The organism is Pseudomonas sp. Leaf48, assembly GCF_001421885.1.
GTDB lineage: Bacteria > Pseudomonadota > Gammaproteobacteria > Pseudomonadales > Pseudomonadaceae > Aquipseudomonas.
In genome coordinates, this window is the sequence record NZ_LMLH01000028.1 from 1 (window position 1) to 57,671 (window position 57,671).

Sequence of the window (57,671 nt, forward strand, 5' to 3'; positions counted from 1 at the left end):
AAGCTTGCTCGGGTGGTATTCGCCTTGCTGAAAGGACAAAGCGAATATCAGCCAAAAGTCAGTTGAGGGCTTCCCCTCAACCATAGAATCTCCCACATTGGATCGTCTGTGTGCATGCAAACTTCGGCACAACACCGATCACCTGTGTGCGAGCCTGCTCGCGATGGCGTCAGCCCAGACACCACATATCTCAAGCCCAGCCCCTAAAGCAGCCCGTCTGCGCTACCATGCCTGGCCGGACGCAGCAGCCTGCTGCGCGCAGGAGTCAGCATGGCCCACCCGTTTGAAACCCTCACGCCAGACCTCGTGCTCGATGCCGTCGAAAGCATCGGCTTTCTCAGCGACGCGCGCATTCTCGCGCTCAACAGCTACGAGAACCGCGTCTACCAGGTCGGCATCGAAGACGCCGAGCCGCTGATCGCCAAGTTCTACCGGCCGCAACGCTGGACCAACGAAGCGATTCTGGAAGAGCATCAGTTCACCTTCGAGCTCGCCGAGGTCGAGGTGCCCGTCGTTGCGCCGATGATTCACAACGGTGAAACCCTGCACGAACATAACGGCTTCCGTTTCACCTTATTCCCGCGTCGAGGCGGCCGGGCACCCGAGCCCGGCAACCTCGATCAGTTGTATCGTCTGGGACAATTGCTCGGTCGCCTGCACGCCGTTGGCGCCACCAAGCCCTTTGAGCACCGTGAAGCGCTGGCCGTGAAAAACTTCGGCCATGATTCGCTGGCGACCTTGCTCGAAGGCAATTTCATTCCCCGCAGCCTGCTACCGGCCTACGAATCAGTGGCCCGCGACCTGCTCAAGCGTGTGGAAGATGCCTACAGCAATACACCGCACCAGAACATCCGCATGCACGGTGATTGCCACCCGGGCAACATGATGTGTCGTGACGAAATGTTCCACATCGTCGATCTCGATGACTGCCGCATGGGCCCGGCGGTGCAGGACATCTGGATGATGCTCGCCGGTGATCGCCAGGACTGCCTGGGGCAGCTGTCGGAGTTGATGGACGGATACAACGAATTCCACGACTTCGATCCACGGGAACTGGCCCTGATCGAACCACTGCGCGCCCTGCGGCTGATGCACTACAGCGCCTGGCTGGCCCGCCGCTGGGATGATCCGGCGTTCCCACGCAGCTTCCCGTGGTTCGGCACGGAGCGTTATTGGGGGGATCAGGTTCTGGCGTTGCGTGAGCAGCTGGCGGCGTTGAATGAAGAGCCGCTGAAACTCTTCTGAATTACACGAAACCCTGTGGGAGCGGGCTTGCTCGCGAATGCGATACTTCAGGCCGCGCGACTGTTGAATGTGAAACCGTATTCGCGAGCAAGCCCGCTCCCACACTCATTCGTGTTCACAAATAACGTACCTATTCAGTCAGGCATCCGCAGACAAATCTCCTTACAATCCCTTCTTTGTTAGCTACCTAAGCAAGGATTCTGCATGCAAGCCGCCAACCCGCGTCGCGGGTATATTCTGGGCCTGAGTGCCTACATCATCTGGGGACTTTTCCCACTCTATTTCAAAGCCATTGCCAGCGTTCCCGCCGTGGAGATCATCGTTCATCGCGTGCTGTGGTCGGCGCTGTTTGGCGCCTTGCTGCTGATGGTCTGGAAGCACCCGGGCTGGTGGCGCGAGTTGCGGGACAACCCACGACGACTGGCGATCCTGGCCCTGAGCGGCACGTTGATCGCGGCCAACTGGCTGACCTATGTCTGGGCGGTGAACAACGGACGCATGCTCGATGCCAGCCTCGGCTACTACATCAACCCACTGGTGAACGTCCTGCTGGGCATGCTGATCCTCGGTGAACGCCTGCGGCGCATGCAGTGGGTTGCCGTCGGCCTCGCGGCAGTCGGTGTGACGCAGCAGGTCTGGCAAGTCGGCAGCCTGCCTTGGGTGTCGCTGGTGCTGGCGCTGACCTTCGGGTTCTACGGCCTGATTCGCAAGCAGGCACCGGTCAAGGCACTGCCCGGCCTGGTCGTGGAAACCTGGATGCTGGTACCGATTGCCGTCGCCTGGTTGCTGTTCAACCCGACCGCCAGCAGTGCCCAGGCCGAATTCTGGTCCACCTCCGAAGCCTGGTGGCTGGTCGCTGCCGGACCTGTCACGCTGGTGCCGCTGGTCTGTTTCAACGCCGCTGCACGGCATTTGCCCTACACAACCCTCGGGTTTCTCCAGTACCTGGCGCCGACGCTGGTGCTGTTGCAAGCCGTTCTGCTGTTTGGCGAACACTTGTCATCCAGCACGCTGCTGGCGTTCATTTTTATCTGGGCGGGCCTGGCGGTTTACAGCATTGACGCGTGGGTAAGCTTGCGCCGCCGCGGCTGATCAAAAAACACACAAACCTCTGCAAGCCACGTTTCACGTGGCCTGCATCGTTCCTTCCCAAGGTTATCCACAGCGTGATCCCCGGCGTTTGTGCGCAAGTCCCTGAAACTGCTGGTTTTTTGATCAGATCCTGAAGAACCCCGGCCGGCGTGGGCTGGCGGGGTGTCTCTACAGCTTATCCACAGGCAGGTGCACGTTTAACTTGGATAACCTCTCAGGGCTCGCTGCGCAGCACCAATTCCACCATCAGATCGTCTGCCAGGGTTTCCAGGCGTGACTGCAACACGTCCAGGGACAACGTCAGTGGAACGGCGAGCAGCGCCTCGGCGTGGAACAACGGCTCGCTGCTCATCGGCGCCGGGCGCACATCGGTCACGAGCCGCTCCAGGTTCACCCCCTGCTCGCTCAACAAGCGCGTGATGTCGCGCACGATCCCCGGACGGTCGTTGCCCACCAGTTCCATGGCGATCGGCTTCCAGGTGCAGGATTGTTCAATGCCGCTTTCGGCAATCAGCACGCGAATGCCGTGGGCGGACAAGGCTTGCAGGGCATCGACCAACTCATCGTAGGCCTCTGCGGGTACGCCTACCCGCAGAATCCCGGCGAACTGCCCGGCCATGCGCGACATGCGGCTTTCCAGCCAGTTGCCGCCGTGCTCGGCAATGCACTGGGCAATGCGCTCGACCTGCCCTGGCTTGTCCGGTGCGATTACAGTGAGTACGAGGTGGTCCATGGCGCAGCCCTCTGGTCATGACTTTTGTTATAGAAAACCAAGTATAGGCAAGGGTTGTTTCTGCGCTGAATCGGCTGACGCCATCGCTGGCAAGCCAGCGCCTACAAAAATTGCCAACCCCCCGTAGGAGCCGGCTTGCTGGCGATCCGACACACCGCCGAGCTAATGCCAGCCAACAAATCGTGTACAACTTTTTATATTTAACTGGAACAATCCAGTAGTTTTTTGAGAACATCCTGTTCCGCACCATGACCGCAATGCGTCATGGGGTCGCAGAACGACGTAATTAGTCTGATTTTCACAACCGCAATTCATCATGTAGTATGCCGCAGCGCGCACTACATAACGTTGGATCGATGTCTGCCGCAGGCACGTTTGCAACCCTGAAAGCCCTGTCAGCAAGGCCCCAAGCCGTTGATTGGTCCCAACCCAGCCGCCCGTGATTGGCATGTACTGGTAGACGGGTTTGTGGTTTAAATGGCCCAAGGCTTCATTGTTAAATTGAAGAGCTGAAAAGCGAAATAGCTGAGCAGAGTGAGGCAAGCAATGACTGAACACGTTCAAGTCGGTGGCCTGCAGGTCGCCAAAGTCCTGTTCGACTTCGTGAACAACGAAGCCATTCCCGGTACCGGCCTCACCGCCGACAAGTTCTGGGCCGGTGCCGACAAGGTCATTCATGACCTGGCGCCGAAGAACAAAGCCCTACTCGCCAAACGCGATGATTTTCAGGCTCGTATCGATGGCTGGCACCGATCCAGGGCCGGTCAGGCGCATGACGCCGTGGCCTACAAAGCCTTCCTGCAAGAAATAGGTTATCTGCTGCCAGAAGCGGCCGATTTCCAGGCCACGACGCAAAACGTCGACGAAGAAATCGCCCGCATGGCCGGACCACAACTGGTGGTGCCGGTAATGAACGCCCGTTTCGCTCTCAATGCCTCGAACGCCCGCTGGGGTTCGCTGTATGACGCGCTCTACGGCACCGATGCCATCAGCGAAGCCGATGGCGCGGAAAAAGGCAAAGGCTACAACAAGGTTCGTGGCGACAAGGTCATCGCCTTCGCCCGCGCCTTCCTTGACGAAGCGGCACCATTGGCGGCCGGTTCCCATGTCGATTCCACCGGCTACAAGATCGTCGACGGCAAACTGGTGGTCGCCCTCAAAGGCGGCAGCAACACCGGACTGCGCAACGATGCACAGCTGATCGGTTTCCAGGGCGATGCCACTGCACCGACCGCGATCCTGCTGAAAAACAACGGTCTGCATTTCGAAATTCAGGTCGACGCCAGCACCCCGGTCGGCCAGACCGACGCGGCCGGCGTCAAAGACATCCTGATGGAAGCCGCACTGACCACCATCATGGACTGCGAAGACTCGGTCGCGGCTGTTGATGCCGATGACAAAGTGGTGATCTACCGCAACTGGCTCGGCCTGATGAAGGGCGACCTGTCGGAAGAAGTCGCCAAGGGTGGCAAAACGTTTACCCGCACCATGAACGCCGACCGCACTTACACCGGTGTCGACGGTAACGCGGTAAACCTGCACGGGCGTTCGCTGTTGTTCGTGCGCAACGTCGGTCACCTGATGACCATCGATGCGATCCTCGATAAAGACGGTAACGAAGTGCCGGAAGGCATTCTCGATGGCCTGGTCACTTGCCTGGCCTCGATGCACAACCTGAACGGCAACACCTCGCGCAAAAACACTCGCACCGGCTCGATCTATATCGTCAAGCCGAAGATGCACGGTCCGGAAGAAGCGGCGTTCACCAACGAGCTGTTCGGTCGCATCGAAGACGTGCTGGGCCTGCCGCGCAACACCCTCAAAGTCGGGATCATGGACGAGGAGCGTCGTACCACGATCAACCTCAAGGCCTGCATCAAGGCCGCCAGCGAGCGTGTAGTGTTCATCAACACCGGTTTCCTCGACCGCACGGGCGATGAAATCCACACCTCCATGGAAGCCGGCCCGATGGTGCGCAAGGCGGACATGAAGGCGGAAAAATGGATCGGCGCCTACGAGAACTCCAACGTCGATATCGGCCTGAGCACTGGCCTGCAAGGTCGTGCACAGATCGGTAAAGGCATGTGGGCGATGCCAGACCTGATGGCTGCCATGCTTGAACAGAAAGTCGCTCACCCGCTGGCCGGTGCCAACACCGCCTGGGTGCCGTCACCGACCGCCGCTGCCCTGCACGCGCTGCACTATCACAAGGTTGACGTGTTCGCCCGCCAGGCCGAGCTGGCCAAACGTGCCCACGCTTCGGTGGATGACATCCTGACCATCCCGCTGGCCGTCAACCCTCAGTGGACTGCCGAGCAGATCAAGAACGAACTGGACAACAACTCCCAGGGCATTCTCGGTTACGTGGTGCGCTGGATCGACCAGGGCGTAGGCTGTTCGAAAGTGCCAGACATCAATGATGTCGGCCTGATGGAAGACCGTGCCACGCTGCGTATTTCCAGCCAGCACATCGCCAACTGGCTGCGTCACGGCATCGTCACAGAAGAACAGGTTATGGAAAGCCTCAAGCGCATGGCGCCGGTGGTTGACCGTCAGAACGCCGGCGATTCGCTGTATCGTCCGCTGGCACCAAACTTCGACAGCAACATCGCCTTCCAGGCGGCGGTCGAACTGGTGATTGAAGGCACCAAGCAACCGAACGGTTATACCGAGCCGGTGCTGCACCGTCGTCGTCGCGAGTTCAAGGCTGCCAATGGCCTTTAAGTAAGCGATAACACCGGAAACGAAAAAGCCCTGATCTTGCGATCAGGGCTTTTTTGTTTACTGCGATCTTTTAGCGGCTTACAAATCCACCCCCAGCTCATGCTTGACCAGTTCCAGCAATTTATCGCCATCAATCGGCTTGAGCAGAAAGTCCACCACGCTCAAATGCATCGCGGCGATGGCGTCTTCCACGTCGGCGTCGCCCGAGACAATGATGATTGGCAACGCCGCGCGCACCGACTCGCGTACCTGGCGGATCAGATCCAGCCCGTCGACATTGCCCATCCGCAGATCAGTGATCACCAGTCCGATCGATGGTTTTTCTTCCAGCATTTTGAGCGCGGCTTCGCCACTGGACGCCGTCAGGCAACGAATACCCTCCATGGCCAGCATTTCCAGGAGCATTTCCCGGGCATCTTTATCGTCGTCGACGATCAGCACCCGTTGCGGCGGCAGGTCGGGTTCGTGCATGACGGCACTCAGTGCCTCGCGCTCGGCGTCGCTCAAAATATCGTGGTCGGACATGGCGTTCTCTAGCTGTTCAATTCAGTTGCCTGGCACAGTGGTGAGACATCGCTATGCAGTAGCTCCAATGTGCACTTGGTCGGTTAATTTTCCAATAGGCAATCAGAGCGGTTTTTCTTCCAATGACGTAAGGTTTTTCCGACTTCATCGCACCTGGTGCCTAGATAGACTTACGTCCAATGGGCATTCCGGCCCTGGAGGTCGACCATGACGGAGTCATCCGACAACAATAAATCGAAAAAAGACTGCGGTAATGGTTATGAGTAAAGCGGACGCCTTCACACAGGCAGGGAAAACCGCGGTGTTGCAGAACATCCAGGGCACTTTGCAATTCCTTCAGCGCTTCCCGCCCTTCAATCAGATGGAACATGGGCACCTGGCCTATCTGGTGGAACAGTGTCAGCTGCGTTTCTATGCCCCTGGCGAGAGCATCATCAAGCCCGCCGACGGCCCGGTTGAACACTTTTACATCGTTAAACAGGGTCGAGTCGTCGGCGAACGTCCGCACACGGCCAGGGGGGGTACGGAAACCACTTTCGAAATCACCACCGGCGAGTGTTTTCCCCTCGCCGCGTTACTGGGTGAACGGGCTACCCGCACCGAACATCTCGCCGCCGAAGACACCTTTTGCCTACAGCTTAATAAGCTCGCGTTCATCAAACTGTTCGCCCTTTCCAGCACTTTTCGCGACTTTGCCCTACGCGGCGTGAGCAGCCTGCTCGATCAGGTCAATCAGCAAGTCCAGCAGAAAGCCGTGGAAACCCTCGGCACCCAGTACTCGCTCAATACCCGTCTGGGTGAATTGGCCATGCGTCATCCGGTGAGCTGCAGCCCGTCCACTCCTCTGCGAGAAGCCGTGACGCTGATGCATGAGCAGCAGGTGGGGAGCATCGTGGTGGTCGATGAACATAAAGCACCGCTGGGGATCTTCACCCTGCGCGACTTGCGTCACGTGGTCGCCAACGGCACCGCTGATTTCAGTGAAGCCATCGAACGGCACATGACCCCGTCGCCGTTCTTCCTGTCGCCGGACCACAGCGCCTTCGATGCCGCGATTGCCATGACCGAGCGGCATATCGCCCACGTCTGCCTGGTCAAGGATCAACGCCTGTGTGGCGTGGTTTCGGAGCGCGACCTGTTTTCCCTGCAACGGGTCGACCTGGTGCACCTGGCGCGCACCATTCGCAATGCGCCACGGGTGGAAAACCTGGTGCTGCTGCGCGGCGAGATCGGCCAACTGGTGGAACGCATGCTCGCCCACGGTGCGTCTTCGACCCAGATCACACACATCATCACCCTGCTCAACGACCACACCGTGTGCCGGGTGATCGAACTGACCCTGGCCGAGAAAGGCGACCCCGGAATTCCATTCAGCTGGCTGTGTTTCGGCAGCGAGGGACGGCGCGAACAGACGCTGCACACCGACCAGGACAACGGCATTCTGTTCGAAGCCCGTGACGCGGCGCATGCAGCCGAGGTGCGCGGCAAGCTGTTGCCAATCGCCCATCAGATCAACCAAAGCCTGGCGCTGTGCGGCTTTACCCTGTGCAAGGGCAACATCATGGCGGGCAACCCCGAGCTATGTTTGTCCAGGGCTGAATGGGCACGACGTTTTGCCGCGTTTATCCGGGAGGCCACACCGGAGAACCTGCTGGGTTCGAGTATCTATTTCGATTTGCGCGTGGTCTGGGGCAGCGAGCAAGGTTGCGAACAGTTGCGTCGCGCAATTCTTGATCAGGTCGGCGACAACCGCTTGTTCCAGCGCATGATGGCCGAAAATGCGCTGCGCAATCGCCCGCCCGTAGGGCGATTCCGCGAATTCGTGCTGGCGCGCAAAAATGGCGAAAAAGCCACGCTGGACCTGAAAACCCAAGGCCTGACACCCTTCGTCGACGGGGCGCGGCTACTGGCTTTGGCCCACGGCATCGAGGCCAACAATACGCTGGAGCGTTTTCGTCAATTGGTGGCCAAAGAGGTCATTGAGCCGCTCGATGGCGCTGCCTACGAAGAGGCCTATCATTTCATTCAGCAAACCCGCATGCAGCAACACCAGCTACAGACCCGGGAGAATCTGCCCTACTCCAACCGGGTCGATCCTGACAGCCTCAACCACCTGGATCGACGAATCCTGCGTGAGTCCCTGCGCCAGGCTCAACGCCTGCAAAGCAGTCTGACGCTGCGGTATCAGCTATGAGCCTGTTCTCATGGTTACGCCCTGGCGGCCCGATCCTGTCCGGTGATCTGCAACAACGTCTACAGCGCTTGCCAGCGGCGAGCGGGTTAAGTGAGTGCAGCCTGCGTGAACAGCGCTGGGTGGTTCTCGATCTGGAAACTACCGGACTGAACCTGAACAGGGACCGAGTACTGTCAATCGGCGCGGTGGTGATCGAGGACGGTGCGATCGACTTCAGCCAACAGTTCGAACGCACCCTGCAATGCTCCGAACGCAAGCTGGGCCCCAGTGTGCTGATTCATGGTCTTGGCCCCAGCGCGATAGCTGCTGGAAGCGCCCCTGCCGAGGCATTGCTGGAGTTCATGGAGTTCGTCGGGGACAGCCCGGTACTGGCCTTTCATGCTCCCTTCGACCAGCACATGCTCGGCCGCGCACTCAAGGACCACCTGGGCTACAAGTTGCAGCATCCGTTCCTGGACGTAGCGGACATCGCCCCGCTGTTGTGCCCTCAGGCCAACATTCGCGAGGCCGGTCTGGATGAATGGATCGACTGGTTCAAACTGCAAGTCTTCGAGCGCCACAACGCCAGCGCCGATGCCCTGGCCACCGCCGAACTGGCGTTGATTCTGTTCAGCCGGGCGCGCCAGCAACAGATTCATAGTCCGTTGAATCTGCAACAGCGGCTCAATCAGTGGAAGCGCCGCCAACATACGCATTCTTTTTGATCGCTGCCGATGTCCTGCAGGAGCGAGCCTGGCGGATCGCCGCACCGTCGCGATACACGTCAACGATAACGCGGGCATCCTGGACGCCCACGGCGCCCTCAGGTTTTTCGCGAGCATGCTCGCTCCTACAGGATTTGCGTCAATTGCGAGGCGTAAACGCCTGCCCGACCAGCGCCAATTGCGTACAATCTTCGCCTCTGCGACAATCGCGAACAATTCTCGTTAGTTAAAACTTCCCAATCGGTGATACTGCGTGTCGTCAGTCCCAAGCCCCCAAAGTGAGCTCGTCGGTGCGCTGTATCGCGACCATCGTGGCTGGCTTTTGGCCTGGCTTCGACGCAGCGTTGCCTGCCCGCAACGGGCCGAAGACCTCAGCCAGGACACTTTCGTGCGCCTGCTGGGCCGTGAGGAACTGAAGGCGCCGCGCGAGCCGCGGGCGTTCCTGGTGGCGATTGCCAAGGGGCTGCTGTTCGACTATTTCCGTCGTGCCGCACTGGAGCAGGCCTACCTCACTGAATTGATGCTGATCCCCGAAGCCGAGCAGCCGTCGGTGGAAGAACAGCAAATGATCCTCGAAGACCTGAAAAACATCGACAACCTGCTCGGCACGCTTTCGAGCAAAGCCCGGGCGGCGTTCCTTTACAACCGCCTTGACGGTCTGGGCCACGCCGAAATCGCTGAACGGCTGGGTGTGTCGGTGCCTCGTGTGCGGCAGTACCTGGCGCAAGGTATGCGCCAGTGCTACATCGCGCTATACGGTGAGCCGACATGAGCCCGGTCAATTCCAGGCCGGTGTCGGCGCACGTGCTGGATGCCGCGATTGCCTGGCAACTGTCCATGGACGGCGCCAACCCGGTGCAGCGCGCAGAGTTCGCCAAATGGCACGCAGCCCACGAAGAACACGCCCGTGCCTGGCGCCAGCTGGGCATGCTTGACCAGCGTTTCAGCGTCGCCAGCGGCCCGGCCCGCTCCGCCCTGCTGCAATCGCGTGAAGGCATTCGTCGGCGCGTGCGCAAGCTTGGCAGTGGTGTGGCCAGTGTCGTTGCGGTGATCGGCCTGGCGCTGTTCGCCGGTGAACGTTACTTGCCGCTCGACTATTGGCTGGCCGACCAGCGCACCGCCACCGGAGAACAGCGCACCCTTCGCCTGAGCGACGGTACGCTGATCAACCTCAACACCCACAGTGCCCTGGACGTGCGCTTCGATGCCAGGCAGCGGTTGATCGTCCTTCAGGAAGGCGAAATCCTCGTCGAAACCGGTCATGGCGATCCCCGGCCGTTCATCGTCGAAACCCGCGAGGGCAGCATGCGCGCGCTGGGGACGCGCTTCCTGGTCAAGCGCGAAGAGCAAGGCACGCGCTTGAGCGTATTGCAGTCGGCCGTGGCCGCTCATGCCGAAGCCAGCCCGCAGGAACAGATCCTGCGTGAAGGCCAGCAAGTACTGATCCGCAACAACGGCCTGGGGCCGATTCTGGCGGTGAACATGGGCGCCGATGCCTGGACTCGCGGCATGTTGGTGGTGGACAACGCGCGACTGGAAGATCTGGTCCGTGAGATCGGTCGTTATCGACCCGGACATCTGGGTGTCGCACCGCAAGTGGCTGACCTGCGGATTACCGGTAGCTTCCCGCTGCACGACACCGATCTGGCGCTCAATACCCTGCTGCCGACCTTGCCGGTGCAGATCGAGCAGCACACTCAATGGTGGGTGACGGTGGCGGCCAGGGTGGATGCCAAACCCTGAAAGACGCAGAGCCCGAGCCGACGCTTTCACGGACCCAATTGATAAATCGAAATTATTTTCATCCAGCCCTATCACTTTTTGATTCTCGTTCGGCACCTAGGCAATTGAGAAGTATTCCCTTTCAGGAGCCGCTATATGTCCCGCTCGCTAGACACCTTGTTGCGCCCCAGTTTGCTGGCGGTTGCCATTGCCCTTTGCACCCCTCTGGCCAGCAGCCATCTGGTCGCCGCCGAGCAGGCGTCTAGCGTTCGCGCCTACAGCCTGCCGGCTGCGCCATTGGCCAGCACCCTGAACCAGATCGCCAGCCAGGCAGGCCTGGCCCTGTCGCTGAATCCGTCGCTGGCCGCAGGCAAGACTTCGGCCCCGGTCAACGGCCAATTCGATGCTCCCGGCGCCCTGCGCGAAGCCTTGCGCGGCACCGGTCTGCAACTGGAACAAAGCAGTGCCGGCACCTATAGCCTGGCGGCGGTACCCGAGGGCGTGCTGGACCTGCCGGCGACCAGCGTGATTGGTGTGGAAGACAGCGAAAGCGCATGGGGGCCGGTGCAAGGTTACGTCGCCAAGCGCACCGCCGCCGGCACCAAGACCGACACCGCGCTGGTCGAAGCACCGCGCTCCATTTCGGTCGTCACCCGCCAGCAGCTGGACGACCGGAACGCGCACACCCTTGATGACGCCGTACGCTATTTGCCCGGCATCACCGCCAGCAGCTACGGCAGCGACACCCGCGCCGACTGGTTGCGTGTACGCGGCTTTGAACCGACCCAGTTCCTCGATGGCCTGCCACTGCCAAAAGGCGTGTACGCCAACCCGAAACAGGAAACCTGGAACCTCGACCGTCTGGCCCTGCTGCGTGGCCCGGCTTCGTCCGTATACGGCCAGACCCCGCCGGGCGGTCTGCTGGACATGGTCAGCCGCCGCCCAAGCGAAGAGTCCAGCAACGAAATCCAGCTGCAATACGGCAGTGACAATCATCGCCAGATCAACTTCGCCAGCACCGGCAAAATCGACGATGAAGGCCAGTTCCTGTACAGCCTCAGTGGCGTGCTGCGCGATGGCGGAACCCCCATCGACCATATCGACGACAAGCGCTACAACATTGCGCCGAGCCTGACCTGGAACATCAGCGAAGACACAAAGTTTACCCTGCTGACCCAGTTCACCCGTGACGATACCGGGATCACCAGTCAGTTCTACCCGATCCAGGGCACCAAGATCGACATGCCGTTCGGCGATATCTCCCACCACAAGAACCTGGGCGATCCGGACTACGACTATTACGACCGCACCTACTACGCTCTGGGCTATGCCTTCGAGCATCGCCTGAACGATGTCTGGCAGTTCCGCCAGAACCTGCGTTATACCAAGTCGGATCTGTCGTTCCAGGCGGTTACTGTCAACAGCTACTTCCCCCCCACACCCGGTTTTTTTGTCGACGATCAGGGCAATACCGGTCGCGGCACCACCAATGTCGACGAAGACATCAGCCAGTTCGCCGTGGACAACAATTTCCAGGCCGACTTCGCCACCGGCGATGTCCATCACACCCTGCTGCTTGGCCTGGACCATCAGCGTACTAACACCAACTACCTCTCGATCTTCGGTTCCGCACCGCCCATCAACGTCAACGACCCGATCCATGGCTTGCCGATCGAGCGCCCGGCACGCTCCACCGCGTTCTACGACTACAACCAGAAAACCTATCAGACCGGTCTGTATGTCCAGGACCAGATGGCCCTCGACCAATGGCGCCTGACCCTGGGCGGTCGTGAAGACTGGGTCCATACCGGCACCAGGTTCCTCAACAAAGGCGATGCCACCAACACCGAGCGAGACAAGAAATTCAGCGGCAACGCGGCCATCAGCTATGTGTTCGACTCGGGCTTCGTACCCTACCTGTCTTACGCCGAGTCGTTCCAGCCGACCAGCAACGCTACAGCTTCGCCAACCGAATCGTTCAAGCCCACCGAAGGCAAGCAATGGGAACTGGGCATCAAGTACCAACCGCCGGGTAGCAACACCCTGCTGACCGCCGCCGTTTATGACCTGACCCAGAAGAACGTCTCCGTAACCAGCAACGTGGGTAACGTGACGGTCACCAGCCAGACCGGCGAAGTGCGGGTCAAAGGCCTGGAACTGGAAGCCGTGTCCGACGTGACCGAGAACCTTTCGATCACCGCTGCCTACACCCTGGCAAAGTCAGAAGTGCAAGATGGCATTTACAAGGGCAATCGCCTGCAACTGATGCCTAACCAGCAAGCGTCGCTGTGGGGCGATTACACTTGGCACGACGGCGTGCTGAATGGCTTCGGCATTGGTGCCGGTGCCCGTTACACTGGCAACACTTATGGTGACCAGGGCAATACCTGGCTGGGTAAGGCCGACGCCTACACCGTGTTCGATGCTGCGGTTCACTACGACCTCGGTCGCTTGGACAACAGCCTCAAAGGCGCATCACTGGCAGTGAATGCGACCAACCTGCTGAACAAAGATTACATCTCGACGTGCGACGGCTTCTATTGCTACTACGGCGACCAGCGCAGTGTCGTCGCCAGTGCCACGTACAAGTGGTAATGGTTTGAGCTGACACGCCCAACGACCAGGCCGTCCTTCGAGGACGGCTTTGGTTTTTCTGAAGGCTATGAAATGAAAAGTAAAACAATTCGCCGCTGGTCCGCCATTCACACCTGGACAAGCCTGATCTGTACGGTGTTCCTGCTGATGTTGGCACTGACCGGCCTGCCATTGATCTTTCACCACGAGATCGACCACTTGCTGGGCGATGCCCCCGAGTTGAAGGAGATGCCGGCGGACACCCCGCGTCTGAATCTGCAACAACTGGTGCACGCGGCCGAGCAGCATCGCCCCGGCGAAGTCATGCAGTATTTCGGCTTCGAGGACGATGAACCCAACGGTGTGGTAGCGATCATGGCGCCCACTGCAGGCACCGAACCGAACTTGTCCCACACCTTCATGCTCGACGCCCGTACCGGCGAAGCGCTGGAGATGCCGTCGGCCAATGGCGGCTTCATGATGGTCATGCTGCGCCTGCACGTGGACATGTTTGCCGGTTTGCCGGGCAAGTTGTTGCTGGCGTTCATGGGGATACTGTTTGTACTGGCGATCGTGTCTGGCACCGTGCTGTACCTGCCGTTCATGCGCCGTCTGAAGTTCGCCACCGTGCGCCGGGACAAATCCACTCGCCTGCGCTGGCTCGACCTGCATAACCTGATTGGCGTCGTGACATTGACATGGGCACTGGTGGTTGGCGTGACAGGCGTCGTCAGTGCCTGCGCCGACTTGCTGATCGCCGCGTGGCGCAATGAAGCCCTGACCGAGATGATTGCGCCGTACCGCGATGCGCCGCCGTTGACGCAACTGGCGCCCGCGACCCGCTTGTTCGACATCGCCAACGAGGCTGCTCCGGACATGCAGCCGGACTTCATCGCCTTTCCCGGCACACGCTTTTCCAGCGAGCACCATTACGCGGTGTTCATGAACGGCGACACGCACCTGACCTCGCACCTGATGACCCCGGTCCTGATCGATGCCAGCACCCTGCAAGTCACTGCCGTAGTCGAACGGCCGTGGTACATGGACGTCATGGGCATGTCGCAACCGCTGCACTTCGGTGACTACGGCGGCATGCCGATGAAAATCCTCTGGGCAACCCTCGATGTGCTGACAATCATCGTGCTCGGCAGCGGCGTTTACCTGTGGGTGGTGCGGCGTAAAGCCCTGAAGCCTGCCGTGGAAACAGCGGAGAGCCCGGTATGAAACCCAGGAAAGCGAATTTCTGGAAAGTCTTCGAGTCGCCCACCATCATCGCTTTATTCAGCGCAGCGGGGCTGTTTGCCGCTTTGCTGGGCGATGGCCTGTGGGATGCGCTGAGCTGGCTCGGCCTCGGCATCCCCGCGGTCTTTGCCCTGCGTGGCCTGCTGCAACGCCGCTGATTTCGCGCTATTGACCTGTAGGTGCTAATTGCAGCAGCTAAAACACAGAATCTGCAGGAGCGAGCCTGCTCGCGAAAAACCCGAGAGCGCCGCGGGCATTCGGAATGCCCGCGTTATCGTTAACGTCCATCGCGACGGCGCGGCGATCCGACGGGCTCGCTCCTACAAGGTCCGTATCAACGCGCTATGCTGCGTGACACCACCATCGACTGAGCCGCCGCCATGTCCGCCCCGAGCATGACCCTGTACCACAACTCCCTTTCGCCCTTCGTTCGTAAAGTCATGGTGCTGCTGCACGAAACCGGTCAGCAGGACCGCGTGGCACTGCAAGACTGTGTGCTGACGCCCGTCAGCCCGGATTCAACCCTGATCGACGACAACCCCCTGAGCAAGATCCCGGCCCTGCACCTGGCCGATGGCACCATCATTCACGACAGCCGGGTGATCCTCGATTACCTCGACCAGCAGCACGTCGGCAACCCGCTGATCCCGCGCGAAGGCTCGGCCCGCTGGCGGCGCCTGACCCTCGCCTCCCTGGCCGACGGCATCATGGATGCTTCGGTGATGGTGCGCTACGAACTCGTTCTCCGCGCCCCGGAAAAGCACTGGGACGAATGGCTCGACGCCCAGCGCGACAAGATCCGCCGTGCCCTGGCGTTGCTGGAAAAAGATGCGATCGCCGAACTGACCAGCCATTTCGACGTGGCGGCAATCAGCGTGGCCTGCGCATTGGGTTATGTGGACCTGCGCCATCCGGATCTGCAATGGCGCGACACAAACCCGCAGTTGGCGGCGTGGTATTTCGAGGTGAGCCAGCGGCCTTCGATGCTGGCGACGATGCCGAAGGTTTGACCCAGAAAGCGCCATCACCCTAGCAGTTCTGATAGTTGGCAAAGCCCGAAAAAGCTCCGATGCTGAAAGACCGCTTTCATGGCCATTCAGCATCGGAGTTCAACCCATGTCTACGTCTTCACGCAGAACAATCCTGCTGGCTACCGATCAACAGCGCTCGGTGATGAACGCACTCGACGCAACGCAACACCATCACCTCGCCTATACCCCCTACGGCCATCGCCCAAGTGAAAACGGTTTGCTCAGCCTGCTTGGCTTTAACGGCGAATTGCCCGACCCAATGACCGGGCACTATCCTTTGGGGAATGGGTATCGTCAGTTCAATCCGGTATTGATGCGGTTTAACAGTCCGGATAGTTGGAGTCCGTTTGGCAAAGGTGGGTTGAATGCTTATGCCTATTGCGCAGGTGAGCCGGTCAATCGGAATGACCGAAGCGGGCATATGTTCAAACCTCAACCAAAGCTACCGCTGAAAACAAATAAGGTTTCTAAAGGTGGAGTTGGACATAAAAAATCACTGCCGGTAATCAAGGAGGAAAATGAACCTTCAACGGCCAAGGGATCAGTAAAGGTTATCGAAAATCCGCCCACCCCCACTGAAATTTTACCCAAGAGCGCCACAAGAGTGGCTAAAAAACCCCCGGCACTGTCAGATCATATCGACCTCGAATTTCGCGACTCGCTCCGCCGTGCGATAGAAGTTGAAATCCCCACCGGCCCGGTAGCCAGTACTTCGGCAACGCCTAGAGCACCACGCAAACGAAATACCAACACACTTGGTAGCTACAACGACTTTTTCGAACAAAAAATCGCCGCATCGAAGCCGCCCTCACCAGGCACTCAAAACCCCCTTATTCGAAACACCTGATACTCCAAGCGCTGACTGCGGTTTCGATCAGCTACAGCTTTTTTTGGATTAACAATCCGGCTTATCCGCCGTAAAGCGTCGAGCCGGGTTCACCGCCGCGCCAAACTCGCGCAACGCCTTGGCACCGATCAGCAGCGGGTAATTGAAGCTACTGCGGTCGGTGAGGTTGACCTCGACCGTGCGTTTTACATTGCCCAGACACAACTCCAGATCCACCACCGGCCGCTTGGTCGGTGCGATCACTTCATTGTCATCCTCGTCTTCTTCAGAGCGGGTCTTGATCTTGCTGATCCGCGCAACCTTGTGTTCATAGACCTTGTTGCTCGCGTCCTTGGTGGCGAGGCGGAAACGTACCCAGTCCTCGCCGTCACGAGTAAAGGTCTCGATATCCTTGGCCGACAGCGACGCGGTCAGGGCGCCGGTGTCCATTTTCGCCTTGAGTACTTCGCCGCCGATTTCCGGCAGCGCGATGTATTCGTAACGGCCGTACAGGGTGGGTTCGGCGGCCATGACTGGCAGGGCTATGAGGGACAGCAGTGCAAGGAGGGATTTCACGTAATGATTGTCCTTGAAAAATGGGCAGCGCAATTTTAGACCGTCAGTTGGCAATTCGTTCGTTTCTGAAATCGCTTCGCGGGCAAGCCAGGATCCCACAGATTCTGCGCAAACCCTGTGGGAGCGTGGCTTGCCCGCGAAGAGGCTGGAGCAATCGCCACAGCCATATACTCTTATCAATTTCAGCCCAGCATACCCATGTAATAGTGAAACATTCGTCACCACTCGATTTGGCCTGTCGCGCGAAGCTGCTTATCATGGCGCGCCCAAATGTTTGCAAGAGTTCCTTATGCGCCGCCTGCTCACCGGCTGTTTCGTTGCCCTGCTGCTTTTACTCAACACCCTGGCCCTGATCGGGCCATTGATGGTGTTTGCCCTGCTCAAGCTGGTCCTGCCGGGGCGGTTTCGCGACTACGCCTCATGGGTGGTGATGTGGATCGCCGAGACCTGGTCCGAAATCGACAAACTGATTTTCCGTCTGTGCATCCCCACGCAATGGGACATTCGCGGCGGTGACGATCTGCGTCGCGATACTTCCTACCTGGTGATCAGCAACCATCAATCCTGGGTCGATATCCCGGCACTCATCCAGACGCTGAACCGGCGCACTCCGTTCTTCAAATTCTTCCTCAAGAAAGAACTGATCTGGGTACCGTTCCTGGGCCTGGCGTGGTGGGCGCTGGATTACCCGTTCATGAAGCGCTACACCAAGGCGTTCCTGGCGAAAAACCCGGAGCTGGCGGGCAAGGATCTGGAGATCACCAAGGCGGCGTGTGAGCTGTTCAAGCGCCAGCCGGTCACCGTGGTCAATTATCTGGAAGGCACGCGCTTCACTGCAGCGAAAAACGCCAGCCAGCAGTCACCCTTCACCCACCTGCTCAAGCCCAAGGCCGGCGGTGTGGCCTTTGTGCTGGCAGCAATGGGCGAACAGCTGGACGCCATTCTCGATGTAACGGTGGTGTACCCGCAGCAGAGGATTCCGGGTTTCTGGGACTTGATCAGCGGCAACGTGCCGAGGGTCATTATCGACATTCAGACCCGCGAACTGGACCCGGCGTTGTGGCAGGGCGATTACGAAAACGATCCGCTGTCTCGTGAAAAAATCCAGAACTGGGTCAACCAGCTCTGGATCGAAAAGGATCGACGCATCGACGCGATACGCGCCGAACGCCGCTGAATCAGCTGCTGGTACCTGCCCCCCAGATGCCGCTGAGGCTTTGCAGCAGAGTACCGCCAACACCTTGCTGACCGAGGTATTGCAGGATTACCGGGGCAAACTGGCCGATCATGCCGGTGTCCATGCCCAGGGCGCTGAATGCACTGTTCAGGTCGTTGGTGTCCTTGACATTGCCCAAGGCGTTATCCAGCCCCGCGGCCTTGCCTGACGACCCCAGCAACCCGGCAAGCGCGCCCAGCTCACCGCCGCCCGACAGCTTGTCGATCCCCGGCACGCTTTTGGCCAGCTCCGAATAGTCAGTCGAACTCAGCTGGTTCTTCGCCAGCCCCAGCATCGCCCCGGCACCACCGACGGCTTGCTGTGGCGTCACGTTCAATTGAGTGAGCGCACCCAGCAGGTCCGCCGTTTCCGAAGTCGGTGCGGCAGCCGTGGCCGCATTGCCGCCGTTCATGCCCGAAATTGCACTGGCCGCATCGTTGAGGCTGAACTGCGCAAAGGCCGGGCTGGTCGCCAGGGCCAGCAGCGAAGCCAGTGCAAAACCGCGTGAAATCTTCATTCAGACATCCTCTTGTGCCATGAAAAGCGCCCGGTTAACGGACGCAAAGCTGCAGGTTTGACCGGGCTTTCGTTGATGTGTTCCTCGACGAAGTCTACATTTTCCAGGCGTCCGCAGAACTTGTCGCACCGGGATCAAGCGCAAGTGCAAGACCAACCCCTGAAAAACCATGATTCAATAGGCCACAACTAACTATCAGAAGTGACAGTAGTGCTCAAGACCATAGTTCGTAAAGATGAACACTCCCAAACAATGGAGTGTCAATCATGCGATCTACAATTACTGCCAGTTTACTCATGACATTAATGGCCGTTGGCAATGCTTACGCGGCAAGCACTGCCTGTCCGGCGGTGCGAGACATAGTGCAAGTCAAGGATGAACAGGAGGGAGGCTATGAATACTTCGCCCCCGGACCTGATAAACGTGTATGGGTTGGCTCTAATCCTTATGCCGAAGAGCATCACCTCGAGACCTTTGAGTTTACCGGAGCTCTGTACCGCGACGTCAGCTCGGAAGGCAACAAGTTTGTGGTGTCCTGCGATTATGAGGGAGACGAGTTTCTCGCGTTCACACGCTTGACGCTGTACTCCTTTAATGACTGGGAATCCGCTAAAAATACTTTTTGGAAGCGTGAAGTAAAGGAACAACCGTCCCTTGCTAACAAGAACGCCCAGCATGTTGAAACTTGCAAATCCACTGACCAGGAAAAATGTTCTTTTGAGTACTCTTCGCTGTCGGCTGCGCCCTCTCAAAAATAACCTGTGCGCATAATTCTAAAAGAGCGTGACTGCAAGGATCTCCACGACCCGTTGCAGGTTGCAAAAAATGGCGATCTCAGATCGCCATTTTCATACGTAGCACTAAATATTTTATGCCCCGCACCCGCATATTCCTGCTTGAAGTACCGCATCAAGGTTCCCTGACTATCAGTTCTGTTAGTAGGCGACTGCGGTCCAATGCGCCACAGTGAGACCCTGAATCGATAGCGCCCGCGAGAGACCAGCCGATGCCTGGAAACAGCGAAACCCTCCTCTGCCAATACCTTTACGACCCGCTGGACAGGTTGGTCAATTGCACATTGTCGGCACAAGCGAGCACCCAGCGCTTCTACCTCCAGGACCGCTTGACCACCGAGATTCAAGGTGCGGTGCAGTGGTCGATCGTGCAGCATGACGATCAGCTATTGGCGCAACAGCAGCGTCAGAACAGAGTATCTGAAACCCGCCTGCTCACCTCCGACCTACAACGTTCAGTATTGAGCCTGCTCGGAACGACCGGACCTCGTCCCCTGTTCTACACCCCATATGGCCATCGCCCCCAGCAGAACGGTTTGCTCAGCCTGCTCGATTTCAACGGGGAACGACCGGATCCGGTGACCGGGCATTATTTATTGGGTAATGGCTATCGGGCGTTTAACCCTGTGTTGATGCGCTTTAATAGTCCGGACAGTTGGAGTCCGTTTGGAGAAGGTGGGATTAATGCGTATGCGTATTGCGTGGGGGATCCGGTGAATCGGGTCGATCCGACTGGACATTTCGGTAATCTATGGAAAGGCTTGAAGAATTTTTTTGGTTTTCGAACCCCTAAAATGAGCCACTCCAATTTGGCCAGAACACAGGTAGCACGTATGGGTTCAAGCCCTCCAGGGCACCCTTCATCCGGATACACGAGTGTGAAATCGTATACTAATGTCGCCCCCACCTTCGCCCCTCCAGTCCCGAATCATTCCCCTCCAGGAAGTTCTAGCAACGATTCTCGATTTACAGTGAACAATCCCGAAAGAATTGCTAGCGGAAGGCCGAACACTGACATTCAGAATTGGATTAAATCAACTTCTGGCAAACCCACTCGGCGTCTAAAAAAATTTACTAAGATCCCACATGCGGGGGCTGAATTCCCCTCAATTGAAAACCTCGCGATTCAGTATGCTGGTAAACGCGTGAGTCGCAACATGCGTGCAAATGCGACCTTATACAGTCAAGGCATCGTTCCAAATTCCTTAGAAGATCTACGCGACAAATTCTATAGAAAGAAAATTAAAAGAATTAGAAATCAATAAAACAGAAAAGTATGTGCACTCATAAAAAACGGCGACCCTAGGGCCGCCGCTTTCTGTTTTGCATAAATAATTACGCCGCACTAAACATCTTATGCGGATCAATCACAAACTTCTTCGGCACACCTGCATCAAACTCACCATACCCCTGCGGTGCCTGATCCAGGCTGATCACCTGAACCCCTACCACTTCGGCAATATTGATACGGTCCCACATGATCGCCTGCATCAACTGGCGGTTGTATTTCATGACCGGCGTCTGGCCAGTGTGGAAGCTGTGGGACTTGGCCCAGCCCAAACCGAAGCGAATGCTCAGGCTGCCCATTTTCGCGGCGGCGTCCACAGCACCCGGATCCTCGGTGACGTAGAGGCCCGGGATACCGATCTTGCCGGCCACCCGCACCACACCCATCAGTGAGTTGAGCACGGTAGCCGGAGCTTCATGTTTCACTCCGTCATGACCATGGCCGCGCGCTTCGAAGCCTACGGCATCAATGGCGCAATCCACTTCCGGCTCGCCCAGCAGTGCCGCAATCTGTTCGTGCAGTGGCGTGTCGAGTGACAGGTCGGCAATTTCAAAACCCTGGGCCTTGGCGTGGGCCAGACGCACGGTGTTAACGTCACCGATGATCACCACCGCCGCACCCAGCAAGCGCGCCGAAGCGGCTGCTGCCAGACCAACCGGACCGGCGCCCGCAATGTATACGGTGCTGCCAGGGCCAACGCCGGCCGTCACGGCGCCGTGATAACCGGTCGGCAGGATGTCGGAGAGGCAGGTCAGGTCGCGGATTTTCTCCATGGCCCGGTCGCGATCCGGCAGTTTCAGCAAGTTGAAGTCTGCGTATGGAACCAGGGCGTATTCGGCCTGGCCGCCGGTCCAGTCACCCATGTCGACATAACCGTATGCGCCACCGGGACGCGCCGGGTTAACGCTCAGGCAGACACCCGTGTGCATTTCCTTGCAGGAGCGGCAGCGTCCGCAAGCCACGTTGAAGGGTACGGACACCAGATCGCCGATTTGCAGATTCTCGACGTCGCTGCCCTTTTCAATCACCTCGCCGGTAATTTCGTGGCCCAGTACCAGACCGGTTTGCGCAGTGGTACGACCGCGCACCATGTGCTGGTCGGAACCACAGATGTTGGTGGAAACGACGCGCAGGATGACAGCGTGTTCAATCTTCCTGCCGCGTGGGTCCTGCATTTTCGGATAGTCGATTTTCTGTACTTCGACCTTGCCAGCGCCGAGATACACCACACCACGATTGCCAGACATGCTTTCACCTCGCTGTTGTTTTTATGGAAGCGCGTTGCCCAGGCAGGCAGCGCGTTAAGTGCTCGGGTACAGATGCTGAATCTTGTGTCGCTTGTAATGCCCTCATCGCTAGCAGGCTAGCTCCCACAGTTGTTCGGGGTAGACACTGGATTTGTGAACAACCCAAACCCTGTGGGAGCTGGCCTGCCAGCGATGGCGATCTAAAGAACGACCGTGCGATTGGCGTTCAAAAACACCCTGCGCTCAATGTGATAACCCACCGCTCTGGCCAATGTCAGTCCTTCAATGTCCCGGCCCTTGGCGATCAAGTCTTCCGGGTAGTGACTGTGATCCACCACCTCCACGCCCTGGGCAATGATTGGCCCCTCATCCAGGTCGTTGTTGATGTAATGCGCGGTGGCGCCGACCAGTTTCACGCCCTTGTTGTAGGCCTGGTGATAAGGCTTGGCGCCCTTGAAGCCGGGCAGCAGGGAGTGGTGGATGTTGATCGCCTTGCCGTCGAGTTTGCGGCACAGCTCCGGGGACAGGACCTGCATGTAGCGGGCAAGGATCACCAGTTCGGCGCCGGACTCCTCGATCACCTGCAAGACCTGACGTTCCTGGGACGGCTTGTCGTTCGGGTCCAGCGGGAAGTGGTAGTAAGGAATCTGGTGCCAGTCGGCCAACGGCTTGAGGTCCGGGTGATTGGAGACCACGGCGGCCACGTCCATCGACAATTGGCCGATGCGCTGGCGGTAGAGCAAGTCGTTGAGGCAGTGGTCGGCCTTGGAGACCATGATTACGACTTTGGGGCGATGGTGTGGCGGCGTCAGCTCGAAGATCATGCCAAAGGCTTCGCCACGTTCAGCCAAACCCGCGCGGAACGACTGTTCATCGAAACCGTCTGGTTGGCGAAATTCCACTCGAATGAAGAAACGGGCCGAGAGCCGGTCATCGAAGGAATGGTGTTCGGTGACGTAGCAGTCCTGCTCGAACAGAAAGCGGGTTACCGCGTCCACGGTGCCGAGGACGCTGGGGCAGTCGGCGGTCAGGATCCATGTATCTGGGGCGCGGCTCATTGGTTGGTGACTCCTGTTCTTGTGTTGGGTGTCAGGGGCATTGCCGCCCTCACCCTAGCCCTCTCCCGGAGGGAGAGGGGACTGACCGAAGTGTCTTTCGAGCTACATCGACCTGAAATTTCGAAGGTGAATGTAGATCGCAACAACACCATAAATTGGCTCCCTCACGTCAAAGGCATCGCCACCCTGCGCGGAGCGTCGCTGTCGGTGATCGACCTCACGTTCCCATCCCCCCGTGAGGGAGAGGGGACTGACCGAAGTGTCTTTCGAGCTACATCGACCTGAAATTTCGAAGGTGAATGTAGATCGCAACAACACCATAAATTGGCTCCCGTTCCCATCCCCCCGTGAGGGAGAGGGGACTGACCGAAGTGTCTTTCGAGCTACATCGACCTGAAATTTCGAAGGTGAATGTAGATCGCAACAACACCATAAATTGGCTCCCGTNGTGACTCCTGTTCTTGTGTTGGGTGTCAGGGGCATTGCCCCCCTCACCCTAGCCCTCTCCCGGAGGGAGAGGGGACTGACCGAAGTGTCTTTCGAGCTACATCGACCTGAAATTTCGAAGGTGAATGTAGATCGCAACAACACCATAAATTGGCTCCCGTTCCCCTCCCCCCGTGAGGGAGTGGGGACTGACCGAGGTGTTCTTTCGAGTTACATCGACCTGAAACACCGAGTCGAACTCAGGTTTTGACCACGACACCGATCGGCTCCCTTTCCCCCTCTCCCCCTTGGGGGAAAGGGGACTGACCGAGGTGTTCTTTCGAGTTACATCGACCTGAAATACCGAGTCGAACTCAGGTTTTGACCACGACACCGATCGGCTCCCTTTCCCCCCCTCTCCCCCTTGGGGGAGAGGGCTGGGGTGAGGGGGTGGCTTTTTCAGGCCTGAACGCTAAGCCCGTACTCAGCCGAAGCATCCTGCAACCACAACCACCAGTAATCCGAGAAGCTGCGACGGATCAGCAGCTCCCAGGTGTCTTCGGCGGTGTGGCGGATGACCAGTTGCGACTTGGCGAACACCGTACCCACAGCCTTGCCCACCGGAAAGTTGTTGGGGTGCACGTCATAGCTGGTGGATTTCATCAGCACCTGGCGCACGTTCGGGCCGCGCAGTTCGAGGATCTGCTGGCCGCCGCTGACGTTGACGATCTGGATGTGCAGGTCACCCAGCGCCTCACGCAGCTTTTGCTCGGCGACGAACTCTTCTCCGGACGGCACGATCAGCAGCCACTCATCCGGGCCCATCCACTGCAGACTGGTTTCGCCCTTGACGATGACAGTCAGGGCACCCGGCAACTCGATGCCAAGTGCCTTGTGCACACCGGCGGCGAACGCGGCATCGTGACCATCGCCACGGAGGGTCAGGTGACCCAGGAGTTTTTTCTCGCGCACCGTCACACCGGCGTTTTTACGTCCCTTGCCCACCAGGCTGGCGAGGTCGGCGTGATGCAGCGACGACTCGGCCTTGGCCTCGGTGGTTGGACGTTGTTGGTAAACATTGGCTGCGGTCATAAAGCACCTTTCCTGAATTCTGTTGGTTCCGGTCCTTGTGGTGGCTGTTCCGCCGCTTTCGCGAGCAAGCCCGCTCCCACATTCGACCGCGTTCCCCCTGTGGGAGCGGGCTTGCTCGCGAAAGCGGCAGCCAGCACACCACAGGGCCCGAGGTCATCACACGTTCTGGCGTTCACCTTTCGGATCGAAGAACACCGAAGAAACGATCTCCGCCTCGATCACGCTGCCATCGGCCAACGGTGCGAACACCCGCTCACCCATGCGGCTCAGCCCGCCCTTCACCACGCCCATGGCAAACGAATAGCCAAGGGAGTTGTGCGCGTAGCTGGAAGTCACGTGGCCGACCATGGTCATCGGGATCGCCTGCTTGGTGTTGAACACCAGTTGCGCACCTTCCGGCAGCCATTTGTCCGGATCGATCGGCTTGAGGCCAACCAGTTGCTTACGCTGATCACGCACGCAGTCTTCACGGTTCATGCCACGCTGGCCGATCCACGAGAACGGTTTGGTGCGACCTACACACCAGCCCATGTTCAGGTCGTCCGGGGTCATCGAGCCGTCGGTGTCCTGGCCGACGATGATGAAGCCCTTCTCCGCCCGCAGGACGTGCATGGTTTCGGTGCCATAAGGGGTCAGGTTGTACTTCTTGCCGGCATCGACGATTTTCTCGAGAACGCCCATCGCATAGTCCGCCTGCACGTTGACTTCGTACGACAGCTCGCCGGTAAACGAAATCCGGAACACCCGCGCCGGCACGCCACCGACCAAGCCTTCTTTCCAGGTCATGAACGGGAAGGCTTCGTTGCTCAAATCGATATCGGTGACTTCGCTGAGCAGCTTGCGGCTGTTCGGCCCGGACAGGGTCATGGTCGCCCAGTGGTCAGTCACGGAGGTGAAGTACACCTTCAGATCCGGCCACTCGGTCTGCTGGTAGATTTCCAGCCATTGCAGCACACGCGCAGCGCCGCCGGTGGTGGTGGTCATCACGAAGTGGTTGTCGGCCAGGCAGGCCGTCACGCCGTCGTCGAACACCATGCCGTCTTCTTTGCACATCAGGCCGTAACGCGCCTTGCCCACGTCGAGTTTGGTCCAGGCGTTGGTGTAGATGCGGTTGAGGAACTCGCGCGCATCCGGGCCCTGAATGTCGATCTTGCCCAGAGTCGAAGCATCCAGCAGGCCGACGCTGTCGCGCACGGCCTTGCATTCGCGCTTGACCGCCGCGTGCATGTCTTCACCGGATTTCGGGAAGTACCACGGACGCTTCCACTGGCCGACGTCTTCGAACTCGGCGCCGTTTTTCAGGTGCCAGTGATGCAGTGCGGTGAAACGCACCGGCTCAAAAATGTGCCCACAGTGACGACCGGCCACGGCGCCGAAGGTCACCGGCGTGTAGTTCGGGCGGAACATGGTGGTGCCCATCTGCGGGATGGTCACGTTCAGCGAACGGGCGGCAATGGCCAGACCGTTGACGTTGCCGAGCTTGCCTTGGTCGGTGCCGAAGCCCAGTGCGGTGTAGCGCTTGACGTGCTCGACCGACTCGAATCCTTCGCGGGTCGCCAGTTCGATGGCGGCGGCGGTGACGTCGTTCTGCAGGTCGACGAATTGCTTCGGCGCACGAGCGGTGTTCTTTTCATGGGGCACCTGGAACAGCGCCAGAGTTGGCTCTTCCAGACGCGACAAGGCTTTCGGCAAAGTCGCTTCGACCACGCCGAAACCAGCTTCGCTGGCCGCGCGCACACCGCCTTCAAAACCATCGGCCAGTGAATCGCCCAGGCCGTAGACGCCGTTGATGCCACCGACGCACACACGTTTCTGCGGTGCTTCGCCCGGAACGAAACCGAGGATGTCTTCACGCCAGGTCGGCTTGCCGCCCAAGTGCGAAGCCAGGTGAACCACCGGGCTGTAACCGCCGGAACTGGCGATCAGGTCGCAGTCGAGCCATTCGCCAGGACTGGTGACTTTGTGTCCCTTCACATCAATGGCGGCAACGCGGGCAGCGGTGACGTGCTTGCTGCCACGGGCCTCGATCACGGCGCTGCCGGTCAGGATGCGGATGCCTTTGGCGCGTGCTTCTTCCACCAGCGCACCGCGCGGGTTGCTGCGGGCATCGGCGATCGCTACCACTTGCAGGCTGGCATCGAGCCAATCCAGCGCGACGCGGTAGGCGTGATCGTTGTTGGTGGTCAAGACCAGCTTTTTGCCCGGTGCCACGCCGTAACGGCGCACGTAAGTCGAGACAGCACCGGCCAGCATGTTGCCCGGCACGTCGTTGTTGCCGTAGACCAATGGACGCTCATGGGCGCCGGTCGCGAGTACGACACGTTTGGCGCGAACACGGTGGATGCGCTGACGCACCTGGCCAATCGGAGCGCGGTCGCCGAGGTGATCGGTCAGGCGCTCGTGAATGGTCAGGAAGTTGTGGTCGTGGTAACCGTTGACCGTGGCGCGTGGCAGCAGCAACACGTCCGGAGTGTCCTTGAGCTCGGCGATAACACCGGCAACCCATTCGATCGCCGGCTTGCCGTCGAGGCTTTCGCGGGAGTCGAGCAGGCTGCCGCCGAACTCTTCCTGCTCATCGGCGAGGATCACACGGGCACCGCTGCGGGCAGCCGCCAGTGCCGCAGCCAGGCCTGCAGGGCCGGCGCCGACGATCAGCACGTCGCAGTGCTGGTTCATGTAGTCGTAAGTGTCCGGGTCGTTCTCGGTCGGCGAGCGGCCAAGACCGGCAGCCTTACGAATGTACTTCTCGTAGGTCATCCAGAACGATTGCGGGTACATGAAGGTTTTATAGTAGAAACCCGGCGGCATCAGCTTGCCGCCGACCTTGCCGAGAATGCCCATCATGTCATTGTTCACGCTTGGCCAGCCGTTGGTGCTGGTGGCGACCAATCCTTGATACAGCGCTTGTTGCGTGGCGCGTACGTTCGGGATCTGCGTGGCTTCGGTGGCGCCGATCTGCAACACCGCGTTCGGCTCTTCAGCACCCGCGGCGAAGATGCCGCGTGGACGGGAATACTTGAAGCTGCGACCGATGATGTCGACGCCGTTGGCCAGCAGGGCTGCGGCCAGCGAGTCGCCCTCGAAGCCTTTGTAGCTCTGGCCGTTGAAGGTAAAAGTCAGGACTTTATTGCGGTCGATCCGTCCGCCGTTGGACAGGCGATTGGTCTGGCTCATACCTTCTCTCCCAGAGCCGTGCTGGCCGCTTTCGGGCTATCGGTCTTGTCAGTGAATTGTGGCTTGGTGCCGATCTTGTAGGTTTCGAGAATCTCGTAGGTCACGGTGTCGCGGGTGGCGTTGAAGTACTGACGGCAACCGGCGGCGTGAATCCACAACTCGTGATGCAGACCGCGCGGGTTATCGCGGAAGAACATGTAGTCGCCCCACTCCTCGTCGGTGCAGCTGTTCGGGTCCAGTGGACGCGGGATGTGCGCCTGGCCGGATGCGTGGAATTCCTCTTCGGAGCGCAGTTCGCCGCAGTGAGGACAGAAGATATGCAACATAGGAAATTTCTCCTGTTAGTGGGCGACGGCCGCAGCGCCGTGTTCATCGATCAACGCACCGTTGTGGAAACGGTCGATTGAGAAAGGTGCGGCCAATGGGTGCATTTCACCCTTGGCCAGGCTCGCGGCAAATACGTTGCCCGAGCCAGGTGTTGCCTTGAAGCCGCCGGTGCCCCAACCGCAGTTGAAAAACATGTTCGGTACCGGGGTTTTCGAGATGATCGGGCACGCATCCGGCGTGGTGTCGACGATGCCGCCCCACTGACGGTTCATGCGTACGCGCGACAGCACCGGGAACATCTCGACGATGGCCTGGATGGTGTGTTCGATCACCGGGTACGAACCACGCTGGCCGTAGCCGTTGTAGCCGTCGATACCGGCGCCGATCACCAGGTCGCCCTTGTCGGACTGGCTGATGTAACCGTGCACGGCGTTGGACATGATCACGCTGTCGATAATCGGTTTGATCGGCTCGGACACCAGCGCTTGCAGCGGGTGGGATTCGATCGGCAGGCGGAAACCGGCCAGTTTGGCCATGTGCCCGGAGTTACCGGCCGTGACCACGCCGACGCGCTTGGCGCCGATGAACCCCTTGTTGGTTTCAACGCCGATGCACACGCCGTTTTCCTTGCGGAAACCGATCACTTCGGTCTGCTGGATCAAGTCCACGCCCAAGGCGTCGGCGGCACGGGCAAAGCCCCACGCCACGGCATCGTGACGGGCCACGCCGCCGCGACGCTGGACGGTAGCGCCCATTACCGGGTAGCGGGTGTTCTTCGAGCAGTCGAGGTACGGAATTTCGTCCGCCACTTGCTTGGCATCGAGCAGTTCGCCGTCCACGCCGTTAAGGCGGTTGGCGCTGACCCGACGCTCGGAATCACGAATGTCTTGCAGGGTGTGGCACAGGTTGTAGACACCGCGCTGGGAGAACATCACGTTGTAGTTGAGGTCCTGGGATAGCCCTTCCCACAGTTTCATCGCGTGTTCGTACAGGTGCGCCGACTCGTCCCACAGGTAGTTGGAGCGAACGATGGTGGTGTTGCGCGCGGTGTTACCGCCGCCCAGCCAGCCTTTCTCGACCACTGCCACGTTGGTGATGCCGTGCTCCTTGGCCAGGTAGTAGGCGGTCGCCAGACCATGCCCGCCACCGCCGACGATGACCACGTCGTAGACCTTTTTCGGGGTCGGCGTGCGCCACATGCGCTGCCAGTTTTCGTGGTGGCTGAGGGAGTGCTTGAAGAGGCCGAAGCCCGAGTAGCGTTGCATAGTCATTTACTCCAAAACCGCACTCAGCGATAAACCGGGAAGTCCGCGCACAGGGCCGAAACCTGCTCGGCGACATTGGCCTCGACATCGGCGTCGCCGAGGTTGTCGAGGATGTCGCAGATCCAGCCGGCCAGCGTGACGCACTGGGCCACCTTGAAGCCGCGCGTGGTCACCGCCGGGGTGCCGATGCGCAGGCCGGAGGTCACGAACGGCGACTGCGGGTCGTTCGGCACGGCGTTCTTGTTCACGGTGATATGGGCGCGACCCAGGGCTGCATCCGCCTCTTTGCCGGTGAGGCCCTGACGGATCAGGCTGACCAGGAACAGGTGGTTGTCGGTGCCGCCGGACACTACATCGTAGCCGCGTTTGATAAACACGCCGGCCATGGCCTGGGCGTTGTCGATCACTTGCTGTTGGTAGACCTTGAAGCCTGGTTCCAGCGCTTCCTTGAAGCACACCGCCTTACCGGCGATCACGTGCATCAGCGGGCCGCCCTGGGCGCCGGGGAACACTGCAGCGTTGAGTTTCTTCTCGATTTCTTCGTTGGACTTGCACAGGATCAGGCCGCCACGTGGACCGCGCAGGGTCTTGTGAGTGGTGGTGGTGACCACGTCGGCGTAGGGCAGCGGGTTCGGGTACAGACCGGCGGCGACCAGACCGGCTACGTGGGCCATGTCGACGAACAGCAGCGCCCCGACCTTGTCGGCGATCTGACGGAAGCGCGGGAAGTCCAGCGTCTTGGAGTAAGCCGAGAAACCGGCAACGATCATCTTCGGTTGGCATTCGACGGCCAGACGCTCAACTTCGTCGTAATCGATCAGGCCGGTCTTGGTGTCGATGCCGTACTGCACGGCGTTGTACAGCTTGCCCGAGGACGACACTTTGGCGCCGTGGGTCAAGTGACCGCCGTGGGCCAGGCTCATGCCCAGTATGGTGTCGCCGGCTTGCAGCAGCGCCAGGTACACGGCGCTGTTGGCCGAGGAACCGGAGTGCGGCTGGACGTTGGCGTAATCGGCGCCGAACAGTTGCTTGGCGCGTTCGATGGCCAGGGCTTCAACCTTGTCCACGTGCTCGCAGCCACCGTAGTAGCGCTTGCCCGGATAGCCTTCGGCGTATTTGTTGGTCAGGCCACTGCCTTGGGCTTGCATGACGCGCTTGCTGGTGTAGTTCTCTGACGCGATCAGCTCGATGTGATCTTCCTGACGTTGCTCCTCGGCATTCATCGCCGCCAGCAGTGCATCGTCGTAACCCTGGATCTGGTCTTGCTTGCTGAACATCGCGTCTCTCCCAGCGGCGGCGGTGCGCCTTTCGTCTCGGTGAGGCCCTGGCTTTTCGGCAGTGCCCTTTGATAGCGATGGTATGGCCGGCTTCAAGTGGTCAAATGCCTACGGGCGCCACGCAAAGGTGCGTTTACGACATGGACTGAAATGGCAGGCCGAACACAATCCTCAAATCAACAGGAGTCCCCTGTGGGAGCGGGCTTGCTCGCGAAGAACGATGACACGGTCTGTCTGAAACACCGAGGTGTCTGCTTCGCGAGCAAGCCCGCTCCCACAGGGTCAAAGGAGGTCAGGCAATCAGCAGGCGCAACGTCAACAAAATAAGGAAATGCGCGGGATACAGCGCATAGGCCCAGCGGCGCATCGGCGGTGCTTTTACGTCATGCAGGTGTCGCAACAAGAACAGCCCCAGCCATGGCGCAATCAGACAAGTGACGATGGCGGGTATGGCAGCACTGTTGCCCAGGCGGACGGCGTAATACAACACCTGCCATTGATTGGCCGCCAGACAAACCAGCCCCGGCAGCAGCGCGTAATACCAGGGGCGACGAATCACCAGCAACAGCGCCAATGGCAACAAAACCCCAAAAAAACCGAACATCACTTTTTGCGTGAACAGCGCCGCCAGCAACAAGGCGACGGCTGCCAGCAATCGGGAATGCAGCGTCGGCTGCTGCCAGCCGCGCGCCACCAACAGGCCAAGGACCAGGGTGGGCATTACGTTCAACGTGTCGTGCTCGGGTATGAACATCCGGTACGGGATTTCGCTCACGGCGCTAAACAGCAACAACCAGCCCAGATAGCGCCATTGCCCACCACTCTCCACGGCAGGCTTTCGCGCAAGATTGGCGGCCATCGCCAGGCAAAACCAAGGAAACGCCAGCCGCCCAGGCACATACAACAAATCGACGGAGTAACCGACATATCGCAGGTGATCGAGCACCATGCTCAACAGCGCCAGCCACTTGAGCAGATCCAGTGCTCCGTCGCGCTGCTTTAAGTGCAGAGTCGCGTGCATAATCGTCCTTTGACTGTGTATTTTCTTGAAAGCAACATCCCGTGTGCTCTCCTGACGATCTTGGGTAAAGTGCGCACCATCATTGACCACGAGACACTTCACCATAGGCGTCTCGACCACGGAAGCAGGCCATGACCGATAAGAGCCAACAATTCGCCAGCGACAACTATTCCGGCATTTGCCCTGAAGCCTGGGCCGCCATGGAACAGGCCAACCATGGCCACCAGCGCGCTTATGGCGACGACGAATGGACCGCCCGCGCGTCCGATGACTTCCGCAAGTTATTCGAGACTGATTGCGAGGTGTTCTTCGCGTTCAACGGTACGGCTGCCAACTCGTTGGCGCTGTCGTCACTGTGCCAGAGTTACCATAGCGTGATCTGCTCGGAAACGGCTCACGTCGAAACCGACGAGTGCGGCGCCCCGGAATTTTTCTCCAACGGTTCCAAACTGCTCATCGCCCGTACCGAGAACGGCAAGCTGACCCCGGATTCGATCCGCGAGGTCGCCCTCAAGCGCCAGGATATCCACTACCCCAAACCCCGCGTGGTGACCCTGACCCAGGCCACCGAAGTTGGCAGCGTCTATACCCCGGACGAAATCCGCGCCATCAGCGCCACCTGCAAAGAACTGGGCCTGAACCTGCACATGGATGGCGCGCGCTTCTCCAACGCCTGCGCGTTCCTCGGCTGCACACCGGCGGACCTGACCTGGAAGGCCGGCGTCGATGTACTGTGCTTCGGTGGTACGAAAAACGGTATGGCAGTGGGCGAAGCAATCCTGTTCTTCAACCACAAACTGGCCGAAGACTTCGACTACCGCTGCAAACAGGCCGGGCAACTGGCGTCGAAAATGCGCTTCCTGTCGGCGCCTTGGGTCGGGATTCTGGAAAACGGCGCCTGGCTCAAATATGCCCAGCACGCCAACCACTGCGCACAATTGCTGGCCGAACTGGTGAGCGACATTCCAGGCGTGGAACTGATGTTCCCGGTACAGGCCAATGGCGTGTTCCTGCAACTTTCGGAACCGGCCATCGCCGCACTGACCGCCAAGGGCTGGCGCTTCTACACCTTCATCGGCAACGGCGGCGCACGCTTCATGTGCTCGTGGGATACCGAGGAAGAGCGGGTGCGTGAATTAGCGCGGGATATCCGTGAAGTCATGGCATAACCGCAATCCCCTGTGGCGAGGGGGCTTGCCCCCGTTCGGCGGCGCAGCCGTCGTAAACCAGCAAATGCTGGTCTGTCTGGCTGCTCGCATTCTCAGGGTTTGGGCCTGCTTCGCAGGCCAACGGGGGCAAGCCCCCTCGCCACAACCGTTCCCCCGCCACTGCTCCTGAAAGACTTCGTCTACATTGTTTGTCGAGCCCGTGCTCACATAAAAACAATCAGGAGCGTCAGCATGTCATTGCAAGGCAAAACCCTGTTCATCACCGGCGCCAGCCGTGGCATCGGCCGAGAGATCGCGCTGCGAGCTGCGCGCGACGGGGCGAATATCGTGATTGCGGCCAAAAGTGCCTCGCCGCATCCCAAGCTACCCGGGACGATATTCAGCGTCGCCCAGGAAGTCGAGGCCGCAGGGGGCAAGGCATTGGCCTTGCAGGTGGATGTGCGCGATGAAGATGGCGTGCATCAGGCGTTGGCCCAGGCCAACGAACATTTCGGCGGCATTGATGCGCTGGTCAACAACGCCGGGGCAATCAAGCTGACCGGGGTTCAACACCTCGAACTCAAGCGTTTCGACCTGATGCACCAGATCAACACCCGTGCCGTGCTGCTGTGCAGTCAGGCGGCGCTGCCGTATCTGAAGAAGTCCAACGGCCACATCCTCAACCTGTCCCCGCCACTGAATCTCGCGACCAAATGGTTCGCCCAATACAGCCCGTACACTGTCACCAAGTACGGCATGAGCATGCTGACGTTGGGCATGAGTGAGGAATTCAAGAACTACGGCATCAGCGTCAATTCGCTATGGCCGCAGACCATGATTGCCACCGCCGCTATTGAGTTTCAGTTGGGGTCGAGGGAGTCGTTCAAACATGCGCGTACGCCTGCGATCATGGCGGATGCGGCCCACGTCATTCTGAACAGCACAAACCGCAGCCTGACCGGCCGTTTGTTGATTGATGAGGAAATACTGCGGGAAAGCGGTGTGACCGAGTTCGAGCACTATCGCTTCGCGCCGGACAGCAGCGACAAACTCATGACAGACTTGTTTATCGACTAAACACCCTCCCCTGTAGGAGCGAGCCTGCTCGCGATGAACGCTGGCAACCTGACACCCCGCGGCGTTCTCAGGTTCATCGCGAGCAGGCTCGCTCCTACAGGGGTTATTGCGTGACCGTTAGAAATCGATACGCACATCGCCCTTCGGCACACTGCAGCACGACAGGATGAACCCTTCGGCTTCGTCTTCCTCGGTAATGCCGCCGTTGTGTTCCATCTCCACTTCGCCACCCAGCTTCAACACCTTGCAGGTGCCGCAAATCCCCATCCCGCAAGCTTTCGGAATCATCAGCCCAACCTTCGCCGCCGCCGCATGCACAGTCTCGCCCGGCGCCACACGAATGCTCTTACCGGACGCCGTGAACTCCACCTGATGCAGATCCGCCACATCAACTTGCGGCGCGTCGGCAGCCTGTTCGGCCTGCTCTACAGCATCGGCGCGGGCTTCCGGTGGCGTCGCACCAAAGGACTCCTCGTGGTAACGCTTCATGTCGAAGCCGGCGTTCTCCAGCAAACGCTTGACCGCGTTCATGTACGGCGTCGGGCCGCAGCAGAATACTTCGCGCTCAAGGAAGTCCGGCACCATCAGTTCCAGCATCTTGTGGTTCAGGTAGCCGCGATAACCAGCCCATGGCTCGCCCAGACCATGCTTCTCGCAAATCAGGTGCAGGCTGAAGTTATCGATTCGCGACGCCATGTGTTCCAGTTCGCGGTGGTAAATGATGTCCTTGGGTGAACGGGCGCTGTGGATAAACGTCATGTCGACGTTGCCGTTGGTGTCGTAGAACCAGCGCGCCATGGACATGCACGGCGTGATCCCCACGCCACCGCTGAGGTACAGCACTTTAGGGCTGGGAAAATCGATGGCATTGAACAGCCCGACCGGTCCGTGCACCGCCAGTTCCTGGCCTTCGTGCAGGGTGTCATGCAGCCAGTTGGAAACCCGCCCACCCGGCACGCGCTTGATGGTCACGGAAAAGCTGTAGGGTACCGACGGCGAGCTGGAAATGGTGTACGAGCGCATGATCGGCTCGCCTTCGATTTCCAGTTCCAGGGTGACGAACTGCCCCGGCTTGAAAAAGAACATGATTGGCTGGTCGGCCATGAAGCAAAAGGTGCGCACGTCCCAGGTTTCCTGGATGACTTTGACGCAACGGACGATGTGTCGACCATTGGCCCAGGTCTGGGTGGTTACCGGGTTCAGGAAGTTGTTGGACATGCTGATCTCCACGGCCGACTGTCGGCCTTCATGTTGGCGATTCTGCGTATAGCACGAACCACCCGTTTACCTATCTGCGACATTCACATGCTTATCGCGACCAGCCCCCAACTACCGGGGCTTGCGCGTCGGGAACAGATTGCACCATGTCGCCCATGGATAAGGTTCTGGCCAGCGCCGGCCCCACACTCGCCTCAACAGATAACTGCTGTTTTTTGTCTTGCGTCGCACAACCGTAGCCACAATTCGCCGGCCACACAGAATGGCCATGAGGACTAAATCGATGGACGTCACTACTACCCTGAGCCTGGGCGATCCGCTGGAACCCGCACGCAAGGCCACCGCGCAGATGTTGCAAGAGCGCGAGCGCACGTTCTCGCTGCCGCAGCCGTTTTACTCCGACGACCGCCTGTTTGATATCGACATGCAGGAAATCTTTCAGAAAGAGTGGTTGATCGCCGGCATGACCTGCGAAATCCCTGCCAAGGGCAACTACCTGACCCTGCAGGTCGGCAAGAACCCGATCATCGTGATTCGTGGCGCCGAGGGCGTAGTGCATGCTTTCCACAACGTCTGTCGCCACCGTGGCTCACGCCTGTGCACCAGCGAAAAGGGCAAGGTGGCCAAGTTGGTCTGCCATTACCACCAGTGGACCTACGAACTGGATGGTCGCCTGCTGTTCGCCGGTACCGAGATGGGCGCCGACTTCGACATGAAGCAGTACGGCCTCAAGCCGGTGAACGTGAAGACCGCCGGTGGCTACATCTTCATCAGCCTGGCGGAAAATCCGCCGGCCATCGATGACTTCCTGTCGACGCTCAGCCATTACATGGAACCGTACGACATGGAAAACACCAAGGTGGCGATCACCACCACCTTGATGGAAAAGGCCAACTGGAAGCTGGTACTGGAAAACAACCGCGAGTGCTACCACTGCAACGCGTCGCACCCGGAACTGCTGAAAACCCTGCTGGAGTGGGACGACGTCACCGACCCGCGAGCCGACCAGGCGTTCAAGGACCACGTAGCCGCCTCCGCCGCCGCCTGGGAAGCCGAGAAGATCCCTTACGCCCACGCCAGCTTCGGCCTGCGTAACCGCATCGTGCGCATGCCGCTGCTCAAGGGCACCGTATCGATGACCCTGGACGGCAAACAGGGCTGCGCCAAGCTCATGGGCCGCATCAAGAACCCGGACCTGGGCTCGATGCGCATCCTGCACCTGCCGCACTCCTGGAACCACTGCATGGGCGACCACATCATCGTCTTCACCGTGTGGCCGATCAGCGCCCAGGAAACCATGGTCACCACCAAGTGGATCGTGCACAAGGACGCGGTTGAAGGTGTGGACTACGACGTCGAGCGCATGCGCAAGGTATGGGATGCGACCAACGACCAAGACCGTCGCCTGGCGGAAGAAAACCAGCGCGGCATCAATTCCACCGCGTACCAGCCTGGCCCGTACTCCAAGACCTACGAGTTCGGGGTGGTCAACTTCGTGGATTGGTACAGCGAGCGTCTGCTGAGCAACCTGGGCGCCGAGCCTGCGCCGTACCTCAAAGGCGTACCCGTTCAAGGCTAATGCCCCCTGCAGGAGTGAGCCTGCTCGCGAAAAACCTGAGAGCACCGCGGGGTGTCAGGCTCCCTGCGTCATCGTTGACCTCCATCGCGAGCAAGCTCGCTCCTGCAAGGGGGCTTGCTCGCAGCAGGTTCTCTCCCAGCCATACATTCCCCCACCATTCAGAACTGTACGAAATATGATCTATTGCGTTCAGCACTATGATCTACGCGCCTTCCAGCCTTCCGCAAACAAGTTATCCACACCTCCACCCACAGCTAATGGGGACAACTGTGGAAAATGCTCAAAAAAATTTCCACAAACCACAGAAAAACCGTGACTTATCCAAAGCCAGGGTTTCTCGAAGCAATTGATCATTTTTTGATCTTAGGCTTACAAGCCCCGCCACGCCTAGCCTGTAGAGGATCGCAAACACCTTATCCACAGAAGCGCCAACAGACTTTGGGGGCAACTTTACCCCCTCTGTGGAAAACCCCTGAAACGCGCTGGAAATCAACGTTTCCAAAGGACATCATGTGTTTGAACCTCGATTTGCTCATTTTTTGATCATGAGCATGAAAGGCCCGTTTTATATGGCTTACAGAGGATAGCGAACATCTTATCCACAGAAGCGCCAACAGAGATTGGGGGCAAGTCTGATCCACCTGCCAGATTTATCCCCTTGAAAAAGCTTGGAAAAATCCACGAGAACCCTGGTCGTTTTTTGATCGACGCCTTGCAGAGTTTGATCTGTATGAGGTGTAGAGATGGGTGAACATGTTATCCACAGCTCCATTAACAGGGATTGTGGGTAAAGGCTGGAAAAAACTGTAGTTGGAAGGGAGCTACGCAGGTAAAGCTCAGATTAATTTTCGCGTTTCAAACTACCTCTGATGACACTCCCGGATTGGGCGAAATCATCCTGCCGCTGCGCTGGAGCCGGAACATGTGTTTGGGAAGTCATCGGAATCTCGATTGACGCAGGAGCCGCTCCTCCCGGCAATGACGTGGATGGTACCTCCGCAGATTTCGGAAATGCCGTTCCCCTGACCAGGTTGCGAACGTTGCCTCTAACCGTCGCCCACAAAGTACGTGCACGCAGACCGTTAACAATTGCTGGAACATATCGGACCATAGTTGCAGCGGCAGAGACTGTGGTAGCTACGTTCGAAATGTAAACGGCGCCAGGTAACCCCGCCAATTGCCCAACAGTGCCGACAATTGCAGTCGACGATGCCACCGTACTCATCCGTGCAGCGTGCAGTAGCCAGCCCCGCGCCGTGGCTCCCACCAGGTTGGTTGTCACTATTCCCGCATGCAGCGCGGTGGTGGCTGTAAGTTGAACGAGTCGGGCAATGATTTCCCCATACTGCCCAGTAGGATCCTCGAAGTTAACCGGATCGCCCGTACAATAGGCATACGCATTGGCTCCACCCCTACCAAACGGACTCAACCGATCCGGACTGTGGAATCGCATCAACACCGGGTTATATACGCGATACCCGTTACCCAGGTAATACCAGCCGGTTGGCCGTTCCCGGAGTTGTCCGTTGAACCCCAAGTGCGTACCAGGCGCGCGCAGGCTGCTTTGCACACCATATGGGCTATAAGCGAGTCGATTCGGACCACTGCGATCTAGTTCGGCAAGGATGCTCTGTTGCAGGTCCGTTGCCAGCAACAGCGTTCGTGAAAAGGCAGGATCCATTGTGCGAGAACGGACCGGACCTTGATTCTGAAGTGGATGAGGAGCAGGCATCGGAGGATCCTTGAGCAGTCTTGTTGACCCGCGCCCTGAAACAGGATTCGCGGACAGAACCATCCACTATCGCGCTCACGGCAAGTAGATAGCCTCTGTTTCTCAAACTAACAAACCACCCACAAAATCGACACTAGCAGTTCTGCTAGGGTTTCCCCGGATCTGGAAAAAAATGACTGCCATTGTGATCCTGCGCGGATTAACCGTCAGCGAATCACCCCTTCTTCAATCAACAGTTTGAGTATCGTCTCAGCCCCCGCTTGCGCAGTCACACCCTTGAGCACTTGCCCACCGCCGCCGCTGGCCTTGGCCGTTGCAGCCTTCATCCGGTCGGCGCCGCTCTTGGCCTTGATCACTTTCAAGCGTTTAGGCCGTGGCTTGGCCGGTTGCAGGTTGGCGACTGCAAGCAGCTCGTCGTCGATCACTTCAACGTCCTGCGCCTTCAGCACGCCCCGCCGGGCCGGGCCGTAGGCACTTTGCCGTGGCTTGGGTGCGGCGTTATCCACAGTGGCCAGGAATGGCAAGCGCACTTTCAAGCGACGGCGCTGACCACGGGGCAAGGCTTGCAGCACCAGCGCCGAGTTGCCGTCGATCGACTCGACCTGCGCCAGCCCTACCACCAGCGGCCAGCCCAAACCTTCGGCCAACAGGAACGGCAACATGCCCGAGCCTTCGCCGGTCTCCGCCTGGCTGCCGGTCAGCACCACCTGGGCCCCGGCATCACGCAAATACGCGGTGAGCGCCGGCAGCGCATCGGCGCCTTCCGGTTGTTCCAGCACATGCAATTGCTCCAGCCCCATGCCCAGATAAGCACGCAACGCAGGCTCCGCGATATCGCCGGCATGCAGTACCTGCAAGTTATCCCCAGCCAGCTGCAAACCCAGTTCCACCGCCCGCGCATCCTGTTCCGCGCGACGTGGCCGACCGGAAGTCGGGTGGGCGCCGATGGACACCAGGCTGATGATTTTCGTACTCATAACCCCTTCCTTCCCTTAAGCCGCATCGCGCTTGGCGTCGTTGCGGTAGGCCTCTACCGCCGCGATCAAGGCTTGAAGAATCCCGGCGCTCTCGCCGATCACCGACAGGTCGGCCCGTTTGATCATGTCGCAGCCCGGGTCGAGGTTGATCGCCACCACCTTGTCGCAGGCACCGATGCCCTGCAGGTGCTGGATCGCCCCGGAGATCCCCACCGCCACGTATACCCGTGCGGTGACCCAGGTGCCGGACGCTCCGACCTGGCGGTCGCGGGCCATGAAGCCGTCGTCCACCGCCACCCGGGACGCGCCTTCGGTGGCGCCCAATGCTTCGGCGGTCCTGTGGAAAAGTCCCCAATCCTTGACCCCGTTGCCCCCGGAGAAAATGAATTCCGCTTCGGCCATTGGAATCGCTGCCGGGTCCACCGCCACCGCGCCCAAATCCTCGATGCGCGAGAGACTGCGGGCAACGGTTGTGGATAACTCCACCGGCAAGGCTTCGTGACGGGTTTCGCTGACCGGTTCGGCACATTCAGCAGCCGCCAGGATCAGCCGTGCGACCGGGCGAGCGAGGTCTTGCAAACCGGCACCGGCGCGACCGATGCACTCCTGATCCTTGACCTGCCAGACCCGCGTGGCCGGGCGTTCGCCCAGTGCGGCGGCAAAGCGTCGACCCAGTTCTCCGCCACCGGTGCGACTGTCCGGCAGCAACCAATGACGTGGGCTGAACTGGTTATCCACAGCCCGCAGGCCCTGGACCCGTTGTTCCGGTGCATAACCGCTGAACTCGTCGCCTTCGAGCACCAGCAAGCGATCGACGCCAGCTGTAGCGAAGGTATTCTCTTTGTGCTCGCCGAAGACCACGGCCAATACCGCGCCGTCCTTGCCCGCCAATTGATGCGCCAGGCCGAGCAAGTCGCGGTCGTGGCTGCTCAAGCGGCCGCCGACCATGTCCGGCACCACGCTGATGTAGAACGCCGGTGCAGGCACCTGATGCAGCGGCAACTGCACTTCAACGGCGGCCGTGCGCTTGGTCGCCCCGCCCTGCTGCGCGCCGCTGCGGTCGATGCGCTTGATCCCGTTGGGACCGAGGAAGCCGATGCCGTGGGGGTTCTTGCGGATGACGCCGTTAGGTCCCATCCAGCTATGTTGCGCAGTCTGCATGGCCGCGTGCAGCGGGTGCAGGCGATTGCGTGCAATCCATTCGGCACGGGGGTCGCGGCGGATAATGTCGCTCATCAATGCACCTCCGCAGGTTCACGTTGCGCCGGTATGGCAGGCTTGCTCGGTGCCTGGTCTTCAAGCAACGCGTCGGCCACCAGTTCGGCAATGTCCTTGATCAACGGTCGAGGCTCGACCACGCCTTCAAGCATCGCGGTGCATTGTGGGCAGCCCACGGCCACCAGTTCGGCGCCCGTCTCGCGGATGTCCTCCATGCGCATGTCGGGGATACGCTGTTTTCCCGGAATGTCAGTGATCGGCGCACCGCCGCCACCGCCGCAGCAACGTGAACGGAAGCCGGAGCGTTGCATCTCTTTCACTTCGATACCAAGGGCGCGCAGGACCTGGCGCGGCGCCTCGTATTCGCCGTTGTAGCGGCCGAGGTAGCACGGGTCGTGATAGGTCACGCTGTCGCCCTTGTGCTGGCCGAGGTTCAGCGCGCCGGCGCCGATGATTTCCGCCATGTAGGTGCTGTGGTGCTGCACCAGGTAGTTGCCATCGAAGGCGCCGTATTCGTTTTTCAGCACGTGGAAGCTATGTGGATCGCAGGTAACGATGCGGTTGAAGCTGTATTTGGCCAGGGTCTGGATGTTGCGTTTGGCCAGCAACTGGAAGGTCGCCTCGTCGCCTAGACGTCGGGCCACGTCGCCACTGTCGCGCTCTTCGAGGCCGAGCACGGCGAAGTCGATTTTCGCTGCTTTCAGCACTTTGACGAAGGCGCGCAGGGTGCGCTGGTTGCGCATGTCGAAGGCGCCGTCGCCAACCCAGAACAGCACGTCGGTGGATTTCTTTTCGCTGAGCAGATTGAGGTTCAGATCTGCCGCCCAGTTCATCCGCCCGCCTGGCGCAAAACCGCCCGGGTTGTCGGTGGCGATCAGGTTTTCCAGGACTTCGGCGCCCTTGTTCGGCGTGGCACCTTTTTCCAGAGTCAAATGGCGACGCATGTCGACGATGGCATCGACGTGCTCGATCATCATCGGGCATTCCTCGACGCAGGCACGGCAGGTGGTGCAGGACCACAGGGTTTCGGCGTCCACCAGACCGTTGACGATCGGTTGATGCGGATTACCGGCGTGCTCACCAATCGATTTGCCGGGATAAGGGCTGCCGGCGAACTTCGCATCGGTGCCGCCGGCCAGGCCGACGACCATGTCCTGAATCAGTTTTTTCGGGTTCAGCGGCTGACCGGCGGCGAAGGCCGGGCACGCCGCTTCGCACTTACCGCACTGCACGCAGGCGTCGAAGCCGAGCAACTGGTTCCAGGTGAAATCCTTGGGTTTTTCCACGCCCAGTGGCGCGCTCAGGTCGTTCAAGTCCAGAGGTTTGAGACCGGTGGAACGACCGCCACCGAAGCGCTCGGCCCGACGGTGCCACGCCAGGTGCAGGGCACCGGCAAAGGCATGCTTCATCGGCCCACCCCAAGTCATGCCGAAGAACAGTTCCGAAACGCCCCACAACACGCCGACTCCGAGAACTGCCGCCAACAGCCAGCCACCGAAGTTCTCCGGCAGGATCCCGGCCACAGGCAGTGTCACTAGAAAGAACGACGCCGAGAACGCCAGCAGGCTTTTCGGCAGGCGCATCCACGGACCTTTGGACAGACGCGATGGCGGGTTGCGACGGCGCAGACAAACGAAGATCGCGCCAACGAACATTACCGCCGACATCAGCAGAAGCGCATAGCCGAGGAATCGGTTATGGAGGCCGAAACCGTGGACCAAAATCGCCAGCACGACCGAAGCCACCGCACCACCGGCCGTGGCCACGTGGGTGTTGGCGATGTATTTATCCCGCGCCACCACATGGTGCAGGTCGACCATGTAGCGTTTGGGCATGGCGAACAGGCCGCCGATCAGGTCGACCTTCGAGGCCCGGCCCCGGCGCCACATGGCCACCCGCCGCAACGCACCCAGAACCGCGAGGCCCAGGGCAGCGAACAGCAGGATTGGAAGAAGGGTGTTCAACATAGGTGTTGCTCCCAAAGACCTCGGGGTCTTGCAAGGATTCATGTGCGTGCCGATGAAGGCTATGCACCTACTTGTGGCGAGGGGGCTTGCCCCCGTTCGGCTGCAAAGCAGTCGTAAATCCGCCCAATGCATTTTCCCGACAGACCGCATTGGTTGAATTGGGGCCGCTTCGCAGCCCAACGGGGGCAAGCCCCCTCGCCACAGGTGATGGTGGTGATGTCGTTAGAAATCCTTGCACAGCCGCAGCGCGTCGTAGATCGCCGCGTGCACGTTACGCTGGGCCACGCAGTCGCCGATGCGGAACAGCAGGTAACCGTCACCGCTCTGTTCCAGACAAGGTTGCGGCTTGATCGCGAACAAGGCCTCGACGTCGATCTGGCCTTTGTTGCGCGAGCCTTCCTTCAGCGCGTAGTAAATTTCCTCGTCCGGACGCACGCCGTTTTCCACGACCACCTGGTCAACCACCCTCTCCTCTTTGGCGCCGGTGTACTCGTTTTCCAGCACCGCTACGAGCTTGTCGCCTTCGCGATAGACCTTCTCCAGCATCATGTCGCCGGTCATGATCACTTCTTTGGGGTACATGCTGCGGTAGTAGGTCGGGAACGACGTACCACCGATGGCCACACCCGGCTTGATGTCGTCGGTGACGATCTCAACCTGGCTGCCCTTGTCGGCGATGAAGTCGGCGGTCGACATGCCGGTGAATTCGCAAATGGTGTCGTAGACCAGCACGTTCTTGCCCGGCGCAACCTTGCCGTCGAGGATGTCCCAGCTGCTGACCACCAGGCCTTCAGCCGCGCCCCAGTGCTCGTTCTGCTCGATGAACGGGTGACCGCCGACAGCCAGCACAACCACATCCGGACGCAGGTCCATAATGGTTGGTGCGTCAGCCGCGGTGCCCAGGCGCAGGTCGACTTTCAACCGCGCCAGTTCCAGTTGATACCAGCGGGTGATACCGGCGATCTGATCCCGTTGCGGGGCTTTCGATGCGGTGGTGATCTGCCCGCCAATGAATTCTTTCTTCTCGAACAGCGTCACCTCGTGGCCACGTTCGGCAGCGACGCGAGCCGCTTCCATCCCCGCAGGACCGGCACCCACGACCACCACTTTGCGCTTCACGCCGGTGGTTTTCTCAATGATGTGCGGCACGCCCATGTATTCACGGGACGTCGCGGCGTTCTGGATGCACAGCACATCCAGACCTTGATACTGACGGTCGATGCAGTAGTTGGCGCCGACGCACTGCTTGATCTGGTCGATCTGGCCCATCTTGATCTTGGCGATCAGGTGCGGGTCGGCAATGTGCGCGCGGGTCATGCCGACCATGTCGACGTAACCGCCCTCCAGAATCCGCGTGGCCTGGTTCGGGTCCTTGATGTTCTGCGCATGCAGCACCGGAACCTTGACCACTTCCTTAATGCCGGCGGCCAGGTGCAGGAACGGCTCCGGTGGATAACTCATGTTCGGAATCACGTTGGCCAGGGTGTTGTGGGTGTCGCAACCCGAGCCCACGACGCCGATGAAATCGAGCATGCCGGTGTCGTCGTAATACTTGGCGATCTGCTTCATGTCCTCGTGGGACAGACCGTCCGGGTGGAACTCGTCACCGCAGATACGCATGCCCACGCAGAAATCGTCACCGACCTCGGCGCGCACCGCTTTCAAGACTTCCAGACCGAACTTCATCCGGCCTTCAAAGGTGCCGCCCCATTCGTCGGTGCGCTTGTTGACCCGTGGGCTCCAGAACTGGTCGATCATGTGCTGGTGCACCGCCGACAGTTCAACGCCGTCCAGACCACCGGCCTTGGCGCGGCGCGCAGCCTGCGCGTAGTTGCCGATCACCCGCCAGATCTCTTCCGGCTCGATGGTCTTGCAGGTGGCACGGTGCACTGGCTCGCGCACGCCCGATGGCGACATCAGGGTCGGCCAGTTGAAGCCGTCCCAGCGCGAGCGACGGCCCATGTGGGTAATCTGGATCATGATCTTGGCGCCGTGCTTGTGCATGGCGTCGGCAAGATTCTGGAAGTGCGGAATGATACGGTCGGTGGACAGGTTGACCGAACTCCACCATTCCTGCGGGCTGTCGATCGCCACCACGGACGAACCGCCGCAGATCGCCAGGCCGATCCCGCCCTTGGCCTTCTCTTCGTAATACTTGACGTACCGGTCGGTGGTCATGCCGCCGTCGGTCGCGTAGACCTCGGCGTGCGCGGTGCTGAGCACACGGTTGCGGATGGTCAGTTTGCCGATCTGGATCGGCTGGAACATTGCTTCGAAAGCCATGGCGGGTTCCTCGACTTACAACGGCTTGACGGTGAACAAGCCGTCTTCGTGGCCCTCTTCGGAGCCACCGTAGACTTGCTCGGCCACGGTGCGGATCTTGCTGCCGCGAGCGGCGAGGATCTGGTCCATCGCGCCGGCAAACCAGCCGGTGAACATGTAGTCGACCTTGCGCCCGACCTTGCCGTACACGTAGACGAACGCCGAGTGTTCGAGTTTGACGCTTGCAGTACCTTTGTCGAGGTCGATGTCCTGGATCTTGAACAGGCCCCAGCCGCGTTGCGACAGGCGTTTCATGTAGTGCTCGAATACCGCGACGCCTTCCAGGCCGTGGCATTCAGCTTCTTTTTCACACCAGTGCCAGGCGGATTTGTAGCCGGCCTTGTAGAGGATCTCGGCGTAGGCGTCAGCGCCCAGCACTTCCTCGATGCCCATGTGGTTGTTGACGAAGAAATGGCGCGGCACATACAGCATCGGCAGGGCGTCGGAAGTCCAGACACCGGTTTCGCTGTCGACTTCGATTGGCAATTGCGGGGCGATCTTGGCCATGGAAACTCAACTCCAGAAAAATTTTAGATTCGTGTTGGCCGCAGCCCTCACCCCAACCCTCTTCCAATGGGAGAGGGGGCAGATCGGCGGCGGTCTCAGGTAAGCGTTATTCGCCCCAAACGTCTTTGAGGACGTTGACCCAGTTCTCGCCCATGATCTTGCGTACCACGCGTTCGGGATGGCCGCGCTTGAGCAGGGTTTCGGTCAGGTTCGGGAACTCGCCGACGGTGCGGATGCCCAGCGGGTTGATGATCTTGCCGAAGCTGGTCAGGCGGCGGGCGTAGCCCTTGTCGTGGGTCAGGTACTCGAAGAAGTCCTGGCCGTGGCCCTGGGTGAAATCGGTGCCGATGCCGATGGCGTCTTCGCCAACGATGTTCATCACGTATTCGATGGCTTCGGCGTAGTCGTCGATGGTCGAATCGATGCCCTTGGCGAGGAACGGCGCGAACATGGTCACGCCGACAAAGCCTCCGTGGTCGGCAATGAACTTGAGTTCTTCATCGGACTTGTTGCGCGGGTGCTCCTTGAGCCCCGACGGCAGGCAGTGGGAATAGCACACCGGCTTTTTCGATTCGAGGATGACTTCCTCGGAGGTCTTGGAACCGACGTGGGACAAATCGCACATCACACCGACGCGGTTCATCTCGGCGACGATTTCCCGACCGAAGCCCGACAGACCGCCATCACGCTCGTAGCAACCGGTGCCCACCAGGTTCTGGGTGTTGTAGCACATCTGCACGATACCCACGCCGAGCTGCTTGAACACCTCGACGTAGCCGATCTGGTCTTCGAAGGCATGGGCATTCTGGAAGCCGAAAAGGATGCCGGTCTTGCCCTGCTCCTTGGCCTTGCGGATGTCGGCGGTGGTGCGCACCGGCATCACCAGATCGCTGTTTTCGCGGATCAGCTTCTGGCTGGCGGCGATGTTATTGACGGTGGCCTGGAAGCCCTCCCACACCGACACGGTGCAGTTGGCCGCAGTCAGGCCGCCCTTGCGCATGTCTTCGAACAGCTCACGGTTCCACTTGGCAATAATCAGCCCGTCGATAACGATGCTGTCGGCGTGCAATTCGGCTGGGCTCATCAGGCTGTCCCCTTATTAGCGATTCATGCGCCGAATCGTCTGCCGGCGCTTTGGGGCCAGCATATGCCTCGGTGACTCGGCAGCCGGGTGCAAAAACGACAGGGGAATTGCCGAAAGCGTCAATCCACGACAAAGGGCCAATACAGGACACAATCGTCGCCCTGTTCAACGCCTGCGGCTTGGGCCAGAATTCGCCAAACTACTGAAATTTGGGGCGGCGACGAATGAAATCGATCTTCCTGGCTTTGGCACTCATTGCGACCGGCGTACACGCGGCAGAGGAGTCTGAGGATACCCCCTGCGACAAGGTCGAAAACGACATCCAGACCATGGAATGTTCGGCTTTCAGCAAAACCACCGCCGAAGATCTGCTCAAAGACAACTACCAGAGCCTGACCGAGCGCATGCAGTCGCTCTACGGCAAGAACCCGTCGCAATTGGCCGACATCACCGCCAGGATCAAGGCCGCCCAGCAACAATGGCTGAAAACCCGCGACGCCGACTGCGACGTGGAAGCCTTTCCAGCAGCAGCTGGCAGCAAGGCGTACACCATTGCGCAGAACGATTGCATCGCGCGAATGAGCGATGAGCGGTCGGAGTTTCTGGAGTCGATTGGGCAGGAGTAGTCCCGCATTGTCCGTCGAAAGCTGGTATTGCCGACCAGCTTTCAACTTCAGAACATTACTTTCCCACAGCGCCTTCTGAAAAGTCGTCTACTGCGGTTTGAGTTCGCCGTTCGGCGCGCTTTGCTCGCAATATCCCGAAAAATTTCATGTGTTGGCCGGCTGAGAAATATAAGTGAAAATTCGCATATCTTATAAAAGACTTATATTATTCCATGAACAGCATCCACTGGACTCGAAAGGCCGTTAAGCAACTCTTGAGATTGCATTCCGTTCACCAGATTCAGGTTCGTGATGCCATCACGGCGCTAACCGACATGCCAGATGTGGCTTAAGTCAAAGCTCTGGTTGGTCATGATTACGCTTACCGGTTACGCGTCGGCAATTATCGGGTGATGTTTGACTGGGATGGCGCAATCAAAGTGGTCAGTATTCAAGAGGTCAAAAAACGCGATGAACGCACCTACTGACGTTCAAATCATCAATGATGAACACGGCAACCCCGCATTCGTGGTCATTCCCTATGCGCAGTATGTAGCGCAAAAGGTAGAGTCCGACCTGATCCCTCATGATGTGGTCAGTCGAATGGTCGATGGCGCCACGCCTATTCGAGCATGGCGCGAACACCTGAACCTTACACAGGATGAGGTGGCCAAACGTATGGGCATTTCCCAACCGGCTTTCGCTCAGCAAGAGACGGTCGCAAAGCCACGCAGGGCAACCCGCGAAAAAATAGCTGCGGCTTTCGGCATCAACGCCAGTCAACTTGAGCTGTAAGCTGCACGCCATCAGCCATTAAAGGGATTCAACATGAAAGTCTGCGGCATCGAAATCAAAGGCAGTGAAGCGATTATCGCCGTGGCCGCCCTCGACGGTTCGGCGTTGAGCCACCTTGCGCTCGCCACCAAAAAGATCGCCCTGGAGGATGACGACGACGCCGCCAACGTCAAACTCTTCGCGGCCCAGGTTGCCTCCTTTGTCCGGGAGAATTCCATTGACCGCATTGCGATCAAGAAGCGCAGCAAGAAAGGCGAGTTCGCCGGTGGGCCAACCACGTTCAAGATCGAGGGCGTTTTCCAGTTGCTGGAGAGTTGCGAAGTGACGTTGTTGTCACCACAGACGATCAATGCCCAGGCCAAGAAGCACGGGTTTGAGCCTCCGGCGACGCTGAACAAGTATCAGCATGAGGCTTACAAGGCGGCGTGTTCGGCGTTGCTGAAGAAATAACCGCAAAAACAGATCAAATTGTGGGAGCGGGCTTGCTCGCGAAGGCGCAGTGTCAGTCGCCATCATTGTTGATGACACACCGCTTTCGCGAGCAAGCCCGCTCCCACAGGGTTCCCAGGTGTCTATGCTTTTGCGGTGCGCCGATCTTCCCGCGGACACCGCTCATACTTCGCCCGATAACTGCGGGTGAAATACGACGGCGATTCAAACCCGCAGGCGATGCTCACCTCCAGCACGCTCATATCGGTCTGCCGCAGCAACTGCCGCGCTTTTTCCAACCGTAACCGCAGATAGAAATTGCTCGGTGTGTCGTTAAGGTGCAACCGAAACAATCGCTCCAATTGTCGACGCGTCACCTTGATCAACTCCGCCAGTTCCAGCGTACTCAGCGGCGGCTCGCTGTGCTGTTCCATCTCGCCGATCACGTGCACGAGTTTCTTGTTGCTGATGCCATAGCGCGTGGCGATTTGCATACGCTGGTGGTCTTTGCGCGGACGGATGCGGCCAAGTACGAATTGCTCACTGACCTGGATCGCCAGATCCGGCCCATGGGCCTGGGCGATCAGGTCCAGCATTAAATCAATGGAGGCGGTGCCGCCGGCGGAGGTGATGCGCCGACGATCTATCTCGAACAGTTCCTGGGTGACGCTGAGCTGTGGATAGGATTCCTTGAAGGCGTCGATGGCTTCCCAGTGCAGGGTCATGCGATAGCCATCAAGCAGCCCGGCTTCGGCGAGGATAAAGCTGCCGGTATCGATGGCGCCGAGGGTCACACCTTCAATGTCGAGCCGCCGCAGCCAGTGTTCCAGTGCCGGGGTGGCGAATTTCAGAGGTTCGAAGCCGGCGACCACCAACAGGGTTGCACCTTTTTTCAGCGGCTCCAGTGCCGCATCGGCGTTGACCGACATGCCGTTACTGGCCAGTACCGCCCCGCCATCGGCGCTCAGTACATGCCAGCGATAGAGCTCGCCACGAAAGCGATTGGCGACCCGCAATGGCTCGATGGCCGAGATAAATCCAATGGCCGAGAAACCCGGCATCAACAAGAAATAGAAATCCTGGGACATGGAGCGCACTCGATTAGCCGGTAACGAGGGGGCGGGTAACGTGAGGACGTTGATACGCCACTTGCAACAGGCATTCAAGAGCACAGGTCGCTGCAGTGCAAGTGCTGGTCGCCGCAGTGCGCTTTCATGGCCGCATAGCTGCGTAACTTGGCATCACCGGCGCATCAGACACCGGAACTCACAATAATGAACTGCCGAGGAACCTGAGAATGAAACGACTGATCAGCAGCTGTGTTCTTGCACTCAGTGGTACCGCTTTGCTGAGCGCCAGCGTCATGGCCGCCGAACCCGCCTCTTGCCAGAAAGTACGCATGGGTGTGGTGAACTGGACCGACGTGATCGCCACCAGTGCGATGACCCAGGTATTGCTCGACGGCCTCGGCTACAACACCAAACAAACCAGCGCTTCCCAGCAAATCATCTTCGCCGGGATCCGCGATCAGCGTCTGGACCTGTTCCTGGGGTACTGGAACCCGCTGATGACCCAGACCATCACCCCGTTCGTCGACGCCAACCAGGTCAAGGTACTTCAAGCCCCAAGCCTGAAAGATGCCCGCGCCACCCTCGCCGTACCCACTTACCTCGCCGACAAGGGTCTGAAAACCTTTGCTGACATCGCCAAATTCGAAAAAGAACTGGGCGGCAAAATCTACGGCATCGAACCAGGTTCAGGCGCCAATACACAGATCAAGGCGATGATCACCAAGAACCAGTTCGGCCTCGGCAAGTTCCAGCTGGTGGAGTCCAGTGAAGCCGGCATGCTCTCCGCCGTGGACCGCGCCGTGCGGCGCAACGAAGCCGTGGTGTTCTTCGGCTGGGCACCGCACCCGATGAACGTGAACATCAAGATGACCTACCTCACCGGCAGCGACGACGCGCTCGGTCCGAACGAAGGCATGGCCACCGTATGGACCGTCACCGCGCCCAAGTACGCCGAACAATGCCCGAACATCGGTCGCCTGCTGAGCAACCTGACATTCACCGCCGCAGACGAGAGCCGGATGATGCAGCCGTTGCTGGATCACAAGGACGCCTTCGAGTCCGCCAGACAATGGCTCAAGGATCACCCGCAAGACAAGGAGCGCTGGCTGCAAGGCGTGACCACCTTCGATGGCAAGCCGGCCGCTGAAAACCTGCAACTGACCAGCAAATAAATCCTGTTGAGTCACCGATTCGCAGCCCGCGCGGGCTGCGGACGGGTTCGTCACACCCAGCCTTTTACCTAATACGCACTCGCTTGTAAGGAACCGCCAAATGAACCACGACGTCATCATCACCTGCGCACTCACCGGTGCTGGCGACACGACCGCCAAGAGCCCACACGTGCCGGTCACCCCGAAACAGATCGCCGCAGCCGCCGTGGAAGCCGCGAAGGCCGGCGCCACCGTGGTTCATTGCCACGTTCGCGACCCTCAAACCGGCAAATTCAGCCGCGATGTCGCGCTGTACCGCGAAGTGATGGAGCGCATTCGCGAGGCCGATGTCGACATCATCGTCAACCTCACCGCCGGTATGGGTGGTGACCTGGAAATCGGCGCTGGCGAGAACCCGATGGAGTTCGGCCCCAACACTGACCTGGTCGGCCCGCTGACCCGCCTGGCTCATATCGAAGAACTGCTGCCGGAAATCTGTACCCTCGATTGCGGCACCCTGAACTTCGGCGATGGCGACACCATTTACGTCTCCACCCCGGCGCAGCTGCGTGCTGGCGCCAAGCGCATCCAGGAGCTGGGCGTGAAGGCCGAGTTGGAAATCTTCGACACCGGTCACCTGTGGTTCGCCAAACAGATGATCAAGGAAGGCCTGCTCGACAATCCGCTGTTCCAACTGTGCCTGGGCATCCCGTGGGGCGCGCCGGCCGACACCACCACCATGAAAGCCATGGTCGACAACCTGCCCGCAGACGCCGTCTGGGCCGGTTTCGGCATCGGCCGCATGCAAATGCCGATGGCTGCGCAAGCGGTGCTGCTCGGTGGCAACGTAAGGGTCGGACTGGAAGACAACCTGTGGCTGGACAAGGGTGTGTTGGCGACCAACGGCCAGTTGGTCGAGCGTGCCACGCAAATCCTCAGCCGCCTCGACGCTCGTGTGCTGACCCCGGCTGAAGGCCGCAAGAAAATGGGCCTGACCCAGCGCGGCTAAAACCTCACAAAAACCACTGTAGGAGCGAGTTTGTGTGGCGAGGGGCGTGTCGGAACGCCGCATCGCCCCGTTCGGCTGCGAAGCAGTCGTAAAGCTTTTAGGGCCGCTTCGCGACCCAACGGGGGCAAGCCCCCTCGCCACACAAGCCCGCTCCCACAGGGTCTTCATACTTATTCAGGAAGTCGCCATGAGCTTCATTACCGAAATCAAAACCTTCGCAGCCCTGGGCAGCGGTGTCATCGGCAGCGGCTGGGTGTCCCGCGCCCTCGCCCATGGCCTGGACGTAGTCGCTTGGGACCCGGCGCCCGGCGCTGAAGCTGCCCTGCGCAAGCGCGTCGCCAATGCCTGGGGTGCTTTGGAGAAACAGGGCCTGGCACCCGGTGCGTCACAAGATCGCCTGCGCTTTGTCCCGACTATCGAAGAATGCGTTCGCGACGCTGACTTCATCCAGGAAAGCGCCCCCGAACGCTTGGAACTGAAACTGGAACTGCACAGCAAAATCAGCGCCGCAGCCAAGCCGAATGCATTGATCGGCTCCAGCACCTCCGGCCTGTTGCCAAGCGAGTTCTACGAGAGTTCGACGCACCCGCAACGCTGCGTAGTCGGACACCCGTTCAACCCGGTTTACCTGTTGCCGCTGGTGGAAGTGGTCGGCGGAAAAAACACCGCTCCCGAAGCCGTTCAAGCGGCGATGAAAGTCTACGAATCCCTCGGCATGCGCCCGCTGCATGTGCGCAAGGAAGTACCGGGGTTTATCGCCGACCGTCTACTCGAAGCGCTGTGGCGCGAGGCGTTGCATCTGGTCAACGACGGCGTGGCGACCACCGGCGAAATCGATGACGCGATCCGTTTTGGCGCCGGTTTGCGCTGGTCGTTCATGGGCACGTTCCTGACCTACACGCTCGCCGGCGGCGACGCGGGCATGCGCCACTTCATGGCCCAGTTCGGCCCGGCCTTGCAGTTGCCGTGGACTTACCTGCCGGCGCCGGAGCTGACCGACAAGTTGATCGACGATGTGGTGGACGGCACCAGCGATCAGTTGGGCAAACACAGCATTTCGGCGCTGGAGCGCTATCGTGATGACTGCCTGCTGGCCGTGCTAGAGGCGGTGAAGACCACCAAAGAGAAGCATGGGATGGCGTTCAGCGATTAATCGACTATCAGGACTGGCCCCATCGCCAGCAGGCTGGCTCCCACAGGAGAATGCAGTCCAATGTGGGAGCCAGCCTGCTGGCGATGACGGCATTCCAATCACAATCTGTTCTGGATCAGCCATCATGCCCACCCTCACCAGCTACCAAACCAAAATCATCCCCGACTGGGTCGACTACAACGGCCACCTGCGCGACGCTTTCTACCTGCTGATTTTCAGCTACGCCACCGACGCCCTGATGGATCGCCTCGGCATGGACAGCAACAACCGCGAAGCCAGCGGCCACTCGCTGTTCACCCTCGAACTGCACCTCAATTACCTGCACGAGGTGAAGCTCGACGCCGAGGTCGAGGTGCACACACAAATCATCGCCCACGACAGCAAACGCCTGCACCTCTATCACAGCCTGCATCGGGTCGGTGACGACCAAGAGCTCGCGGGTAATGAACAAATGCTGCTGCACGTCGACCTCGCCGGGCCGCGCTCTACACCATTCAACGAAGATACCCTGGGCAAACTGCAAGCCATCGTCGCCGAACAGACCGACCTGCCCGCCCCCGCCTACGTCGGCCGAGTGATCGCATTACCGCCAAAAAAATAACCAGGAGATCGCATGAACACCGCCGCCGCTTTTGCCGACTTCCGTACTTATCCATTGATCAGCGCGCTGACCGGCGTGCAGGCCATGGCCGATCGTGTCCTGGTGAAGTGGGCCGACAACCGCGTCAGCCCCTTTCACCACCCCTGGCTGCGGGACAATTGCCCGTGCCCGTCATGCGTCTACACGGTGACCCGCGAACAGGTGCTGGAAATCGTCGATGTACCGGAAAACCTGATGCCCGCCCAAACCAGCATCGACGCTGAAGGTTGCCTGAGCGTGCAATGGCAGGATGGCCACCTCAGCCGCTTCGACCCCGGCTGGTTGCGGGCCCACGCCTATGACGACGAATCCCGCGCCGAGCGCCTGGCCGGCAAGCCCAAAGCCAGGCTTTGGCACAGTGATCTGCAGTTGCCGGTGTTCGACTATCAAGCGCTGATGAAGGACAACGACGCCCTGCTGCAATGGCTGCTGGCCGTGCGCGACACCGGCCTGACCCAGGTCCGTGGCGTCCCAACGGAGCCCGGCTCGCTGAAGCTGATCGCCCAGCGTATTTCCTTCATCCGCGAGAGCAATTTCGGCGTGTTGTTCAACGTGCAATCCAAGGCCGATGCCGACAGCAACGCCTACACCGCTTTCAACCTGCCGTTGCACAGCGACCTGCCTACCCGCGAGTTACAACCGGGGCTGCAATTCCTGCATTGCCTGGTCAACGATGCCGAGGGTGGCGAGAGTATTTTCGTCGACGGTTTTGCCATCGCCGACGCCTTGCGCCGCGAAGACCCGGCGGCATTCACCAGCCTTTGCGAGATCCCCGTGGAGTTTCGCAACAAGGACCGCTACAGCGACTACCGCTGCCTCGCGCCGATCATCGCCCTGGATGCATTGGGGCAGGTGTCGGAGATTCGCATGGCGAACTTTTTGCGGGGGCCGTTCGATGCGTCGGTGGAGCAGATGCCCACGCTTTATCACGCCTATCGGCGCTTCATTGCGATGACTCGTGAACCCCGATTCAGGCTGATGCAAAGGCTCAATCCGGGCGAGCTCTGGTGCTTCGACAACCGTCGCACTTTGCATGCGCGCAATGCCTTTGATCCCGCTACCGGGGCGCGGCATTTCCAGGGGTGTTATGTGGATCGGGATGAGTTGTTGTCGCGCATTCTTGTGTTGCAACGCTAGACCGCGTCATCGTTCTTCGCGAGCAAGCCTGCTCCCACAGGGGATCCGTGCACGACATTGATCCAATGTGGGAGATTCACAGGCAAAAAAAGCCCCGATCAAGCCGTGACAGGATCGAGGCAGAAGGTACTGTTGAGGAGCTGCCGTGGAAAGGTGACCAAACCCTCGTGAAGCAAGCTGTGTCCAGTGTGCCGACTCTCAGCGCAGGGAAATAGCCCGAAAACGACCTGTTCATAGTCAATGCTGCCATTACGACAAATCGCCCTTGCCGCCACTGCGTGCCCCTACCAGAATCGAGCCACGACATCATTCCCAGAAGAAGGATTAGCGTCATGATGCACGCCGATTTGATAGACCAGGAAGACCTGTTGGGTCAGCTCAAGTCATTGGGCTTTCAAGTGCCAACCGGCGCCACGGCTGAGCAGGCTTGCGAGTTTGCGGTGCGAGGTTTGAACAACGAGCGGGCCATCGTGCTGCGCACCATGGTCAAGCAGATGTACACCAGCAGCGCGACGATCCTGCCGGCGGTGCGCCAGGCCATTGACAGGCAATTGCTGCCGGCATTGGCGGAGTACCAGCAGAGCCAGACCGCCCGTTAAGACGCCTTCGCGAGCAAGCCCGCTCCCACATTCAACCGAGTTCCATCATGGGAATGCGGTTGAATGTGGGAGCGGGCTTGCTCGCGAATGAAGGCGCCTCGGTCTAGAGCCTTACGCTGGCAAAAGTCGACTCATTACGCGCCTGACTCAGCGCCGACAACGGCCCCGACAACGGCGACAGTACCAAGGCCTGTGGCAGCGGCATCATCGCCACCTGCTGCGTGGTATTGGACCCTACGCGCTCGTCACGCGGCGGAATGCCGAAGTATTCGCGGTAGCACTTGGAGAAGTGCGGCGTGGACACGAAGCCACAGACCGACGCCACTTCGATGATCGACATCGGCGTTTGCTTGAGCAACTGACGCGCGCGGATCAGGCGCAGCTTCAGGTAGTAACGCGACGGCGAGCAATGCAGGTATTTCTGGAACAGCCGCTCGAGCTGTCGACGGGACACGGCGACGTACACCGCCAGTTCGTCGAGGTCGATCGGCTCTTCGAGGTTGGCCTCCATCAGTGCGACGATTTCCTGCAACTTCGGCTGATTGGTGCCGAGCATGTGCTTGAGCGGGACGCGCTGGTGATCCTGTTCGTTGCGGATGCGTTCGTAAACGAACATCTCCGAGATCGCGGCCGACAGCTCACGGCCGTGATCGCGGCTGATCAGGTGCAGCATCATGTCCAGCGGCGCGGTGCCACCGGAGCTGGTGAAGCGGTTACGGTCGAGGGTGAACAGACGGGTACTCATGGCCACCCGCGGAAACGCTTCCTGCATCGCTGCCAGGCATTCCCAATGCACGCTGCAATCGAAACCATCGAGCAGACCCGCACAGGCCAGGGCCCAGCTGCCGGTGCACACGGCTCCGAGGCGGCGGGACTGACGGGCCTGGCTTTGCAGCCAGGACACGTGTTCGCGGGTAACAGTGCGTTGAATACCAATGCCACCGCAAACAATGATGGTGTCCATCGGTGGAGCTTTGTGCATGGAAGCATCTGGAGTGATCTGCAGACCGTCACTGGCCCATACCTGACCGCCGTCGACGGTGAGGGTCGTCCAGCGATACAGCTCACGGCCGGACAATTGGTTGGCCATGCGCAGGGGTTCCACTGCCGAGGCCAGGGAAATCAGCGTGAAATTGTCCAGCAGCAAAAAGCCGATGGATTGAGGCGCACGGTTCTGGGGTTGGGCCCCAGAGTTGGACGACGTCATCGCGGTATCTCCTCACACAAAGCGGGTGATGGCCTCAGGCGGAGGCTCTTGTTATGGCCATCGTTCTCGCGCGGGAGACGGGCTTTGTAATGACAGAGCAATTGCCATGCCTAAATTTGAATGCGCGTTCAATAACTCCTGAAAACGACGTCGGAATGTGTCTATATATGACGCGCAGGGAGTAGGGGTTATAAGTGCCATCAGCGGCGGCGAGTGCCCTGCTCCGTTGCCTGTGAGCAAATCGGTAGCACTTGTGGGAACAGGGCTGCGGGCCGCCCGGCAAGAGTGTCACCGCAGGCACGGGTGACGGATGGTCAGGGCCGGGGCAGGTCCTGATTTTGAAGTCAGTTACTTATCTGTGAGCGACGCGCCAAAAGGTGGCGCGCTTGGGAATACGTGTTCACTTAGCGCGCAGTTTTGACTGGTCTGGCCCCATCGCCAGCAGGCTGGCTCCCACAGGTTTTGTGGTCGATCCAAATCTACTGTGGGAGCCAGCCTGCTGGCGATAGGGTCGACTCGGTCTCAGCACTCCACCGCGCTTACCGCCAACCCACCCCGCGACGTCTCCTTATATTTGTCATGCATATCAGCACCGGTATCGCGCATCGTGCGAATCACCCGATCCAGCGAGATAAAGTGCTGACCATCGCCGCGCAAAGCCATTTGCGCCGCGTTGATCGCTTTCACCGCAGCAATCGCGTTGCGCTCGATACACGGCACCTGCACCAGGCCGCCCACCGGATCGCACGTGAGTCCCAGGTTGTGCTCCAGGCCAATTTCCGCCGCGTTACACAGTTGTTCCGGTGTGGCCCCGAGGATTTCCGCCAAACCCGCTGCCGCCATGGCGCAGGCCGAACCGACTTCGCCCTGGCAACCGACTTCGGCACCGGAGATCGAGGCGTTCTTCTTGCACAGGATCCCCACCGAAGCCGCGCCGAGCAGGTAGTCGACGACATTGGCGTCGGTCACGTCCTCGCTGAACTTCATGAAGTAGTGCAACACCGCTGGAATGATCCCCGCCGCGCCATTGGTCGGTGCCGTGACCATGCGCCCGCCGGCGGCGTTCTCTTCGTTGACCGCGAGGGCAAACAGGTTGACCCACTCCATGGCGCTCAGCGTCGAGCCGATCACGTTGGGTTTGTTCAGCTCCTGCAGGC

General features: G+C 59.6%; 49 protein-coding genes and 2 pseudogenes (1 of these 51 running past the window's edge). 28 read left to right on the forward strand and 23 right to left on the reverse strand.

Annotated elements, in window-relative coordinates; translation table 11 throughout:
• Nucleotides 1-270: 270 nt before the first annotated feature.
• Both ASE98_RS15970 and rarD read left to right on the forward strand, forming a co-directional pair.
• The gene (locus ASE98_RS15970; protein ID WP_060542306.1) at nucleotides 271-1,245 is read left to right on the forward strand and encodes a serine/threonine protein kinase; all 975 of its coding nucleotides are present in this window, start codon (nucleotides 271-273) and stop codon (nucleotides 1,243-1,245) included.
• Between the two features lie 204 nt (nucleotides 1,246-1,449).
• A complete protein-coding gene (rarD, locus tag ASE98_RS15975) occupies nucleotides 1,450-2,337 on the forward strand; it encodes an EamA family transporter RarD (protein ID WP_060542307.1) in 888 nt (295 codons plus the stop codon).
• Between the two features lie 214 nt (nucleotides 2,338-2,551).
• Here the strand turns inward: rarD and ASE98_RS15980 are convergent, their stop codons facing one another.
• The gene (locus tag ASE98_RS15980; protein WP_060542308.1) at nucleotides 2,552-3,070 is read right to left on the reverse strand and encodes a glycine cleavage system protein R; all 519 of its coding nucleotides are present in this window, start codon (nucleotides 3,068-3,070) and stop codon (nucleotides 2,552-2,554) included.
• 546 nt (nucleotides 3,071-3,616) lie between these two features.
• Between ASE98_RS15980 and ASE98_RS15985 the strand changes: the two genes are divergently transcribed.
• A complete protein-coding gene (locus ASE98_RS15985) occupies nucleotides 3,617-5,794 on the forward strand; it encodes a malate synthase G (RefSeq protein WP_060542309.1) in 2,178 nt (725 codons plus the stop codon).
• A gap of 78 nt (nucleotides 5,795-5,872) precedes the next feature.
• Here the strand turns inward: ASE98_RS15985 and ASE98_RS15990 are convergent, their stop codons facing one another.
• On the reverse strand, nucleotides 5,873-6,319 hold the full coding sequence (locus tag ASE98_RS15990) for a response regulator (RefSeq protein ID WP_060542310.1): 447 nt from the start codon (nucleotides 6,317-6,319) through the stop codon (nucleotides 5,873-5,875).
• Nucleotides 6,320-6,572: 253 nt separating this feature from the next.
• Between ASE98_RS15990 and ASE98_RS15995 the strand changes: the two genes are divergently transcribed.
• The 9 genes and pseudogenes from ASE98_RS15995 to ASE98_RS26015 form a co-directional block, all read left to right on the forward strand.
• Complete coding sequence (locus tag ASE98_RS15995) at nucleotides 6,573-8,513, forward strand: putative nucleotidyltransferase substrate binding domain-containing protein (protein WP_060542311.1); 1,941 nt, start codon at nucleotides 6,573-6,575, stop codon at nucleotides 8,511-8,513.
• On the forward strand, nucleotides 8,510-9,217 hold the full coding sequence (locus ASE98_RS16000; protein WP_060542312.1) for a 3'-5' exonuclease: 708 nt from the start codon (nucleotides 8,510-8,512) through the stop codon (nucleotides 9,215-9,217). Before ASE98_RS15995 ends, ASE98_RS16000 begins: the two co-directional genes overlap by 4 nt.
• Nucleotides 9,218-9,470: 253 nt before the next feature.
• A complete protein-coding gene (locus ASE98_RS16005) occupies nucleotides 9,471-9,989 on the forward strand; it encodes an RNA polymerase sigma factor (protein ID WP_060542313.1) in 519 nt (172 codons plus the stop codon).
• The gene (locus tag ASE98_RS16010) at nucleotides 9,986-10,960 is read left to right on the forward strand and encodes a FecR domain-containing protein (RefSeq protein WP_060542314.1); all 975 of its coding nucleotides are present in this window, start codon (nucleotides 9,986-9,988) and stop codon (nucleotides 10,958-10,960) included. Before ASE98_RS16005 ends, ASE98_RS16010 begins: the two co-directional genes overlap by 4 nt.
• Before the next feature lie 135 nt (nucleotides 10,961-11,095).
• Nucleotides 11,096-13,534 carry a TonB-dependent siderophore receptor gene (locus ASE98_RS16015; RefSeq protein WP_060542315.1) on the forward strand — a complete coding sequence of 813 codons (2,439 nt, stop codon included), beginning with the start codon at nucleotides 11,096-11,098 and terminating at the stop codon, nucleotides 13,532-13,534.
• Nucleotides 13,535-13,606: 72 nt separating this feature from the next.
• On the forward strand, nucleotides 13,607-14,737 hold the full coding sequence (locus ASE98_RS16020; RefSeq protein ID WP_060542316.1) for a PepSY-associated TM helix domain-containing protein: 1,131 nt from the start codon (nucleotides 13,607-13,609) through the stop codon (nucleotides 14,735-14,737).
• Nucleotides 14,734-14,913, forward strand: coding sequence for a hypothetical protein (locus ASE98_RS16025; protein ID WP_060542317.1), 180 nt, complete (start codon nucleotides 14,734-14,736; stop codon nucleotides 14,911-14,913). The genes ASE98_RS16020 and ASE98_RS16025 overlap by 4 nt, the downstream gene beginning before the upstream one ends.
• Before the next feature lie 222 nt (nucleotides 14,914-15,135).
• On the forward strand, nucleotides 15,136-15,765 hold the full coding sequence (locus ASE98_RS16030) for a glutathione S-transferase family protein (RefSeq protein ID WP_060542318.1): 630 nt from the start codon (nucleotides 15,136-15,138) through the stop codon (nucleotides 15,763-15,765).
• 127 nt (nucleotides 15,766-15,892) lie between these two features.
• Nucleotides 15,893-16,207, forward strand: a pseudogene (locus ASE98_RS26015) (RHS repeat-associated core domain-containing protein); the annotation flags it as partial.
• Between the two features lie 474 nt (nucleotides 16,208-16,681).
• Here ASE98_RS26015 and rloA2 read toward each other — a convergent pair.
• Complete coding sequence (gene rloA2, locus ASE98_RS16040; protein WP_060542320.1) at nucleotides 16,682-17,188, reverse strand: retropepsin-like aspartic peptidase RloA2; 507 nt, start codon at nucleotides 17,186-17,188, stop codon at nucleotides 16,682-16,684.
• 289 nt (nucleotides 17,189-17,477) lie between these two features.
• Between rloA2 and ASE98_RS16045 the strand changes: the two genes are divergently transcribed.
• Nucleotides 17,478-18,365, forward strand: a complete 888-nt coding sequence (locus tag ASE98_RS16045; RefSeq protein WP_060542321.1) for an acyltransferase — start codon at nucleotides 17,478-17,480, stop codon at nucleotides 18,363-18,365.
• A 1-nt stretch (nucleotide 18,366) separates the two neighbouring features.
• Here the strand turns inward: ASE98_RS16045 and ASE98_RS16050 are convergent, their stop codons facing one another.
• Complete coding sequence (locus tag ASE98_RS16050; protein ID WP_060542322.1) at nucleotides 18,367-18,921, reverse strand: DUF2780 domain-containing protein; 555 nt, start codon at nucleotides 18,919-18,921, stop codon at nucleotides 18,367-18,369.
• 266 nt (nucleotides 18,922-19,187) lie between these two features.
• On the opposite strand from ASE98_RS16050, the gene ASE98_RS16055 reads away from it, so the two are divergent.
• Both ASE98_RS16055 and ASE98_RS26020 read left to right on the forward strand, forming a co-directional pair.
• A complete protein-coding gene (locus tag ASE98_RS16055; RefSeq protein WP_060542323.1) occupies nucleotides 19,188-19,679 on the forward strand; it encodes a DUF3757 domain-containing protein in 492 nt (163 codons plus the stop codon).
• 248 nt (nucleotides 19,680-19,927) lie between these two features.
• A complete protein-coding gene (locus ASE98_RS26020) occupies nucleotides 19,928-20,980 on the forward strand; it encodes an RHS repeat-associated core domain-containing protein (RefSeq protein ID WP_082457564.1) in 1,053 nt (350 codons plus the stop codon).
• Nucleotides 20,981-21,050: 70 nt separating this feature from the next.
• Here the strand turns inward: ASE98_RS26020 and fdhA are convergent, their stop codons facing one another.
• From fdhA to ASE98_RS16095, 8 genes are all read right to left on the reverse strand, one after another.
• On the reverse strand, nucleotides 21,051-22,250 hold the full coding sequence (gene fdhA, locus ASE98_RS16060; RefSeq protein ID WP_060542324.1) for a formaldehyde dehydrogenase, glutathione-independent: 1,200 nt from the start codon (nucleotides 22,248-22,250) through the stop codon (nucleotides 21,051-21,053).
• Nucleotides 22,251-22,450: 200 nt separating this feature from the next.
• Nucleotides 22,451-23,308, reverse strand: a complete 858-nt coding sequence (purU, locus tag ASE98_RS16065) for a formyltetrahydrofolate deformylase (protein ID WP_060542325.1) — start codon at nucleotides 23,306-23,308, stop codon at nucleotides 22,451-22,453.
• 885 nt (nucleotides 23,309-24,193) lie between these two features.
• Nucleotides 24,194-24,826 carry a sarcosine oxidase subunit gamma gene (locus tag ASE98_RS16070; RefSeq protein WP_060542326.1) on the reverse strand — a complete coding sequence of 211 codons (633 nt, stop codon included), beginning with the start codon at nucleotides 24,824-24,826 and terminating at the stop codon, nucleotides 24,194-24,196.
• Between the two features lie 156 nt (nucleotides 24,827-24,982).
• Entirely contained in the window at nucleotides 24,983-28,000 is a 3,018-nt protein-coding gene (locus tag ASE98_RS16075) for a sarcosine oxidase subunit alpha (RefSeq protein WP_060542327.1), read from the reverse strand.
• Nucleotides 27,997-28,326: a sarcosine oxidase subunit delta gene (locus ASE98_RS16080; RefSeq protein ID WP_047534309.1), complete on the reverse strand. Its 330-nt coding sequence runs from the start codon at nucleotides 28,324-28,326 to the stop codon at nucleotides 27,997-27,999. The genes ASE98_RS16075 and ASE98_RS16080 overlap by 4 nt, the downstream gene beginning before the upstream one ends.
• A 15-nt stretch (nucleotides 28,327-28,341) precedes the next feature.
• On the reverse strand, nucleotides 28,342-29,592 hold the full coding sequence (locus ASE98_RS16085; RefSeq protein WP_007980419.1) for a sarcosine oxidase subunit beta: 1,251 nt from the start codon (nucleotides 29,590-29,592) through the stop codon (nucleotides 28,342-28,344).
• A 23-nt stretch (nucleotides 29,593-29,615) separates the two neighbouring features.
• Nucleotides 29,616-30,869, reverse strand: coding sequence for a serine hydroxymethyltransferase (gene glyA / locus ASE98_RS16090; RefSeq protein WP_060542328.1), 1,254 nt, complete (start codon nucleotides 30,867-30,869; stop codon nucleotides 29,616-29,618).
• Nucleotides 30,870-31,161: 292 nt separating this feature from the next.
• A complete protein-coding gene (locus tag ASE98_RS16095; RefSeq protein ID WP_060542329.1) occupies nucleotides 31,162-31,890 on the reverse strand; it encodes a TraX family protein in 729 nt (242 codons plus the stop codon).
• 131 nt (nucleotides 31,891-32,021) lie between these two features.
• Here ASE98_RS16095 and ASE98_RS16100 point away from each other — a divergent pair, with 131 nt between their 5' ends.
• Together ASE98_RS16100 and ASE98_RS16105 are read left to right on the forward strand one after the other, a co-directional pair.
• The gene (locus ASE98_RS16100; protein ID WP_060542330.1) at nucleotides 32,022-33,059 is read left to right on the forward strand and encodes a threonine aldolase family protein; all 1,038 of its coding nucleotides are present in this window, start codon (nucleotides 32,022-32,024) and stop codon (nucleotides 33,057-33,059) included.
• A 231-nt stretch (nucleotides 33,060-33,290) separates the two neighbouring features.
• Entirely contained in the window at nucleotides 33,291-34,115 is an 825-nt protein-coding gene (locus ASE98_RS16105; RefSeq protein WP_060542331.1) for an SDR family oxidoreductase, read from the forward strand.
• A gap of 117 nt (nucleotides 34,116-34,232) precedes the next feature.
• Here ASE98_RS16105 and gbcB read toward each other — a convergent pair whose 3' ends face one another.
• The gene (gbcB, locus tag ASE98_RS16110; protein WP_060542332.1) at nucleotides 34,233-35,333 is read right to left on the reverse strand and encodes a glycine-betaine demethylase subunit GbcB; all 1,101 of its coding nucleotides are present in this window, start codon (nucleotides 35,331-35,333) and stop codon (nucleotides 34,233-34,235) included.
• A 283-nt stretch (nucleotides 35,334-35,616) separates the two neighbouring features.
• Here gbcB and gbcA point away from each other — a divergent pair, with 283 nt between their 5' ends.
• Entirely contained in the window at nucleotides 35,617-36,912 is a 1,296-nt protein-coding gene (gene gbcA, locus ASE98_RS16115) for a glycine-betaine demethylase subunit GbcA (RefSeq protein WP_060542333.1), read from the forward strand.
• A gap of 841 nt (nucleotides 36,913-37,753) precedes the next feature.
• Here the strand turns inward: gbcA and ASE98_RS26030 are convergent.
• From ASE98_RS26030 to ASE98_RS16145, 7 genes are all read right to left on the reverse strand, one after another.
• Nucleotides 37,754-38,707, reverse strand: a complete 954-nt coding sequence (locus tag ASE98_RS26030; protein ID WP_082457567.1) for an RHS repeat-associated core domain-containing protein — start codon at nucleotides 38,705-38,707, stop codon at nucleotides 37,754-37,756.
• A gap of 143 nt (nucleotides 38,708-38,850) precedes the next feature.
• A complete protein-coding gene (gene etfB, locus ASE98_RS16120; protein ID WP_060542334.1) occupies nucleotides 38,851-39,621 on the reverse strand; it encodes an electron transfer flavoprotein subunit beta in 771 nt (256 codons plus the stop codon).
• Nucleotides 39,622-39,636: 15 nt separating this feature from the next.
• Complete coding sequence (gene etfA / locus ASE98_RS16125) at nucleotides 39,637-40,857, reverse strand: electron transfer flavoprotein subunit alpha (protein WP_060542335.1); 1,221 nt, start codon at nucleotides 40,855-40,857, stop codon at nucleotides 39,637-39,639.
• Nucleotides 40,857-42,806 (reverse strand): dimethylglycine demethylation protein DgcB, encoded by a 1,950-nt coding sequence (dgcB, locus tag ASE98_RS16130; RefSeq protein ID WP_060542336.1) that lies wholly within the window; start codon nucleotides 42,804-42,806, stop codon nucleotides 40,857-40,859. The genes etfA and dgcB overlap by 1 nt, the downstream gene beginning before the upstream one ends.
• Nucleotides 42,807-43,028: 222 nt before the next feature.
• A complete protein-coding gene (gene dgcA / locus ASE98_RS16135; RefSeq protein WP_060542337.1) occupies nucleotides 43,029-45,089 on the reverse strand; it encodes a dimethylglycine demethylation protein DgcA in 2,061 nt (686 codons plus the stop codon).
• Between the two features lie 15 nt (nucleotides 45,090-45,104).
• A complete protein-coding gene (locus tag ASE98_RS16140; RefSeq protein WP_060542338.1) occupies nucleotides 45,105-45,635 on the reverse strand; it encodes a DUF5943 domain-containing protein in 531 nt (176 codons plus the stop codon).
• A gap of 106 nt (nucleotides 45,636-45,741) precedes the next feature.
• On the reverse strand, nucleotides 45,742-46,719 hold the full coding sequence (locus ASE98_RS16145) for a dipeptidase (RefSeq protein ID WP_060542339.1): 978 nt from the start codon (nucleotides 46,717-46,719) through the stop codon (nucleotides 45,742-45,744).
• 224 nt (nucleotides 46,720-46,943) lie between these two features.
• Here ASE98_RS16145 and ASE98_RS16150 point away from each other — a divergent pair, with 224 nt between their 5' ends.
• The 4 genes and pseudogenes from ASE98_RS16150 to ASE98_RS16160 all read left to right on the forward strand — a co-directional run bounded on the left by ASE98_RS16150 (nucleotide 46,944) and on the right by ASE98_RS16160 (nucleotide 48,569).
• On the forward strand, nucleotides 46,944-47,345 hold the full coding sequence (locus ASE98_RS16150; RefSeq protein ID WP_060542340.1) for a lysozyme inhibitor LprI family protein: 402 nt from the start codon (nucleotides 46,944-46,946) through the stop codon (nucleotides 47,343-47,345).
• 212 nt (nucleotides 47,346-47,557) lie between these two features.
• Nucleotides 47,558-47,812 (forward strand): annotated as a pseudogene (locus ASE98_RS26040) (type II toxin-antitoxin system RelE family toxin).
• Nucleotides 47,796-48,119: a helix-turn-helix domain-containing protein gene (locus ASE98_RS16155; RefSeq protein ID WP_060542341.1), complete on the forward strand. Its 324-nt coding sequence runs from the start codon at nucleotides 47,796-47,798 to the stop codon at nucleotides 48,117-48,119. Before ASE98_RS26040 ends, ASE98_RS16155 begins: the two are co-directional and overlap by 17 nt.
• A gap of 33 nt (nucleotides 48,120-48,152) precedes the next feature.
• Nucleotides 48,153-48,569: a DUF3010 family protein gene (locus tag ASE98_RS16160; protein ID WP_060542342.1), complete on the forward strand. Its 417-nt coding sequence runs from the start codon at nucleotides 48,153-48,155 to the stop codon at nucleotides 48,567-48,569.
• Nucleotides 48,570-48,691: 122 nt separating this feature from the next.
• Here ASE98_RS16160 and ASE98_RS16165 read toward each other — a convergent pair whose 3' ends face one another.
• A complete protein-coding gene (locus ASE98_RS16165) occupies nucleotides 48,692-49,636 on the reverse strand; it encodes a GlxA family transcriptional regulator (RefSeq protein ID WP_060542343.1) in 945 nt (314 codons plus the stop codon).
• A 209-nt stretch (nucleotides 49,637-49,845) separates the two neighbouring features.
• Here ASE98_RS16165 and ASE98_RS16170 point away from each other — a divergent pair, with 209 nt between their 5' ends.
• The 6 genes from ASE98_RS16170 to ASE98_RS16195 all read left to right on the forward strand — a co-directional run bounded on the left by ASE98_RS16170 (nucleotide 49,846) and on the right by ASE98_RS16195 (nucleotide 55,307).
• A complete protein-coding gene (locus tag ASE98_RS16170) occupies nucleotides 49,846-50,790 on the forward strand; it encodes a choline ABC transporter substrate-binding protein (protein WP_060542344.1) in 945 nt (314 codons plus the stop codon).
• Between the two features lie 100 nt (nucleotides 50,791-50,890).
• The gene (locus ASE98_RS16175; RefSeq protein ID WP_060542345.1) at nucleotides 50,891-51,778 is read left to right on the forward strand and encodes a 3-keto-5-aminohexanoate cleavage protein; all 888 of its coding nucleotides are present in this window, start codon (nucleotides 50,891-50,893) and stop codon (nucleotides 51,776-51,778) included.
• A 187-nt stretch (nucleotides 51,779-51,965) separates the two neighbouring features.
• Nucleotides 51,966-52,931: an L-carnitine dehydrogenase gene (locus ASE98_RS16180; RefSeq protein WP_060542346.1), complete on the forward strand. Its 966-nt coding sequence runs from the start codon at nucleotides 51,966-51,968 to the stop codon at nucleotides 52,929-52,931.
• A 124-nt stretch (nucleotides 52,932-53,055) separates the two neighbouring features.
• Nucleotides 53,056-53,532 (forward strand): thioesterase family protein, encoded by a 477-nt coding sequence (locus ASE98_RS16185; protein WP_060542347.1) that lies wholly within the window; start codon nucleotides 53,056-53,058, stop codon nucleotides 53,530-53,532.
• A gap of 12 nt (nucleotides 53,533-53,544) precedes the next feature.
• Nucleotides 53,545-54,708 (forward strand): gamma-butyrobetaine dioxygenase, encoded by a 1,164-nt coding sequence (locus ASE98_RS16190; RefSeq protein ID WP_060542348.1) that lies wholly within the window; start codon nucleotides 53,545-53,547, stop codon nucleotides 54,706-54,708.
• Nucleotides 54,709-55,040: 332 nt separating this feature from the next.
• Nucleotides 55,041-55,307, forward strand: a complete 267-nt coding sequence (locus ASE98_RS16195; RefSeq protein ID WP_060542349.1) for a hypothetical protein — start codon at nucleotides 55,041-55,043, stop codon at nucleotides 55,305-55,307.
• A gap of 103 nt (nucleotides 55,308-55,410) precedes the next feature.
• Here the strand turns inward: ASE98_RS16195 and ASE98_RS16200 are convergent, their stop codons facing one another.
• Together ASE98_RS16200 and ASE98_RS16205 are read right to left on the reverse strand one after the other, a co-directional pair.
• Nucleotides 55,411-56,514 carry a GlxA family transcriptional regulator gene (locus tag ASE98_RS16200; protein WP_060542350.1) on the reverse strand — a complete coding sequence of 368 codons (1,104 nt, stop codon included), beginning with the start codon at nucleotides 56,512-56,514 and terminating at the stop codon, nucleotides 55,411-55,413.
• Between the two features lie 522 nt (nucleotides 56,515-57,036).
• Nucleotides 57,037-57,671 carry the end of an L-serine ammonia-lyase gene (locus ASE98_RS16205; protein ID WP_060542351.1) on the reverse strand. The gene runs 742 nt beyond the window's last position, so 635 of the gene's 1,377 nt are visible here — the last part of the coding sequence; the start codon falls outside the window, past its right edge; it ends in the stop codon at nucleotides 57,037-57,039.

Bases quoted from the DNA above. Each gene is read 5' to 3' on its own strand.
- ASE98_RS15970 (WP_060542306.1), top strand. From the start codon at position 271: ATGGCCCACCCGTTTGAAACCCTCACGCCAGACCTCGTGCTCGATGCC.
- rarD (WP_060542307.1), top strand. From the start codon at position 1,450: ATGCAAGCCGCCAACCCGCGTCGCGGGTATATTCTGGGCCTGAGTGCC.
- ASE98_RS15980 (WP_060542308.1), bottom strand. From the start codon at position 3,070: ATGGACCACCTCGTACTCACTGTAATCGCACCGGACAAGCCAGGGCAG.
- ASE98_RS15985 (WP_060542309.1), top strand. From the start codon at position 3,617: ATGACTGAACACGTTCAAGTCGGTGGCCTGCAGGTCGCCAAAGTCCTG.
- ASE98_RS15990 (WP_060542310.1), bottom strand. From the start codon at position 6,319: ATGTCCGACCACGATATTTTGAGCGACGCCGAGCGCGAGGCACTGAGT.
- ASE98_RS15995 (WP_060542311.1), top strand. From the start codon at position 6,573: ATGGTTATGAGTAAAGCGGACGCCTTCACACAGGCAGGGAAAACCGCG.
- ASE98_RS16000 (WP_060542312.1), top strand. From the start codon at position 8,510: ATGAGCCTGTTCTCATGGTTACGCCCTGGCGGCCCGATCCTGTCCGGT.
- ASE98_RS16010 (WP_060542314.1), top strand. From the start codon at position 9,986: ATGAGCCCGGTCAATTCCAGGCCGGTGTCGGCGCACGTGCTGGATGCC.
- ASE98_RS16015 (WP_060542315.1), top strand. From the start codon at position 11,096: ATGTCCCGCTCGCTAGACACCTTGTTGCGCCCCAGTTTGCTGGCGGTT.
- ASE98_RS16020 (WP_060542316.1), top strand. From the start codon at position 13,607: ATGAAAAGTAAAACAATTCGCCGCTGGTCCGCCATTCACACCTGGACA.
- ASE98_RS16025 (WP_060542317.1), top strand. From the start codon at position 14,734: ATGAAACCCAGGAAAGCGAATTTCTGGAAAGTCTTCGAGTCGCCCACC.
- ASE98_RS16030 (WP_060542318.1), top strand. From the start codon at position 15,136: ATGTCCGCCCCGAGCATGACCCTGTACCACAACTCCCTTTCGCCCTTC.
- ASE98_RS16045 (WP_060542321.1), top strand. From the start codon at position 17,478: ATGCGCCGCCTGCTCACCGGCTGTTTCGTTGCCCTGCTGCTTTTACTC.
- ASE98_RS16050 (WP_060542322.1), bottom strand. From the start codon at position 18,921: ATGAAGATTTCACGCGGTTTTGCACTGGCTTCGCTGCTGGCCCTGGCG.
- ASE98_RS16055 (WP_060542323.1), top strand. From the start codon at position 19,188: ATGCGATCTACAATTACTGCCAGTTTACTCATGACATTAATGGCCGTT.
- ASE98_RS26020 (WP_082457564.1), top strand. From the start codon at position 19,928: ATGCCTGGAAACAGCGAAACCCTCCTCTGCCAATACCTTTACGACCCG.
- fdhA (WP_060542324.1), bottom strand. From the start codon at position 22,250: ATGTCTGGCAATCGTGGTGTGGTGTATCTCGGCGCTGGCAAGGTCGAA.
- purU (WP_060542325.1), bottom strand. From the start codon at position 23,308: ATGAGCCGCGCCCCAGATACATGGATCCTGACCGCCGACTGCCCCAGC.
- ASE98_RS16070 (WP_060542326.1), bottom strand. From the start codon at position 24,826: ATGACCGCAGCCAATGTTTACCAACAACGTCCAACCACCGAGGCCAAG.
- ASE98_RS16075 (WP_060542327.1), bottom strand. From the start codon at position 28,000: ATGAGCCAGACCAATCGCCTGTCCAACGGCGGACGGATCGACCGCAAT.
- ASE98_RS16080 (WP_047534309.1), bottom strand. From the start codon at position 28,326: ATGTTGCATATCTTCTGTCCTCACTGCGGCGAACTGCGCTCCGAAGAG.
- ASE98_RS16085 (WP_007980419.1), bottom strand. From the start codon at position 29,592: ATGCAACGCTACTCGGGCTTCGGCCTCTTCAAGCACTCCCTCAGCCAC.
- glyA (WP_060542328.1), bottom strand. From the start codon at position 30,869: ATGTTCAGCAAGCAAGACCAGATCCAGGGTTACGACGATGCACTGCTG.
- ASE98_RS16095 (WP_060542329.1), bottom strand. From the start codon at position 31,890: ATGCACGCGACTCTGCACTTAAAGCAGCGCGACGGAGCACTGGATCTG.
- ASE98_RS16100 (WP_060542330.1), top strand. From the start codon at position 32,022: ATGACCGATAAGAGCCAACAATTCGCCAGCGACAACTATTCCGGCATT.
- ASE98_RS16105 (WP_060542331.1), top strand. From the start codon at position 33,291: ATGTCATTGCAAGGCAAAACCCTGTTCATCACCGGCGCCAGCCGTGGC.
- gbcB (WP_060542332.1), bottom strand. From the start codon at position 35,333: ATGTCCAACAACTTCCTGAACCCGGTAACCACCCAGACCTGGGCCAAT.
- gbcA (WP_060542333.1), top strand. From the start codon at position 35,617: ATGGACGTCACTACTACCCTGAGCCTGGGCGATCCGCTGGAACCCGCA.
- ASE98_RS26030 (WP_082457567.1), bottom strand. From the start codon at position 38,707: ATGGTTCTGTCCGCGAATCCTGTTTCAGGGCGCGGGTCAACAAGACTG.
- etfB (WP_060542334.1), bottom strand. From the start codon at position 39,621: ATGAGTACGAAAATCATCAGCCTGGTGTCCATCGGCGCCCACCCGACT.
- etfA (WP_060542335.1), bottom strand. From the start codon at position 40,857: ATGAGCGACATTATCCGCCGCGACCCCCGTGCCGAATGGATTGCACGC.
- dgcB (WP_060542336.1), bottom strand. From the start codon at position 42,806: ATGTTGAACACCCTTCTTCCAATCCTGCTGTTCGCTGCCCTGGGCCTC.
- dgcA (WP_060542337.1), bottom strand. From the start codon at position 45,089: ATGGCTTTCGAAGCAATGTTCCAGCCGATCCAGATCGGCAAACTGACC.
- ASE98_RS16140 (WP_060542338.1), bottom strand. From the start codon at position 45,635: ATGGCCAAGATCGCCCCGCAATTGCCAATCGAAGTCGACAGCGAAACC.
- ASE98_RS16145 (WP_060542339.1), bottom strand. From the start codon at position 46,719: ATGAGCCCAGCCGAATTGCACGCCGACAGCATCGTTATCGACGGGCTG.
- ASE98_RS16150 (WP_060542340.1), top strand. From the start codon at position 46,944: ATGAAATCGATCTTCCTGGCTTTGGCACTCATTGCGACCGGCGTACAC.
- ASE98_RS16155 (WP_060542341.1), top strand. From the start codon at position 47,796: ATGAACGCACCTACTGACGTTCAAATCATCAATGATGAACACGGCAAC.
- ASE98_RS16160 (WP_060542342.1), top strand. From the start codon at position 48,153: ATGAAAGTCTGCGGCATCGAAATCAAAGGCAGTGAAGCGATTATCGCC.
- ASE98_RS16165 (WP_060542343.1), bottom strand. From the start codon at position 49,636: ATGTCCCAGGATTTCTATTTCTTGTTGATGCCGGGTTTCTCGGCCATT.
- ASE98_RS16170 (WP_060542344.1), top strand. From the start codon at position 49,846: ATGAAACGACTGATCAGCAGCTGTGTTCTTGCACTCAGTGGTACCGCT.
- ASE98_RS16175 (WP_060542345.1), top strand. From the start codon at position 50,891: ATGAACCACGACGTCATCATCACCTGCGCACTCACCGGTGCTGGCGAC.
- ASE98_RS16180 (WP_060542346.1), top strand. From the start codon at position 51,966: ATGAGCTTCATTACCGAAATCAAAACCTTCGCAGCCCTGGGCAGCGGT.
- ASE98_RS16185 (WP_060542347.1), top strand. From the start codon at position 53,056: ATGCCCACCCTCACCAGCTACCAAACCAAAATCATCCCCGACTGGGTC.
- ASE98_RS16190 (WP_060542348.1), top strand. From the start codon at position 53,545: ATGAACACCGCCGCCGCTTTTGCCGACTTCCGTACTTATCCATTGATC.
- ASE98_RS16195 (WP_060542349.1), top strand. From the start codon at position 55,041: ATGATGCACGCCGATTTGATAGACCAGGAAGACCTGTTGGGTCAGCTC.
- ASE98_RS16200 (WP_060542350.1), bottom strand. From the start codon at position 56,514: ATGACGTCGTCCAACTCTGGGGCCCAACCCCAGAACCGTGCGCCTCAA.